A 44024-nucleotide genomic window follows, 5' to 3' on the forward strand; every position below is an offset into this window, starting at 1 on the left:
TCCAGCCGTCGGCGCCGCCGGTGATGACGTACACGCCCCATCCGGCAAGCCCGGCGGGGATCGCCATGAGGGCGAAGCGCGTGAGAGCCCACCAGGTCGAGCTCAGCCGCAACGGGCCAAGCTTGCGCCGCAGCAGGATCGTGGCCACCACCGTCTGAATGATGCCCGCGCAGGACTGGGCCAACGCGACGGCCGCCGCACGGTCGTCGATCGGCATCGTGAACCCGACGATGAGGGTCAACGTCAGCACCAGCCCCGCCTGCACCAGCGTGAAGACGAACGGCGTGCGTGCATCACCGTAGGCGTAGAACGTGCGCTGCACGATGAACAGCACCGCCATCGGGATGAGGCTCACGAGGTACGCCAGCAGCACGGGGGCGATGGCGACCGCATCCTCTGCGCTGCCACTGAACACTCGTGAGGCGGGCACGGCCGCCGCGGCGACCGCGGCCGTCGCGACCATGACGAACACCCCCAGCACACGCAGCGACTGTCCGATGTCGTCCAGCACCTGTTCGTGCTTCTCGGCTGTCGCATGCTCGCTGATGCGGGTGAAGTAGGGCGTACCGATGGCCAGGATGATGACCGAGTACGGCACCATGTAGACCAGCCAGGCGTAGCCGGATGCCGCCACCGACGGGTGATCGCCGGAGGCCGGCGTCACCACGAGAGCCTGCACGATGCCGACCAGCTGGCCGAGCAGGGTGGTGAGGAACGTCCAGGTCGCGAGCTTGCCCATGTGGCCGAGGCCCATGCCCCGCCACCGGAAGTCGAAGCGCAGCGGAATCCCGGCTTTCCGCCAGAAGAACGCCAGCACCAGGGTCTGCGCGATCACACCGAGCGTGGCCGTGCCTGCCAGGACGAACTCCATCAGCGGCGTCCAGGCGCTCACGATGCTGCGTCCACCGCCGAAGAGCCAGATGAAGACCAGGAACCCGACGATCGACACGACGTTGTTCGCGATCGGCGCCCAGGCGTAGGGCGCGAAGATGCGCCGGGCGTTGAGGATCTCGCCGAGCAGCGCGAACATGCCGTAGAAGAACAGCTGCGGGATGCACCAGTACGCGAACTGCACCGCCAGCGCATGCTGTTCAGGACCGTACTGCGAGTAGACGCTCACGAGCAGCGGCGCAGCAAACGTCGCCACGATCGTGACGGCGCCGACGGCGACCACACCGAGTGTGAGCAACTTCGCGAGGAAGGCATGTCCGCCATCCTTCTGCGCGCTCACCCGCACCACCTGCGGCACGATCACGCCCGTGAGCAGACCAGCCGAGATCACCTGGTAGATGCTGTTGGGCAGCTGATTCGCGGTCGCGAACGCGTCGCCCGCCTGGCCGATGCTGCCGACGGCGGCGACGAGCACCATGGCGCGCAGAAGCCCGGTGATGCGAGAGGCGAGCGTCCCTGCAGCGATCGTGGCGCTGGCGCGACCGAGTCCCATGCGTGCCCTTCGTACGGCGTGCCCCACGGGGCAGCGCAGAGGTCAGACGGTGCGGATCACACCCAGCGGGGTGGACTCGTGCCCCTGCCCCAGCGGGTTATCTCCGAGGATGCGAACCAGCCGCTGCTCGCCGGCGCGGTCCAGCGTCGAACCGAGGATGTTGCCGCCGATGTCGTTGATGTCGACGACCGCGACCTCGACCGGCACATCCAACAGCGACTGCACGTGCTGGGCGACCTGCTTCGGCTTCTCCGGTCCGAGCACGACTGCCGTGTTGTACGGCGGTATCGTGTGCGCGGTCGGGCCGTCGATAGACCGTGCCTTATAGCCGGCGACGCGGTAGAAGTCACCGCTGCGGCCGAAGGCCTTGGTCACGGCCGAGACGGCTGCCGCCAGCAGGATGCGGGGTGTGCCGCACTCGCGCAGCGCCATCTCCATCGTCTCGGGCATGCCGAGACCGATGCCGTAGCTGGTGCGCGTGACGTACTTCGAGAGGAAGCGCGCCAGCCCGCGGGGCTTGATCTCGTCGAGCTGGTACGACCGGCCCTGGGTGATCGCGACGATCTTCTCGGTGACGAACAGCAGGTCGCCCTGCTGCAGCTGCCCGGCCGTGTACTCGCGGATGATCTCGTCGAGTTCGTCACCGGGCATGACCACGCGCGTGCGGATCGGCAGACGCTGGTAGGCGACGCCATCGACGTCGATGCTGAGGGCCTTGCCCTTGTTCGCCTCGCTCACTCGAGGTAGTCCCGCAGCGACTGCGAACGGCTGGGGTGGCGCAGCTTGGCCATCGTCTTCGACTCGATCTGGCGGATGCGCTCGCGCGTCACGCCGAACGTGTCGCCGATCTGGTCGAGCGTCTTGGGCTGACCGTCGCCGAGACCGAAGCGCATCCGGATGACGCCGGCCTCACGCTCGGACAGCGAGTCGAGCAGCTGCTCGAGCTGACGCTGCAGCATGGTGAAGCCCACCGCGTCGGCCGGGACAACGGCCTCGGTGTCTTCGATGAGGTCACCGAACTCGCTGTCGCCGTCCTCGCCGAGCGGGGTGTGCAGCGAGATCGGCTCACGACCGTACTTCTGCACCTCGACGACCTTCTCGGGCGTCATGTCGAGCTCGCGGGACAGCTCTTCCGGGGTGGGCTCGCGGCCCAGGTCCTGCAGCATCTGGCGCTGCACGCGGGCGAGCTTGTTGATGACCTCGACCATGTGCACCGGGATACGGATGGTGCGCGCCTGGTCAGCCATAGCGCGGGTGATCGCCTGACGGATCCACCAGGTGGCGTACGTCGAGAACTTGAAGCCCTTGGTGTAGTCGAACTTCTCGACCGCGCGGATGAGACCGAGGTTACCCTCCTGGATCAGATCCAGGAACTGCATGCCGCGGCCGGTGTAGCGCTTGGCGAGCGAGACGACCAGACGAAGGTTGGCGCCGAGCAGGTGGCTCTTGGCGCGCTGTCCGTCGCGGGCGACCCACTGCAGGTCAAGCCCCAGCTGGCTGGTCTTCTCGGCAGCCGACATCGCCGAGAGCTTCTCTTCGGCGAACAGACCGGCCTCGATGCGCATGGCGAGCTCGACCTCTTCGGCCGCGTTCAGCAGCGCAACCTTACCGATCTGCTTCAGGTAGTCCTTGACCGGGTCGGCGGTCGCGCCGGTGATCTGCGTCGAGTAGACGGGGACGTCATCCTCATCACTGGAGGAAATGACGATCGCGCCCGTGGGCAGCGGCTCAGTGAAGGCGGGCTTCGCCGAACCCTCCTCGTCACCGTCGGCATCGGCGTCAGCTGCCGCCTCGGTGGGCTCGTCGACGATCTCCTCGTCGGCGGCCTTCTTCTTCGTCGCGCGCTTGGCCGGAGCCTTCTTGGCCGCGGGCTTGCGCGCGGTAGTCTTCTTCACCGGTGCGGCGGTGTCGACCTCGGCGGTCTCCGCGTCGGGTGTGTCGGTCGTCGTCGTCCGGGTCTTCTTGGTCGTGGCAGGAGTCACGTTTCGCCTTTCACGGAGCGGTGCACACGCTCCGGGCCATTTCGGACACTAGTAAGACCCTTGTCAAGCCTGAGCGCCGGAACGCCTGTTGACAACGGGTCGAGCATCCATTATCACACACCCGAAGAGGTCCGAGCGCCGTCCGCGGCGATATGATGCCGCGACTCAGCCCAGCTTGTCCTCGTCGCCGGGGCGACGATTGGCCAGATAGCGCTCCAGTTCGGCCGCAAGCTCGTCGGCGCTCGGAAGGTCACGCTCATCGAAACCACCCGGGTCTTCACCGTCGTCGTCTCGCCCGGCCATGTAGGCGTCGTAGCGCCGTTCCAGGTTGTGCACCATCTGTACGAGCTCATCGTTACCGGTCACCTGCTCCTCGACACGCCCCAGGTACTCCTCGCGCGATGCCTGCACGTCATCCATACGAAGGACAAGCCCCGTCGCGATCATCAGCTTGTCGGCGGCCGCGATCACCGTGTCGGGGTACTCGGTGTCGGCCAGGTAATGCGGAACGAGCAGAACGAATCCCACGACCTGCGCTCCCGACTCGACGAGTCGATATTCCAGCAGGTGCGCAGCTGTCGACGGCACCTGCGTGCGAGGGCGCCAGACCGAATGCGCGGCGGTGAGATCGCGTCGGTTGCCGCTCACGGTCGTGCCCAACGGGCGAGTGTGCGGCACCGGCATGGCAATCGAATGCACCCACGCAACACTGCCGACGGCGTACTCAGCGACCAGGGCGAGCACCGTGTCCGCGAACGCGTTCCAGGCGAAGTCAGGCTCGTAGCCGGAAAGCAGCAGGAACGGCTGCCCCAGGGCGTCGTGGGCCAGTGCCAGCTCGAGGCGGGCGGGCCGGAACTCGGTGAGGTGATCCTGATCGAAGATCATCACCGGCCGGCGCGCCCGGTAATCAAGCAGCAGGTCGTTGTCGAAGATCGCGACCGGCTTCGGGTCGGTGGTCTCGTGCAAGTGGTCGATCAGCCCCGACACCGCGTTGCCGGCATCGGTGAACCCGGTGAGCAGGATGACCAGAGGCAGCCCCGCGGGAACGACGGGACCGTCTGCGGGGCGTTCGAGGAGCTCTCCGGAGATGGGCATGTCTCCATGCTACGAGCCGCCCGAGCCGCGGGGCCCCCGTTCGTGTCGCCCACAGCGAACACGCCGCAGCACGCTGCGCCGGTCGGCGCCGACCGACGACACGCTCCTAGGATGGAACCATGACGCTTCCCGTGATCTCGCACACGACCGATCCGTTCCCAGGAAGTGCTGCCGACGCCGCAGTGCTCGTCATCCCCTCTCCCGACAGCGCCCCCGAAGCCATCGTCGGCTTCGCCGGGCTCGCCGAGACGCTTGAGGGGATCGGCTACAAGGGAGGTGCGTCCGCCTACACCCGCGTACACGCACCGGATGTGACCACTCTCCCGCTCGCTGTCGTCAGCGCCGGCAAGAGCCCCGACGCCAAGACCGTCCGGGATGCCGTCGCAACGGCCATCCGCTCCCTCACCGGCTTCAGCACGGTGGCGATCGGCCTTGCCGGTGGACTCGAGGAGTTCGCCGCCGCGGCGGCCGAGGGTGCCCTTCTGGGCGGCTATCGCTTCGACGACTACCGCTCCGACAAGGGTGCGTCGAAGGCCGACACCCTGATTCTGCACGCGGAGAAGCTCGACGAGGCCGACCTCGCGCACGCACGTGCCGTCGCGGAGGCAGTGGCCCTGGTGAAGGATCTCGTCAACGTTCCTGCCGAATGGCAGAGCCCGGCCGATCTGGCGCAGTCCGCGGTCGATGCGGTGGCCGATCTTGACGTCGACGTCGAGATCTTCGACGAATCGCGCCTCGAGGCCGAGGGGTACGGCGGCATCATCGGTGTCGGCCGCGGCTCCGACCGCCCCCCGCGCCTCGTTCGCCTGGACTACTCCCCCACCGGCGCAGCGCGGCACATCGCCCTGGTCGGCAAGGGCATCACCTTCGACACCGGTGGCCTCTCGCTCAAGCCGGCGGCCAGCATGATGGGCATGAAGTTCGACATGGCGGGCGCAGCGACGATCCTCGCCGTGATCCGCGCCATCGCCCAGCTGCGGCTGCCCGTGCACGTCACTGCGTGGATGTGCATCGCCGACAACATGCCGTCCGGCCGCGCCACGCGCCCCGGCGATGTGCTGCGGATCCTCGATGGACAGACGGTCGAGGTCACCAACACGGACGCCGAGGGGCGCTTGGTGCTGGCCGACGGCCTCGTTGCGGCCAGTCGTGAGAACCCCGACGTGATCATCGACGTCGCCACTCTGACCGGCGCCATCATCGTCGCCCTCGGCATGCGCCACACCGGCGTGATGGGTGAGGAGGCGACGGTGCGCGAGTATCTGGATGCGGCCGATGCCAGCTCTGAGCTCGCCTGGCCGCTGCCGCTGCCCGAGTACATGGAAGACTCGCTCGACTCGCGGATCGCCGACATGGTCAACGCGAATCTCGGGGATCGCTCGGGCGGATCGCTGTTCGCGGGGCTCTTCCTCCAGCGCTTCGTCGGCAAGACCGGCGAAGAGGATGACGCACCCCGGATCCCGTGGGTGCACCTCGACATCGCCGGCTCGTCGGAGCACACCTCTTCGCCCTACGGCTTCACGGAGAAGGGCCCGACGGGCGCGGCAGTCCGTTCCCTGATCGCGTTCGCTGAGGCTTCGGCCGCTAAGACGGAGGCATGACATGACAACGCACACCGCAGACATCGTCATTCTCGGCGGAGGCAGCGGCGGTTACGCCGCCGCGCTGCGCGCTGCCGAGCTCGGCAAATCGGTGATCCTCATCGAGAAGGACAAGGTCGGCGGCACCTGCCTGCATCGCGGATGCATCCCGACCAAGGCGCTGCTGCATGCCGCGGAAGTTGCCGACCACACTCGCAGCGCCGCATCCGTCGGCGTCACGGCGACGTTTGAGGCGATCGACCCGGCCGGGGTCCGTGCGTACCGTGAGGGCATCGTCGCCAAGAAGTACAAGGGCCTGCAGGGTCTGATCACGGCGCGCGGCATCACCGTCGTGGAAGGCGAAGGGCGCCTCGCCGGCGACCGCACCGTCATTGTCGGCGACGACCACTACGTCGGTACGGACGTCATCCTCGCCACCGGTTCCTACAGCCGCTCGCTGCCCGGTCTCGAGATCGGCGGACGCATTCTCACCAGCGAGCAGGCGCTCGCCCTCGACGAGGTTCCGGGCAAGGTGCTCATCCTGGGCGGTGGCGTGATCGGTGTCGAGTTCGCGAGCGTGTGGCGTTCGTTCGGCTCGGAGGTCACCATCATCGAGGCGCTCCCGCACCTGGTGCCCAACGAGGACATCACGCTGAGCAAGGGGCTGGAGCGCGCCTTCCGTCGCCGTGGCATCGCGTACTCGCTCGGCGTGCGGTTCCAGAGCGCCACTCAGGATGCCGATAGCGTGACGGTCACCCTCGAGGGCGGCACCACCCACACCGCCGACTACCTGCTGGTCGCCGTCGGGCGTGGACCGCTGACGGCTGACCTGGGGTACGAAGAGGCCGGCGTCGGCATCGAGCGCGGGTTCGTCGTGGTCGACGACCAGCTGCGCACCGCGGTGCCCGGTGTCTGGGCTGTCGGCGACATCGTGCCCGGCCTGCAGCTCGCGCACCGCGGGTTCCAGCAGGGCATCGCCGTCGCTGAGCGCATCAGCGGCATCGACGTCCCCGCGCAGCCGGAGACGCAGATCCCCCGCGTGACGTACAGCAGCCCGGAGGTGGCATCCGTCGGCATCACCGAGGAGGCCGCCGTCGCCGCGCACGGCGCGGACGCCGTGGTGGCGTACGAATACAACCTGGCTGGCAACGGCAAGAGCGAGATCATCGGCACGGGCGGCACGGTGAAGGTCGTGCGCCAGAAGGATGGTCCCGTACTCGGCGTGCACCTGATCGGCGATCGTGTCGGCGAGCTCATCACCGAAGGTCAGCTCGCTGTCGCCTGGGAGGCACACCCCGAAGACATCGCCCCGCTCATCCACGCGCACCCGACGCAGAGCGAGGCGCTCGGCGAGGCGTTCCTCGCTCTGGCCGGAAAACCATTGCACGCACTCTGAACAGCACCAACCTGGCGCTGAGGTCACTAAGCTGAATGCGTCACAGACTTCGAAGGAGACTCAGTCATGAGCACACCCGTGATCCTCCCCGCTCTCGGCGAGAGCGTCACTGAGGGTACGGTCACCCGCTGGCTCAAGCAGGTGGGCGACACCGTACAGGCGGACGAGGGCCTGCTCGAGATCTCGACCGACAAGGTCGACACCGAGATCCCCTCGCCCGTGAGCGGCGTGATCGAAGAGATCCTCGTCGCCGAGGACGAAACCGTCGAGGTCGGCGCGCTCCTCGCACGGATCGGCGATGGCAGCGGAGCGGCATCGTCCGACGACGCTCCCTCGGCCGCCGCGCCCGAGGCCGAGGCCGCACCTGCTGCCCCGGCTGCAGAGCCCGCGCCCGCTGCGGAGCCGGCCCCGGCCGCTGAGGCTGCGCCCGCGGCTGAAGCCGCGCCGGCACCCGCCGCTTCCGGCGACGCCACCGATGTGGTGCTGCCCGAGCTGGGCGAGAGCGTCACCGAGGGCACTGTCACCCGGTGGCTGAAGCAGGTCGGCGATGACGTCGCCGTCGACGAGGCTCTTCTCGAGATCTCGACCGACAAGGTCGACACCGAGATCCCGTCACCTGTCGCCGGCACGCTGCAGGAGATCCTGGCCGCCGAGGATGAGACGATCGCCGTCGGCGCCGTTCTCGCCCGCATCGGTTCGGGCGCACCCGCTGCTGCTCCGGCGCCCGCTGCTCCGGCGCCTGAGGCTGCTCCGGCTCCGGCACCCGCAGCTGCTCCGGCTCCCGCTGCGGCTCCGGCCGCCGCCCCCGCACCTGCACAGGCAGCGCCGGCGCCCGCCGCGGAGGCAGCGCCCGCTGCGCCCGCAGGTGACAGCGACTCGCTGTACGTGACGCCGCTCGTGCGTCGCCTCGCTTCGCAGCAGGGCGTCGACCTGGCATCCGTGCAGGGCACCGGCGTCGGTGGCCGCATCCGCAAGGAAGACGTGCTGAAGGCCGCTGAGACGAAGTCCTCGGCTCCCGCCGCTGCAGCTCCTGCGGCTCCCGCAGCGCGCGCGCCTCGCGAGATCTCGCCGCTGCGCGGCACCACGGTGCCGATGTCGCGCCTGCGCAAGGTGCTGGCAGAGCGCGCGGTCGCGTCGATGCAGCAGACCGCACAGCTGACCACCGTGGTCGAGGTCGACGTCACGAAGCTCGCGGCGTACCGCGACTCGGTGAAGGCTGAGTTCCAGCAGAAGACCGGTGACAAGCTGTCGTTCCTGCCGTTCTTCGCTCTGGCTGCCGCCGAGGGCCTGCAGGAGTACCCGATCATCAACTCGACCGTCGACGGCACCGACATCGTCTACCCGGCGACCGAGAACCTCTCGATCGCGGTCGACACCGAGCGTGGCCTGCTCACGCCGGTGCTGCGTGACGCGGCGTCGAAGAACCTGGCGCAGATCGCGCACGAGATTGCCGACCTGGCTGCTCGCACGCGCGACAACAAGCTGAAGCCCGACGAGCTTGCCGGCGGCACGTTCACGCTGACCAACACCGGTTCGCGTGGCGCGCTGTTCGACACTCCGGTCGTGTTCCTGCCGCAGTCGGCGATCCTCGGCACCGGCATCGTCGTCAAGCGCCCCGGTCTGGCCAAGGTCGACGGCAACGACGCGATCGCGATCCGCTCGTACGTCTACCTCGCACTGTCGTACGACCACCGCACGATCGACGGCGCAGACGCCGCGCGCTTCCTCGGTTCGGTGAAGGCGCGCCTCGAAGAGGCGAACTTCGCCGCTGATCTCGGGATCTGATCCCGCCAGCGACACAGCTCATGGCTGGTCTGCGACGTCATAGACGTCACGGACCAGCCATGAGTCGTTCTGGCGCACGAGCACGAGCATCTGGCGCTCTCCGTTCGCGTCGAGGCGCACGACTGCGACGTCGCCGTAGTCCTCGACCGGAGTGATGTCTGGCGCGGACACATCGGCCATCAGGGCCGCGAGCACCCGCTCGCCCGCGCCGGGAGCGACCGCGACCGCGCAGTTCGTGTCGCCCTCGGAACGGCAGGAGGCGAGCGCCGACACCAGGGTGGTGGCGACAGCCTCGGTGCCATCGGGCGCCGCACTCTTCGTGTCTCCCGCCGGTGGTGCTGCCGCCCCGGTCGCGTCCGCCGGACGAGGCGACTCCTGTGCGGCTGTCTCGTCTGCTGGTTGCGCTGTCGACGTCTGCACCTCCTCGTCTGCCTGCGACGAATCGGGCGCCTGCGGCCACATCAATCCCGCTGCCAGCACGATCGCGCCGGCCCCTGCGGCGAGGATGACCATGCGGCGCCGCGGCGCCCGGCCGGGCCGCGGACTGACGTCATGACGGTTGTGCTGCCGCGGAGCACGCTCCCCGCGCGCGGGCATGAGCCGCCGCCCGATCGCACCCACTGCCCCCGCGTGCCGTCCGACAGCGTCGGCGGCCCGCCGGATCAACCCACGAACACCGGCCTCGGCACGCTCGTCGAGTGGGACGGCGACATGCGCCCGATGCAGCGGGATTCCCGTCACCGGTTCGGGGGCGAAGACGTCGCGCTGGAGTGCCCGTGGTGCGGCGTGAGCGGTGAGATTCGTCTCCCAGACGGCGAGCCGTTGACGTATGACGCGGTGGTCGTCCGGCATCCGCTCGATCTCAGCCAGCGCCCGATCCAATGCACGATCCGCGATCACGCCCCGCACCTGTCCCACCAGGGTGCGTGTGGCTCCGATCACCGCGTCGCCCTCGCCGGCGACGAAGAGGGGCCGGGCGTCGTCCGCAAGCCACCAGACGCCCACCAGGGCCTCACCACCGCACTCCTCGATCCCCCGCAACATGCTGGCGACCAGTGTGACCGCCTCTCCGGGACTGAGCGAGGCACCCGCGCCCTCCCGTCGTGCGAGGAACGTCGCGACCCGTTCCGCGCACCAGGGCAGCAGCGCGTCGTGTCCGTCGGAACGTCGGACAAGGTCGCGTACCCCTGCGACGTGAGCAGCATCCCCATACCGCCACAGCGCGGCGCCGACGGTCTCCACGTCGACCCTCACGCGCACGCCATCACCGTCGGCCACAAGCACCCCGACGAACGCCGACTCACCGGCATCGACCGGCCGGATCACCCGGTGCGCCTCCGGGAGCAGGTGGGTTGTCGGTTCCATGCCTTCATCACACCCGATGCGGCGGCCGTCACATCCGGCGATTCCCGGAAACTGTGCACAAGCCCTGCGCGAACGCCGCCTGTGCGGAGCAATACGAACGCCTCTGACTGGGTAGGCTGGTCGGCATGGCAAAGCGTGCTCCCGAACCTGAGAAGCGTCCCGGCTTCTTCTCCCAGATCCGTTCCCTCTTCCGCTTCACGCGCGAGGTGTACGGCTGGCTCCCGTGGGCGCAGATCGCGATCATCGTCGGCGGCGTTCTCCTCGGCCTGATCCTCGGCCTCCTGCTCGGGCAGGCCGGCGTCCTGCCGATGATCCTGTGGGGCTTCACCGGTCTCATGTTCGGCATCCTGGGCGCCATGATCCTCATGACGCGCCTGTCGACCACGGCGATGTACAAGAAGATCGACGGGATGCCCGGCGCTACCGGCCACGTTCTCAGCACGAGCTTGGGTCGCAGCTGGACGGCAGGAGACACCCCCGTCGGGATCAACCCCAAGACGCAGGAGGCGGTCTACCGTGCCGTAGGTCGCGGCGGCATCGTGATCGTCGGTGAGGGTACCCGCGGCCGGCTCACGCGTCTGGTGAACGAAGAGCGCACGAAGGCGCAGCGCGTCGCCCACGGCGTGCCAGTCACCGTGCTGTACGTGGGTCACGGTGACGGCGACGTCGCCATCGCCGACCTGGCGAAGACCATCAAGAAGCTGCCCAAGGCCATCGACAAGGCCACTCAGGCCGCCGTCATTCGCCGTATCGACTCGGTGTCCCAGTCGCTCTCGTCGCTGCCGATCCCGAAGGGCATCGACCCGACCAAGGTGCGCGGACAGCGCCCGCGCTGACCTTCAGCGCACACAAAGGAGGGCCCGTCTCGCTGTGAGACGGGCCCTCCTCTTTGCGCGGGGTCACTCCCCCATCGGCTCCTTCGGCAGCCGGCGCACCTTGGCGCGGCGGCGACGGCGCTCAGGGATCATCGAGCGCATCTCCTCGAGCTTGCCGAAGCACAGCAGTCTGTCCTCAGCCTCGAGCACAACGTTCTTGCGCGGGTTGGGGATGACGCTGACGCCGCGGTGCAGCGTCAGCACCGTGATGTCGCGGTCCCAGAGGCCCAGATCGCCGAGGCGCTTGCCGACCTGCTCCGCACCGGCGTGCATCACCAGCTCGGCCACGCCGTAGCCGGTCGACACGCTGAGCCGCTGACGGATGTCGATCTCGGGGAACGCCACCTGAGCGGCGATGTAGTCGATGATGGCGCCGGCGACGTCGAGCTTGGTCGCCGCCTCGATGCCCTGCAGACCGGGCGAGGAGTTGACCTCCATCACCAACGGCCCGTCCTCGCCCTCGAGCATGTCGACGCCGGCGACACGCAGACCCATGATCTGTGCCGACCGCACGGCCGTCTGCTCGTACACCGGGTCGAGGGTGACCGGTTCCACGCGTCCACCGCGGTGCACGTTGGAGCGGAACTCGTCACCGTCGGCGACGCGGCGCATCGCGGCGACGACCCGGTCGCCGACGACGAGGGCACGGATGTCGCGACCGCGGCTTTCGGCGATGAACTTCTGGATCAGCACGTTCTGCTTCGTCGAGTGCAGGGTCTCGATGATCGCCTCGGCGACCTTGACCTGCGGGGCCAGGATGACACCGATGCCCTGGGTTCCTTCGAGCAGCTTGATCACCACGGGGGCGCCACCGACTCGCTCGATCGCCTGGCGCACGTCGGCGCGGTTGCGCACGAAAGCGGTGGCGGGCATCGCGATGTTGTGGCGCGAGAGGATCTGGTTGGCGCGCAGCTTGTCACGAGCGCTGGAGATGCCGTTCGCGGTGTTGGGCGTGTAGACGTCCATCTGCTCGAACTGGCGCACCACGGCTGTGCCGAAGTAGGTGATCGAGTTGCCGATGCGCGGCAGGATCGCGTCGTAGTCGCTGAGTTGCCTGCCCCGATAGAGCAGGTCGGGCGCGTCAGCGGTCAGATCGATCGCGAAGCGCAAGGTGTTCAGCACCTTGACGTTGTGCCCTCGCTGCTGCGCGGCGGCGCGCAGACGCTGGGTCGAATAGGCCTGAGGTGCCCGGGAGAGGACAGCGATCTTCACAGAGGTTTCCTGCCAGGATGTAGGGGTGAGTCGGTCTTCCCATTCAAACACGATGACGGGCTGGCGCGAGTGGGTCGGCCTGCCCGATCTCGACGTCGACTGGATCAAAGCCAAGATCGACACCGGCGCCCGCACCTCTGCGTTGCACGCCTTCGATGTGCGCGAGTTCGATCGTGACGGCGAAGACTGGGTGCGCTTCAAGGTCAAGCCCTGGCAGAACAGCCAGGAGGATGCTGTGACGGTCGAATGCCCCGTGCACGACCGCCGGGCCGTGCGCAGCTCGTCCGGGCACGCACAGGAGCGTCTGGTGGTGCAGCTGCGGGTGCGGCTGGTCGACCGTGAGGTCATCGCCGAGGTCACACTCACCAATCGCGACGAGATGGGATTCCGGATGCTGATCGGGCGCGAAGCGCTGCGTCAGGGCTACAGCGTCGATCCGGCGCGCTCGTTCTTCGGACCGCGGGCACCACGCGAAACACGACGCCGCAACCGCGGCAAGGTCTAACGCCCGGGCGGCCGCTCAGGCGCGGATGAGCACGGTGCCCGCGATCTTGTCGTGGAGACCCCGCTGATCGGCATCCCAGATCACGGCGGGGATGACAAGGATCAGCAGCAGCGTGCGCACGATCGGTCGCCACAGACCCGTCCATCCGCCACCCAGGCGTTCTACACGCATACCGACGATGCGGTGCCCGGGGCTGCCGCCCGCGGTCGGCAGGAAGAGGATCTGGATCACCGCGAAGACGATCATCGGTGCGAACTGCCGCCAGCCGGCCTCGTACGGCAGCGCCCACGGATCGTACGCCAGGAAGGCCATGGCGATCACCGTCGCTGCGGTGTAGTCGATGAGCAGGGCCGCGATCCTGCGGCCGATCCGGCCGATGCTGCCCGGGCCCTGCGCGGGCAGTCCGAGGCGTTCACCGGGGTAGCTGTTGGCGGCATCCGTCACCCCTCCAGCCTACCGAGCCGCTGTAACATGCTCGAAACACAGATGACACCCCTGGGAAACGCTGCGGCCTTAGCCTGCGTAAGGTTGCTATCGACCAGAACCCGATTCAGGAGTCGTACATGTTCAAAGATCCCGCAGAGGTGCTTCAGTACATCAAGGAGCAGGACGTCAAGTTCCTGGACATCCGTTTCACGGATCTCCCCGGTGTTCAGCAGCACTTCAACATCCCTGCTGTTTCCGTCGACGAAGACTTCTTCCGCGACGGGCAGCTGTTCGACGGGTCCTCGATCCGCGGCTTCGCCAGCATCCACGAGTCGGACATGCAGCTCATCCCCGACGTGACCACCGCCTACCTCGACCCCTTCCGGGCAGAGAAGACGCTGATCATGGTCTTCGACATCTACAACCCGCGCACGGGTGAGATCTACTCGAAGGACCCGCGTCAGGTCGCCAAGAAGGCCGAGAAGTACCTCGCCTCCACCGGCATCGCCGACACCGCGTTCTTCGCCCCCGAGGCCGAGTTCTACATCTTCGACGACGTGCGCTACGAGGTGAAGGCCGGCAAGAGCTTCTACTCGGTCGACTCCGAAGAGGCCGCGTGGAACTCGGGCCGCAAGGAAGAGGGCGGCAACCTCGGCAACAAGACCCCCTTCAAGGGCGGCTACTTCCCCGTCTCCCCCGTCGACAAGCAGGCTGACCTGCGCGATGACATCGTGCTGAAGCTCGCTGACGCCGGCCTCATCGTCGAGCGTTCGCACCACGAGGTGGGCACCGCCGGCCAGGCCGAGATCAACTACCGCTTCGACACGATGGTGCACGCGGCTGACGACGTGCTGAAGTTCAAGTACATCGTCAAGAACACCGCCGAGGAGTGGGGCAAGACGGCCACGTTCATGCCCAAGCCCCTGTTCGGCGACAACGGCTCGGGCATGCACACCCACCAGTCGCTGTGGCTCGACGGCAAGCCGCTCTTCTTCGACGAGGCAGGCTACGGCCAGCTCAGCGACATCGCCCGCTGGTACATCGGTGGTCTGCTCAAGCACGCTCACGCGGTGCTCGCGTTCACCAACCCGACCCTGAACAGCTACCACCGCCTGGTGAAGCACTTCGAGGCGCCGGTCAACCTGGCCTACTCCGCCGGTAACCGCTCCGCTGCCGTTCGCATCCCGCTGACCGGGTCCAACCCCAAGGCCAAGCGCATCGAGTTCCGCGTGCCGGACGCCTCGGGCAACCCGTACCTCGCCTTCGCCGCGCAGATGATGGCGGGCCTCGACGGCATCAAGAACCGCATCGAGCCGATGGAGCCGATCGACAAGGACCTCTACGAGCTCCCGCCCGAGGAGGCCAAGAACATCCCGCAGGTGCCGAACTCGCTGCTGGACTCGCTGAACGCACTGGAGGCCGACCACGACTTCCTGCTCGAGGGCGGCGTGTTCACCAAGGAGCTCATCGACACCTGGATCTCGTACAAGTACAACCAGGAGATCCTGCCCATGGCGCAGCGTCCCCACCCGTACGAGTACGAGCTGTACTACGGCGTCTGATCAGACCAACACGAAAGAGCCCGTCACCGGCAGGTGGCGGGCTCTTTCGTGTTGTCTGAGCGTCTCGGTCAGAGCGTCTCGGGCGGTGGGGCGAAGAAGCCGCCGCGGTCCCGGTCGATGTCCTTGATCAACTCGGGGTCGAGCGCATCGTCGAGCTCTTCCTTCTCCTCGTTAAGGATCTCTTCCTCTTCGGCATCCGTCTTCTTGCGGTGTTCGTGTTCGCGCATGTGGTCACGCTACGCCGATCACGGTCGTTGCAACAGGACCCTTCGACAGGCTCAGGGACCCTTCGACAGGCTCAGGGACCTAGGACAGGCTCAGGGACCCAGGACGGGCTCAGGGCCCTTCGACAGGCTCAGGGACCCACCTGGGGGCTCAGGGACCCACCGGGGGTCAGCAGAGGACGCGGACGGCGCCGGGCTGCACGCGCACGGCGTAGGAGGCCACGTCGCCTGCCTCCTCGCCGTCGATCTCGAACGGCTGCGGTGACGCGAGCGTGACCTGGATGCGCTCGGCGGTGGCGTACTGGGCGTGATCAGTGCTCTGCGGCGCCTCATCGGTGCCGCCGCCGAGAAGACGACGGATGCCGTTGTCCCAGACGACCGCGCGCAGGGTGTCCATCCACTGCAGCGCCCCGTCGGCGCTCACGAGCAGCAGGTCGAGCCGGCCATCGTCTGGTTCGGCGTCCGGCAGCAGCGTCAGCCCGCCCTGGATCATGCCGCAGTTGCCGATCAGCAGCGTGTGCCCCGACTTCTGCTGCGGCTCTCCGTCATCCAGGGTCAGGGTGACGTCCACGACCTCCGAGGCCGCCACCGCACGCCCCATGGCCTCGGCGTAGGCCAGCCAGCCAGCCTTGTCCTTCAGATCGTCGTCGGTCTCCGAGAGCATGTTCGCGTCGAGTCCGAAACCGATCATCACCAGGAACCCGGTCTCGTCGTCCCCGTCGTCGGTTCGAACCCAGCCCATGTCGATGTCGCGCGTGCGTCCCTCGGCGATCCGACCGAGAGCGGCGCTGATGTCGCCGAGCGGAATGTCGAGGTTACGAGCAAGGAGATTCCCTGTGCCCTGCGGCACGATCCCGAGGCGAGCCGCATCGGGGTTCTCCGCGCGGGCGAGCACCTCAGCGACGATCCGCACGGTGCCGTCGCCACCGACCGCGATGACGGTGTCGCAGCCCTCGGCGAGGGCCTGCTCGGCCATCTCGCGTCCGGGGTCGTCCGCGGAGGTCTCCCACCAGCGCACTTCTTCGTCGCCGAACGCGTGCGCGGCCGCATCGCGCAGCGCTGCCTCGTCGACCTTCGTGGGGTTCCACACGATAGCGATCACGATGTTCTCCTTCGGTCGGGCGGTCACCCGTAGAACTGGGTCTCGAACACACGTCGCGCGCGACGGGTGACCCGCATGTAATCCTCTTCCAACGTGAGCGCGGAGCGATCAGGGTACCCGAGCAGGCGCCCGACCCCATCGAGCTCGCGCACATCGAGCGGCAGCACATCCTTGGTCTGGCCGGTCAGCAGTGTCATCGCCGAGCGCAGCCGGCTCGACAACAGCCAGGCCTGCCGCAGCTGCTCAGCGCCGCCCTTCGGCAGCAGATCGGCCTCGACCGCGGCATCCAGCGCCTGCAGTGTCGACGTGGTGCGCAGCCCCGGGATCCGGTGCCCGTCGCGCAGTTGCAGCAATTGCACCATCCACTCGACATCGCTCAGCGTGCCAGGCCCGAGTTTGAGGTGGCGACGCGGATCCGCCCCCTGCGGCAGCCGCTCCCCCTCGACCCGCGCCTTGATGCGCTTGATCTCGCGAAGATCCTGCAGCCCGATGGTGGCGGGATAACGGATGCCGTCGGCCAGCTCGGTGAACCGGGCGATCAGCTTCGCGCTGCCGGCGATCCCGCGCGCCCGCAGCAGCGCTTGCGCCTCCCAGGACAGCGACCAGCGACGGTAGTACTCCGCATACGCCTCGAAGGTGCGCACGATCGGGCCATTGCGGCCCTCGGGGCGCAAGTCGGCATCGAGATCGAGGGGCAGCCGGTGGTCGGTGAGGTGCTCACGCAGACCGGCGACGATTTTCGCCGCGAGCTGGGCCGCCCGCTGCGGCTCCACACCGTTGGCGTCGTACACGTACAGGATGTCGGCATCCGAGCCGAATCCGAGCTCGGCCCCGCCGAGTCGCCCCATGCCGATGATCGAGAAGTCCAGAGCGTCATCCTGCTCCGTGACGACCTCGCGACGCACGGCGCGAAGCGCGGCCTGAATCGTGGCCTCGGTGATGTCGCTGAGAGACTGGGCGACCTCATGGATGTCGATGACGTCGAGCACCGCGCCAATGGCTGTGCGCAGCAACTCACGCCGGCGCAGGCCGCGCACCGCCTTCATAGCCGGTTCGATCGACGGATGCCTGCTCTGGATCGCACGCGCCTCGGCATCCAGCGCCGCACTGGAGCGCGGCCGCAGGGCCTCCGGGCTGTCCAGCCAGGCCACAGATTCGGGGATCCACTCCATCAACTCGCCCACGTACCGGGACAGGCTCAGCACCCGTGTCAGACGTTCCGCGGCGCCGGATGAGTCACGCAGCATCCGCAGAAACCACGGGGTGTTGCCCAGGCGTTCGCTGATGCGACGGAAGGCGATCAGCGCATAGTCCGGGTCGGTCCCATCGGCAAACCACCGCAGCATGACCGGCATGAGGTGGCGTTGGATCGTCGCCTTGCGGCTGATGCCGGAGGTGAGCGCGGCGATGTGGCGCAGGGCACCGGCCGGATCACGGAAGCCGATCGCCGCGAGGCGCGACCCCGCCTGCTCCGTCGACAGAGTGCGCTCCGCCTCGGGCAACGACGCCACCGCGCTCAGCAGCGGACGATAGAACAACCGGACGTGCAGATCGCGCACCTCGCGGCGGACGTTCTCCCACAGCGCGCGCAGACCGGCCGCGTTTTGGGCGAGTCCGCTGGCGCGGGCGAGGAGGCGCTCCCCTTCTTCCGTGCGCGGCATCAGATGCGTGCGCTGCAGATCGTGCATCTGCAGGCGGTGCTCCAGCAGGCGCAACACACGATAGTCCTGTGCGAACGCCGCGGCCTCGGCACGACCGATGTACCCACCCGCCTCAAGTGCAGCCAACGACTCGAGGGTGCCGCGGGTACGCAGCGACTCGTCGTCCAGCCCGTGCACGAGCTGCAGCAGCTGCACCGTGAACTCGATGTCACGGAGACCCCCGGGGCCGAGTTTCAGCTGATAGGGCACGTCGTCCGGCGGGATGTGGTCGGTGACACGTTCCCGCATCCGCTGCACGCTGCCGACGAAGTCTTCCCTGGCGGCGCTCGACCACACCTTGGGCTGCACGGCGTCGATATAGGCGGCGCCGAGTTCCGCATCGCCGGCCATGGCCCGCGCCTTCAGCAGCGCCTGGAACTCCCAGCTCTTCGCCCAGCGCTCGTAATACGCCCGATGCGAGTCCAGGGAGCGCACCAGGGCGCCCTGCTTGCCCTCAGGCCTGAGCGCGGCGTCGACCTCCCACAGGGGCGGCTCCGCCTCATAGGCCGAGATCACGCGCATCAGTTCACGCGCGAGCTGGGTGGCGATGTCGATCGCCCGCGACTCGCTGACGACCTCTTCATCGGCGGTGGCCGCCACGAAGATGACATCGACGTCGCTGACGTAGTTCAACTCGCGAGCGCCGGCTTTGCCCATGCCGATGATGGCCAGTCGCGTGGCAGCAACCTGATCGCGCGGGCGGTCTCCCCCCTCGCCCCCGACATCAGCGCGCGCGATTGCCAGCGCGGCCTCCAGCGCGGCTGCCGCCGCATCCGCCAACGCCGCAGAGACGCCCGCGATGCCGTCGACGGGATCGGACGCGGCGAGATCGGCTGCCGCGATCTCGGCCAGCACACGACGGTACGCGACACGCAGGGCGATCCGCGCGGACTCGCCGGGCTCGGCAAAACTGTCTCTCGCACCGACTGCGGTCAGCATCCGCTCTCGCAGCTCTGTCGCGTCGGGCAGGGTCGTGCGCAGCACCGCTGTGGCTTCGAACTGCTCGGGCCGGCGTTCGAAGAACCCTGCGAGCCCCCGGGAGGCGCCGAACAGCCGCCAGGTCGCGGCCCGCGCACCCGGATCGCCGAGCACGGCGCCCACCCGGGCAGGATCGCGGCGTGCGACACGCACCATGCCGGTCAGTGCACTGTCGGGGTCGGCCGCATCCAAACCGTCCAACAGAGCGGCACGGTCAAGACCCGTCAGCTCGCTGAGCTCAGCGAGGCCCGCGGACGCGGCAGAGAGTTCGTCAAACCCCAGGCGCGCGAGCGCAGAGAGCGACACGGACGCATCGGGGCGGGACATCAGGCTCCGTTCAGAGCAGCTCGAGGTTGCTCTTCAGCTCGAAGGGGGTCACCTGCCCGCGGTACGCCTCCCACTCCTTGCGCTTGTTCAGCAGCACGTAGTTGAAGACCTGCTCGCCCAGGGTCTCGGCCACAAGCTCCGACTCCTGCATGTACTCGAGGGCGTGATCAAGGCTGGCCGGCAGCGAGCCGTACCCGAGCGCACGACGTTCGGAGTCGCTCAGCGACCAGACGTTGTCCTCTGCCTCGGGCGGGAGCTCGTACTCCTCCTCGATGCCCTTGAGCCCGGCGGCGAGCATGAGCGCGAACGACAGGTAGGGGTTCGTGGCCGAATCCAGGGCACGGTACTCGACGCGTGTCGACTGCCCCTTGTTGGGCTTGTACATCGGCACCCGGACGAGCGCGGAACGGTTGTTGTGCCCCCACGTGATGAAGCTCGGCGCCTCGTCGCCGCCCCACAGGCGCTTGTACGAGTTCACGAACTGGTTGGTGACGGCGGCCATCTCGTTCGCGTGGCGCAGCAGTCCGGCGATGAACTGGCGCCCGGTCTTGGACAGCTGGTACTTCGCGCCAGCCTCGTAGAACGCGTTGGTGTCACCCTCGAACAGCGACATGTGCGTGTGCATGCCGCTTCCGGGATGTCCGCTCAGCGGCTTCGGCATGAAGGTCGCGTACACGCCCTGCTCAATCGCGACCTCCTTGATCACCGTGCGGAAGGTCATGATGTTGTCCGCGGTGGTGAGGGCGTCGGCGTACCGCAGGTCGATCTCGTTCTGACCGGGCCCGCCCTCGTGATGGCTGAACTCCACCGAGATGCCGAGATCCTCCAGCATCCGGACAGACCGACGGCGGAAGTCGTGCGCCGTTCCGCCGGGAACGTTGTCGAAATAGCCGGCAGAGTCCACTGGGACGGGTCCCTCGGGTCCGAAGGACGACGACTTCAGCAGGTAGAACTCGATCTCGGGATGCGTGTAGAACGTGAACCCGGCATCCGCAGCCTTGGCGAGCGTGCGTCGCAGCACGTTGCGGGGATCAGACACCGCGGGTCGGCCGTCCGGGGTGGTGAGGTCGCAGAACATGCGCGCCGTCGGATCGATCTCGCCCCGCCACGGCAGCGTCTGGAACGTGGTCGGGTCGGGCTGCGCGAGCAGGTCCGACTCGTAGGTGCGAGTCAGACCCTCGATCGCAGAGCCGTCGAAACCGATGCCCTCCGCGAACGCTCCCTCGACCTCGGCCGGCGCGATCGCCACTGATTTGAGAGTGCCGATGACGTCGGTGAACCACAGGCGCACGAACTTGACGCCGCGCTCCTCGATCGTACGGAGCACGAAATCCCGCTGCTTGTCCATGGCCACCTCTGGTCCCTCGTCAGTCCGTCGTTACTTCGCGGTGTCGTGCGAGTCAGGACCCCAGGCGTCCTCCTCGGCGTCCTCGGTGGTCCATGCCCGCGAACGCTCCGCGACCACCTCAGGCGCGTGCGCAGCCTCTTCGGCCGTGTCGAACGGCCCGATGCGGTCGATCGAAGGCGAGAGCATGCCGTATTCGACCTCGCCGGTGGTGGAGTTGTACCAGTACTTGTGGTCGCCGTCGATCATGCGAATCCCTTCGTCAAGTTGTCGACATCGATCCTAATCGGGTGCACCGGGATCGCTAGGCTATTCGGCATGACTCAGGCAATCGGCGTGGACATCGGCGGCACGGGAATCAAGGGCGGGGTCGTGAACCTCACCCACGGCACGCTCGACTCCGAGCGTGTGCGCATTCCGACTCCCGAAGGCGCGCATCCGGCAGACGTTCTCGACACCGTGCGGCTCGTGCTCGAAAAACTCGGCGTGGCAGACTCGAACCTGCCTCTCGGCGTCGCCTTCCCGGCCATCGTCAAGCACGGTCGCACCCTTTCGGCTGCGAACATCTCCAAGGACTGGGTCGGCTTCGACGCAGAGCATTTCTTCGAGCAGGGCCTCGGCCGCGACATCACGTTCGTGAACGATGCGGATGCTGCGGGCGTCGCCGAGGCACGCCACGGTGCAGCTCGTGATGCGCGCGGGCTGACGATCATGACGACGCTCGGCACCGGCATCGGCTCCGCCTTCCTCTACGACGGCCTGCTGATCCCCAACACCGAGCTCGGCCACCTGCAGCGCGATGGCGAGTCGATCGAGCGCTGGACGGCGTACTCCGCCATGGAGCGCGAGAAGCTGAGCTGGGAGGCGTGGTCCGCCCGTCTGCAGGAGTTCTACTCACACGTGGAGTTCCTCTTCAGCCCCGACCTGTTCGTGGTCGGTGGAGGCGTCTCGAAGCATCCGGAGAAGTTCCTCCCCCTGCTCGACCTGCGCACGCCGATCGTCGCTGCCGTGCACCGCAACAACTCCGGCATCATCGGTGCCGCCTCGCTCGCCGCGAGCTGAGCGTACACACCACGAAGGCCAGGCACCGATCATCGGTGCCTGGCCTTCGTGGTGCGAGCGGGCCGGCCTGTACGCCGGGTTCTGTCCCGGGGCTGTGCCCCATAGACGGCCATCTCTCTCGGCGACACGTTGCCGTGCCGCTCCAGCGGTCTACCCGAGGACTCGGCGAGCCGCGTCAACATCCTCTGTCTGACCTTGCTCCGGGCGAGGTTTACCTGGCGGATCGTGTCACCACGACCCCCGGTGGTCTCTTACACCACCCTTTCACCCTTACCCCTTGCGGGGCGGTCTACTCTCTGTGGCACTGTCTCGCGGATTGCTCCGGGTGGGTGTTACCCACCGCCCTGCCCTGTGGAGCCCGGACGTTCCTCGGTGCGGTCTCCCGCAACGCGACCGTCCAGCCGACCCGTTCGCCCGTCCAGTCTACGGCCCCTTGGCCGCATCCGAGCCGACGCTGAGATCCAAGGGGACGTCGATGGTGAAGCCCGGAAACAGGCGCGCCGTGGCCGCCACGGCCGCAGCCTGCACGGCCTCGGCGACCAGCGCAGCCTGCTCGACTGGCGCGTGCACGACGACCTCATCGTGCAGGAAGAACGCCAGGTGCGCCCGGACCCCGAACACCGCGCCGGACTCCGGAGCCGGAACGGATGCCGCAGGCAAGGCCGACAATCGGTGCCGAATCTCCGCCAGCCACAGCAGCGCCCATTCGGCAGCGGTGCCCTGCACCACGAAATTGCGTGTGAAGCGTCCTCGCTCGCGAGCGCGGCTGCGCGCAGCGGACTGCGCCGTACCGCCCGCATCCGGATCGCCGGCGAGTGACTGGGTGTGTCGCCACCCTGCGTCAGGCCGGGGTGAGCCACGCCCCAGCAGAGTGCTGACGACCCCGCCGTCCTCGCCCACCCGCGCAGCCTCATCGACCAGCGCCATCGCGCGTGGGAACACCGCCCGGAGCCGAGGGACGAGACGCCCGCTCTCCCCCGTCGTGGCGCCGTACATGGCGCCGAGCACGGCGTACTTGGCCTCGTCACGACTGGCGACGGCACCGGAGCGCACGACGCCCTCGTAGAGATCGGCACCGCGCGCGGCATCCGCCATCGACCGGTCCTTCGACATCGCGGCCAGCACGCGGGGTTCCAGCTGGGCGACATCAGCTTTCACCAGCGTCCAGCCCTCGGCGGCGCGCACCGCCGGGCGAAGCTGACGGGGAATCTGCAGCGCACCGCCGCCGGACGAGGCCCAGCGTCCGGTCACCACCCCACCGGTGAGGTACACCGGACGAAATCGGTCTTCATGCACCCAATCGTCAAGCCAGGCCCAGCCGTTCGCCGTGAACAGGCGGGCGAGCTTCTTGTAGCGCAGCAACGGTTCCACCACCGGATGATCCACCTCGGCAAGGTGCCACCGTGATGTCGATTCGACCAGCACCCCGGCTCTGTGCAGCGCGCGCAGCAGGCGCGGCGGGCTGTCGGGGTTGACCGACGGGTCGTCCAGCGCCGCGCCGATCTGCTCCGCAAGCCGCGCCATCTGCGCCGGCCGGGCGCCACGCATCGGCCGCGGGCCCAGCTCGTCTTCCAGGATGCGCTCATGAGTCGCCCTGCTCCACGGCAGACCTGCGGCCGTCATCTCCTCGGCGACGAGCGCTCCGGTGGATTCGGCAAGGCACAGCAGCGCGAGGCGACCGTCGGGGGCGCCGGCCAGAGCGGAGCGTTGCCTGGCCCACTCAGCCTCTACTTCTGCGATCGTGTCGGATCCCGCATCGGCACCGACGCGCACCTCGAACAGCGCGGGGCGGGCGTGCGCGTCCTCTCCGGCGATCTCCGCGCGGCTCCACAGCGTCGACGGCGCCACCGGTGCCGCCAGTGCGGGCGAGTCGCGCAGGATCGCGTGGGCCAGCAGGAGATCGTGGGCGCGCCGGAGACGGATGCCGTCTGCGAGCAGTGGCGGGTAGAACGACCGCAACGAGCGCACGATCCAGCGCGGGTGCCAGCGCTCCTCTTGCTCCGCCACCCACGGGTTGAAGTCGGCGTCGGAAACAGCAATGGCAACGCCGGGCTCCTCACCCACGACCGGGAGGGCATGCCATCCCGCTCCCGGTGCACGGCCGACAATGAATGCGGTCGGCGAGACCGGCTCGCTCACGCCATCACAGGCCGGATTCTTCGGTACGCACGAGGATTCCGCCGCACTCGGGGCACGAGATGACCTCGTCGGACGGTGCGCGTCGGATGGCCGTCAGGTCGGTACCGGAGAGCACCATGCGGCACCCCTCACAGACACCGGCGCGCAGCAGTCCCGCGCCGATGCCGCGGGCGGCCCGACGTTCGTAGTCAGCCAGCAAGGCTGCATCCACGGTCGCCGCGACCGCAGCGCGATCACGGGTCAGCTGCTCGCCCTCGGTGGCCGCGGCGGCCATGCCTGCCTTGGCCTGTGCCGTCAGCTGTGCGCCCTCGGCGTTGGTCGTGTCGATCAGCGCCTGCTGAGCCGCGACGGCGGCCTCGGCCTCTTCCACGCGACCCATGACCTCGAGTTCGGCGTCCTCGAGGGCGCTCAAGCGGCGCCCGAGGCTCTCGATCTCGTGCTCAAGGGCCTGCGCCTGCTTTGCGTCGTTCGCGGCGGCGAGGCGCTCCGCATCGCGGTCGCGGCGCTGCTCGGCGAGCTTCACGTCGGTCTCCAGGCGCGCGAGCTCCGCCTTCGCATCGTCGAGCACCCCGGTGAGGGTGGTCAACTCGCGCAGCTGTTCCTGCTTCACCCCGGCGAGTTCGTTGATCCGCGCGCCATCGGCGGGCTGCGTGCGTGCGCGCTCGGTCTGCGTGATGCGGCGATCGAGCTCGGCAATGTCGAGCAGGGTGCGCTGGTTCTCGGGGCTGGCTTTCACAGCTCAAATCTACCCGGCATCGACGCGTGCGCGCGTGGGGTCACCAGGTCACGCCGTCGAGGTAGAACCAGGCCCCGCCCTCACGGACGAATCGGCTGCGCTCCTGCAGCACGCCGCGTTCGCCGTCGTGACGGTAGTGCGCCGCGAACGCGACTTCGCCTGCGTCGTCGAACGGACCGCCAGTGACGTGATCGACGACGTCGAGGCGCATCCACCGCACGTCCTCGTCCAGCTCAAGACTGGTCGGGCGTGTCGACGGGTGCCACGAGCGCAGCAGGTAGTCGGCATCAGCCAGAGCAAATGCGGTGTAGCGGGAGCGCATCAGACGCACGGCCGTCGGCGCGCGCCGGCCCGCGAGGAGAGGGCCGCAGCAGGAGCCGTACACGTCGCCGCTGGTGCACGGACACCGGGCGTCATCAGCGAGGAAGGACATGCCTTCATCGTGCCAGGCGCGCGTAGGCTGACCACACGCCACCCGACTCGGAGGTCTCATGAGCACCCACCCCGTCTTCACCGCACACAACGGATTCGCCCTGCCCGCTGTCGGACTCGGCACCTATCGGCTCAACGGCGAGGAGGGCGCGGCCGCCGTCGCGGCGGGTATCGATGCGGGGTATCGCCTGGTCGACTCCGCCTTCAACTAGGAGAACGAGGGCGCTGTCGGGCGGGGTGTGCAACTGAGCGCCGTGCCACGCGAAGACGTGATCGTCACGACCAAGCTCCCCGGCCGTCATCACGCGACAGACAAAGCGCGCGCGAGCATCGAGGAGAGCCGCTTTCGGCTGGGGCTGGATGCGACCGATCTGCACCTGATCCACTGGCCAAACCCGGCGGTGGGGCTCTACCCGGAGGCGTGGGCCGCACTCGTCGACGCCCAGCAGCGCGGCATCGTGCGACAGATCGGCGTCTCGAACTTCTTGACCGCGCACCTCGACCGCATCGAGGCCGAGACCGGTGTACGGCCCGTCGTGAACCAGATCGAGGTGCATCCGTACTTCCCTCAGGAGGAGGCACTGGCGGTACATGCCGAGCGCGGAATTGTCACGGTGGCGTGGAGCCCTCTCGGTCGCGCCAAGCAGCTGCTCGACGAACCGGTGATCGTCGAGGTCGCGAACGCCCACGGCATCACCCCGGCACAGGCGGTGATCGCGTGGCATGTTGCGCGAGGTACGGTCTCGATCCCGAAGGCGTCGTCCCTCGCGCATCAGCAGGCCAACCTCGCCGCTGCCCTGGTCACGCTCGATCCTGCTGAGGTCGCGGCCATCACGGCGCTGGGTCGTCCGGACGGACGCCTGTTCGACGCCGACCCCGCCTCCCACGAGGAGATGTGACCCGCTCGTATACTTGCCGGGATGTCTGAGCAGAGCGCACCGTCTTCGTCCTCGGCCCCTCGCACGCGCGCGGATGCCGCTGCCGCCCGACGTTCCGGCGACATCAGCCGCGCCCTCGAGAAGCACGATCGCCGGATCGGGTGGATGGACCTCCTGCGCGGCATCGCGATCCTGCTGGTGATCCTGCACCACAGCACGCAGATCGTGGCCTACCGGATCGGCGACGTTCCCGAGGTGTTCGCCTTCATCAGCGCATTCTTCGCCCCGTACCGGATGCCGATGCTGATGTTCCTGTCGGGACTGCTGGTAGCAGGCTCGCTGACCCGACCGACGGGTGAGTACATTTGGGGCAAGGTGCGGCGCATCCTCTGGCCGATCGTGGTCTGGACCATCGTCTACGCTGGCGCCGAATACCTCGCCGATCCGGCACAGGCGAAGTACATGCCGTGGGAGCTGGGGTTCTGGAACACCTACCTGTGGTTCATGCAGTTCGTGTTCGCCTACTACCTCATCGCTCTGCTGATCAAGCGCATCCCGATCTGGGTGCTGATCGTCGTGCCCTTCGTGGTGGCGTTCTTCATACCAGGCGACCTTGATCTGCTGCGGCGTTTCTTCTACCTCATGCCGTTCTTCTTCCTCGGCGCGTTCATCGAGAAGTACTGGGATCGCTACGCCCATATCCTCAGCGTTCCGCTCGCATGGGCGCTGGCGATCATTCCGGTGGGCGTCGCCGTCTACTCCGGCCTCGACGACATCTGGGCCCGCGAGGCCGGAGTCGAGGGCGGAGGTGGCATCTGGTACGACCCGTGGTTCGCGCTGCCGGCGATGCTCGGCATCCTCATCCTCGTGCGGCTCGCGGCGACGATCACCGATCGTCCGTGGATGCGTCCGATCCAGTTCGTCGGCCGCTACTCGCTGATCTACTACACCGTGCACTACCCGGCGTTCGCGGCTCTCGGCTGGCTGGCTATGAAGGCGGGAATCTCGAACCCGGGTATCGGACTGGTCGTCATCTTCACGCTCACGGTCGCGGTGTCGACGGTCTTCGCCCTGCTCGGTCGGCGGATGCCGGTCAAGTTGCTCTTCGAGCTGCCCAAGCGCCTATGGCCTCACCGTCGCCGCGAGGCGACCACCGCCTGAGCCCGCTGAGAGCGCCGCGGCGACCGCCTCCTGCGCCGTGGGGTGGGTGAAGGTGAACCCGGTCTCCCGCAGCACGACGGGACGTACGTCGGCGTCGCTGACGAGCAGCGAATCGGTCGCGGCGCGGCTGAGCCCGAGGCGCAGCGCCCAGGTGGGTGCGGGAAGCCAGAACGGGCGGTGCAGTTCACGGGCGACGGCGCGGACGATGTCGTTCGCGGATGCCGGCGTCGGGCCCGTGAGGTTGACAGGGCCGCTGACCTCTGACTCGATGATGTGACGGATCGCGCGGACTTCATCGTCGAGCGAGATCCAGGGCCAGATCTGCGTGCCGGGCCCGAGGGGGCCGCCCGCGCCGAGACTGCTAAGACGGATCAGCGGCGCGAGCACGCCCCCGCGGTCGATGACCGGGGCGGTTCGCAGCAGCGCCACCCTGGTCTGATCCTCAGCGCGCCGGGCCTCGGCCTCCCAGGCCACGCAGAGCCGGGCGAGGAACGTGTCGCCCGCCGGCGACTGCTCCGTCAGAGTCTCGCCGGGTGCGGAGCCGTAGAAGCCCACGGCCGATGCGGAGACGAGCGCGGGAGCATCCGAGCCGAGAGCGCGCAAAGCCGTCACCAGGGTGCGGGTCGAGTCCAGGCGGGAGTTGATCAGGGTGCGCTGATATCCGCGCGTCCAGGGAAGCCGCCCGACACTCGCCCCGCCCAGGGCGACGACGGCGTCGGCACCGGCCAGGACGGCGGGGTCGAGCTCCCCGCGCTCCGGATCCCACTGCGCCTCCCCCGAGCCCCGTGACACGCGACGGACGAGCGCGGTCACGGCGATGCCATCGGACTGCAGCGACCGGGCAAGCGCACGACCGATCAACCCCGACGCTCCGCTGATCACGATGTGTGCGGCCATGGTCTTCTCCTGTCACGGAGCAGATCATCGCGTGCTCCGGTCGCGTGACCAGTGTGCCCCCGCCCGCCGACATTGCGCCAGATCTGGCACTTCCCGACCCGATCGCGCCCGGTGCCTGTTAGCGTGAAGGACATGAGTATCGGCTTCCACGCGCCCACCGCGGGCTGCTTCTGCGCCGTCCGTGAGCGCCGCGCCTGACGGCGCCCGCGCTTTCTCGCGTTCACGCGCCGTCTCCGGGATGCACACTGCACCCCGGCGCATCGTCGCGCGTTGACCCGACGAGCCGCCGAGGTGCTCCCTTCGACCTTGGAGTACTCAGATGCGGAATCGTTCCGTGCACGGCGGCCGACACGAGCTCGGCCAAAACTTCCTCACACACCGTCCGACGATCGCCACCATCCTCGACCTCGTCGATGCCACCGACGGGCCCATTCTTGAGATCGGTGCGGGCGCCGGGGCGCTGACCGTACCGCTCGCCGCCACCGGTCGCCCCGTGCGAGCGGTCGAACTCGACGAACACCGAGTGGGTGCCCTGCGGCGCCGGCTGCCCGGCGTCGACGTGGCACGGGCCGATGCGCTCATTGAGCCTTTCGACCGAGCCGTGATCGTCGGCAACCTCCCCTTCCACCTCACGACTCCGCTGCTGCGCCGACTGCTGCGTGCGCCGACGTGGAGACACGCCGTCGTCATCACCCAGTGGGAAGTCGCACGCAAGCGTGCGGGTGTCGGCGGGTCGACGATGCTGACGGCGCAGGCCGCCCCGTGGTTCGAGTTCTCCGTGCACGGTCGCGTGCCGGCCGCAGGTTTCTCGCCGCGGCCGGGCGTGGACGGCGGCATCCTCGCCATTCAGCGGCGACGTCGCGCTCTGATCGACGAGCGAGAGCGACGTCGTTACGAACGGTTCGTTGCCTCGGCGTTCACGGCACGCGGTCGCGGAGTGGCTCGCGTCTTGCGCAATGTGAGTGGCGCACCGGCGCCGACGATTGATCGCGCCCTGCGCTCGGCCTCCGTCGGGCGCGACGCACTCCCCCGTGACCTCAACGCACAGCAGTGGGCTGTGCTGTGGCGGGAGGTCGGTGAGGTCGCTCACCTTCGCTGACGGCTTCCGGGCGACAGTGTCGGCGCGCCGAGGTACCGTCCCATCATGACTTTCGCGAACGTAGGAACGCTGGGGACGCAACCGGGCAGGCGCGACGAGGTCGTCGCCATCCTTACCCGCCGCAACACGGAGCTGGAGACCGCAGGCTGTCTGCTCTACGAGGTCGGTGTCGACGATGATGAGCCCGACACCGTCTTCGTCGTCGAGCTCTGGACGTCTGCCGAGGCACATCGGGCGTCGCTGCAACTCGACAGCGTGCGCGCGTCCATCGCAGAAGCGATGCCCTTGCTGTCCGGTCACATGAGCGGCAGCAGATTCACGGTGACGGGATCACCGCTGCGCGCGTGACACGCTCTGGACCCGTGTCTGCCGCGCGAACACGGGCGGAGCTCGTCGACGCGCGAAATCGGTGAGGGAGATGGTGGGCCCTGCCGGGATCGAACCGACGACATCCACGGTGTAAACGTGGCGCTCTACCAGCTGAGCTAAAGGCCCTGGTGTTCTCAGTCTAGTCGGCACTGACATGCGCACCGGTCCTTGCGCGACCGCCGCTGCGATGGGGATAGGCTGAGCACAGCGCGCATTGTGCCGAGCCGACAAGGCTCCCCCTGTCGCGTCCCGATTCCTTGGCACGACCTGCCAGTCTGACGAAAGGCTCACCGTGACCGTTCACGACCAGGATCCTTACTCCCAGGGCCCCCTCGACAGCGACCCTGAAGAGACCGGCGAGTGGCAGCAGTCGCTCGACGAGCTCGTCGACGCGAAGGGTCACGGCCGCGGCCGCGAGATCATGCTCAGCCTGCTCAAGCGCTCGAAGGAGCTGCACCTGGGCGTGCCGATGGTCCCGACCACCGACTACATCAACACCATCGCCCCCGAGAACGAGCCCTCGTTCCCCGGCGACGAAGAGGTCGAGCGCCGCTACCGCGCCTGGATCCGGTGGAACGCCGCGGTGACCGTGCACCGCGCGCAGCGCCCCGGCATCGGCGTCGGCGGACACATCTCCACCTATGCCTCGTCGGCCTCGCTGTATGAGGTCGGCTTCAACCACTTCTTCAAGGGTGCCGACGCGCCCGGTGGCGGCGACCAGGTCTTCATCCAGGGTCACGCCTCCCCCGGCATCTACGCTCGTTCGTTCCTCGAGGGTCGCCTCAGCGAAGAGAACCTCGACGGGTTCCGCCAGCAGGAGTCCCGCGCGCCGTACGGCATCCCGTCCTACCCGCACCCGCGCCAGATGCAGGACTACTGGCAGTTCCCGACCGTCTCGATGGGTCTCGGCCCGATCAACGCCATCTACCAGGCGATGTCGAACAAGTACCTCGAGAACCGCGGCATTAAGGACACCTCCGCCTCGCACGTGTGGGCCTTCCTCGGCGACGGCGAAATGGACGAAATCGAGAGCCGCGGTCAGCTGCAGGTGGCAGCCAACGAAGGTCTCGACAACCTCACCTTCGTCATCAACGCGAACCTTCAGCGCCTCGACGGCCCGGTGCGCGGCAACGGCAAGATCATCCAGGAGCTCGAGTCGTACTTCCGCGGTGCCGGCTGGAACGTCATCAAGGTCGTGTGGGGTCGCGAATGGGATGACCTGCTCGCCCGCGACACCGACGGCGCGCTGCTGAACATCATGAACTCCACGCCGGACGGCGACTACCAGACCTACAAGGCCGAGTCTGGCGCTTACGTGCGCGACAACTTCTTCGGCAAGGACGAGCGCGCGCTCGCCCTGGTCAAGGACTACACCGACGAGCAGATCTGGCAGCTGCGCCGCGGTGGTCACGACTACCGCAAGGTGTACGCGGCCTACAAAGCGGCCACCGAGCACAAGGGCCAGCCCACCGTCATCATCGCGAAGACCGTCAAGGGCTACGGCCTCGGTCCGCACTTCGAGGGCCGCAACGCGACCCACCAGATGAAGAAGATGACGCTGGAGAACCTGAAGACCTTCCGCGACACCATGCACATCCCGATCACGGATGCGCAGCTCGAGGAGAACCCCTACCTGCCCCCGTACTACAACCCGGGCCCGCAGGACGAGACGATCCAGTACATGCTCGAGCGTCGAAAGAACCTCGGCGGCTTCCTGCCTGAGCGTCGTTCGACGCACGTCGGCCTGGAGCTGCCCGGCGACGCCGCCTACGCGCTGCCCAAGAAGGGCTCGGGCACGCAGGAGATCGCCACGACCATGGCGTTCGTTCGCCTCCTCAAGGATCTGCTGCGCTCGAAGGACTTCGGCCACCGCATCGTGCCGATCATCCCGGACGAGGCGCGCACGTTCGGCATGGACGCATACTTCCCGACCGCGAAGATCTACAACCCGAACGGTCAGCACTACACCGCTGTCGACCGCGAACTGCTCCTGGCCTACAAGGAGAGTCCGCAGGGCCAGATCGTGCACGTCGGCATCAACGAAGCGGGCGCGGTCGCCGCGTTCACCGCGGCTGGCACGTCGTACGCCACGCACGGCGAACCGCTGATCCCGATCTACGTGTTCTACTCGATGTTCGGCTTCCAGCGCACCGGCGACGCCCAGTGGGCGGCAGCCGATCAGATGGCGCGAGGCTTCATCATCGGCGCCACCGCCGGTCGCACCACGCTGACCGGTGAGGGCCTGCAGCACGCCGACGGCCACTCGCACCTGCTCGCGGCCACCAACCCGGCCACCGTCTCGTACGACCCCGCCTACGGCTACGAGATCGCGCACATCGTGCGCTCGGGTCTGGAGCGCATGTACGGCGGCGAGCACGAGGACCCCAACGTCATGTACTACATGACCGTGTACAACGAGCCGCTCGTGCAGCCCGCCGAGCCGGAGGACGTCGATGTGGATGGCATCATCCGCGGCATCCACCGCGTGTCGCAGGGCGAGGGCGACGGACACCGCACGCAGCTGTTCGCTTCCGGTGTCGGCCTGCCGTGGGCGATGGAGGCGCAGGAGCTGCTCAAGAACGACTGGGGCGTCGTCGCCGACGTGTGGTCGGTCACCTCGTGGACCGAGCTGCGTCGCGACGGTCTCGCCGCCGACGAGCACAACTACCTGCACCCGGCCGAGGAGCCCCGCACTTCGTACCTCACGCAGAAGCTCCAGGGTGCAGAAGGCCCCGTGGTCGCCGTGAGCGACTTCATGCACGCCGTGCAGGACCAGATCCGCCCGTGGGTTCCGCAGCCGTACTACACGCTGGGCGCCGACACGTTCGGTTTCTCCGACACCCGTGCGGCCGCTCGCCGCTACTTCAAGATCGACGGTCCGTCGATCGTCGTCCGCGCCCTGCAGGCGCTGGCGGACGAGGGCAAGGTCGATCGCGCCCTGGTGGGTCAGGCGATCGAGAAGTATCGCCTGTTCGACGTGAACGCCGGAACGAGCGGGAACGCCGGCGGCGAGAGCTGAGCCGGTGAGCGGTACCGCCCAGCCGGCCATGGACAAGGCCGCCACGCTCGCCTGGTTGCGCCGGATCTCCGGCGACATCGCGACGGTGACGATCAAGCGGCTCGAAGACACCCTGCCCTGGTACGCCGAGATGCCACCGGCCCGCCGCTCTGCGGTCGGGCTGGTGGCACAGGCGGGAATCACCTCGTTCATCCAGTGGTACGACGACCCCACCTCTACCCCATGGATCGCGGCAGACATCTTCGCCGCAGCGCCGCGGGAACTGCTGCGCAGCGTCAGCCTGCAGCAGACGCTGCAGCTGATCCGTGTGACCGTGGAGGTGACCGAGGAGCGTGTCGCCGGTCGGGGCGAGGATCTGCGCGAGGCGATCCTGCTCTACTCCCGCGACGTCGCCTTCGCCGCCGCAGATGTCTACGCACGAGCCGCCGAGGCGCGAGGGCTGTGGGATGCCCGACTCGAGGCGCTTGTCGTCGACTCGATCCTCACCGGCGCGGCCGATGAGGAGCTCCCGAGCCGCATCGCCGCGCTGGGCTGGCACGGCCACGGCGAGGTGAGTGTGCTCGTGGGTACGACTCCCCCGCAGTTCGACGTCGACCTCGTGCGCCGGACGGCGCGCAAGATGGCCGTCGACGTGCTGATCGGTGTGCAGGGCTCACGCCTGGTGCTCGTGCTCGGCCGAGCACATGTGCCGGGTAAGGAAGACGAAGGCGAAGAGCTGTCCTTCGGCGAGATCGCCAGCCGCCTGGAGCCGTCGTTCGGTCCGGGCTACGTCGTGCTCGGTCCGCCGGTGGCCGCGCTGGTCGATGCCGGACAGAGCGCGCGCGCTGCACTCGCCGGTTTCGCCGTCGCTCGGGCCTGGCGCGGTGCCCCTCGCCCTGTCGAGGCCGATGACCTGCTGCCCGAACGTGCTCTGGCCGGGGATGTGCTCGCGAAGCAGACCCTCATCGAGCGGATCTACCGCCCGCTGCAGGCGCATTCGACCGATCTCGTCACCACGCTGTGGAGCTACCTCGACAACGGTCGCTCGCTCGAGGCGACCGCGCGGGAGCTGTTCGTGCATCCCAACACGGTGCGCTACCGGCTGAAGCGAGTCAGCGAGGTGATCGGATGGGATGCCACCGGTCCGCGTGAAGCGCTGATCCTGCAGACCGCGCTGATCCTCGGATCGATCGGGACGGCCGATCAGGCTCGCCGTCGCCCGCCTGCGCGCCGCCGCTGAGTGCCGCCCGCCGGCGGATTCAGCCCGGCGAGTACCGGTGTACGCCACGCACAAGCGAAACGCCGATTCTTGTGATGGTTCATCCACCGTCTGGCTCGGATCATTGGCAGACTAGACAGGTGATCGTCGTTGCCTGCCCTGGACAGGGCTCACAGACCCCCGGCTTCCTCTCTCCCTGGTTGGAGCTGCCCGGCGTAGCTGAGCAGCTTGCCGCCTACTCTGAGGCGGCCGAAGTCGACCTGCTCCTGCACGGCACCGAGTCGGATGCCGACACCATCCGCGACACACGCATCGCACAGCCGCTCATCGTCGCCGCATCGCTGATCACCGCGCAGGTGCTCACCGAGCGCGCCGGGCGCCGTGCCGATGGCGTGGCCGGCCACTCGGTCGGTGAGCTCGCCGCCGTCGTCGGCGCCGGAGTCATCGACGCGACCGACGCCATGCGCCTGGTCGGCATTCGTGGCCGCGCGATGGCGGATGCCGCCGCGCAGACCCCGACCGGCATGAGCGCCGTGCTCGGCGGTGACGAAGAGGCTGTTCTCGCGCGGCTTGCCGAGCTCGACCTGACACCGGCCAACTACAACGTCGCCGGTCAGATCGTGGCCGCCGGCGCGCTGCCCGCACTCGCAGAGCTCGCCGCGGAGCCGGTGCGCGGCTCACGGGTGATGCCGCTGCAGGTGGCCGGCGCGTTCCACACCGCCTACATGGCCCCCGCCGTCGAGACGCTGCGTGAGGCCGTCACCGGTGTCGCCACCTCCGACCCCGAGATCGCACTGTGGTCGAACCGCGACGGCGCCCGCGTCACAGACGGGGCCGACGCCCTCGCCCGGATCGTGACACAGGTCTCGTCGCCGGTGCGCTGGGACCTGTGCATGGCATCCTTCGCGCAGGATGGCATCACCGGTTTCATCGAGGTCGCCCCCGCCGGCGCTCTCGTCGGAATGGCCAAGCGCGGCCTGCGCGGCGTGCCGAACGTCGCCGTCAAGACCCCCGACGACCTGGATGCGGCCGTCGCCCTGCTGAACGGAGAAGCCGCATGAGCATCACGCTCGCACAGTCCACTGGCCCCGCCTACACCCGCATCTACGCCTACGGTGCGGCGCGCGGCGAGATCGCCGTCCCGAACGACGACCTGATCGGCCCGATCGACTCCAGTGACGAGTGGATCCGCCAGCGTACCGGCATCATCACCCGGGTGCGTGCGGTCGCTGAGACCGACGCCATCGACCTGGCCACCGATGCCGCCCGTGAAGCGATCGAGCGCTCCGGTGTCGCGGCATCCGACGTCGACCTCGTCATCGTCGCCACGATCAGCAACCCGAAGCAGACGCCCTCGGTGTCGGCCATCGTCGCCGACCGGGTCGGAGCGAACCCGGCCGCCGCGTACGACGTCAACGCCGCCTGCGCGGGCTACGCCTACGCGATCGCACAGGCCGACGCCCTGATCCGCGCGGGTGCCGCCACCTACGCCCTCGTCATCGGCACAGAGAAGCTCTCCGACGTCGTCGACCCGACTGACCGCAGCATCTCGTTCCTGCTCGGCGACGGCGCCGGTGCCGCCCTCATCGGCCCGAGCGAGACTCCCGGCATCGCGCCGGCTGTCTGGGGATCCGACGGGTCGAAGGCAGATGCCGTCGGCATGAACCACACGCTCACCGACTTCCGCGACGGCAACGCCCCGTGGCCGACCCTGCGTCAGGAAGGGCCGACCGTGTTCCGGTGGGCGGTCTGGGAGATGGCCAAGGTCGCGCGCGAGGCCCTGGAGCGTGCCGGCGTCGAGGCGAAGGATCTTGCCGCCTTCATCCCGCACCAGGCGAACATGCGCATCATCGACGAGTTCGCCAAGCAGCTCGGCTTGCCCGAGACGACCGTCATCGCGCGGGACATCGAGACCACCGGCAACACGTCGGCTGCCTCGATCCCCCTCGCCAGTCACCGCCTGATGACCGAGCACCCCGAACTGTCGGGTGGTCTCGCCCTGCAGATCGGCTTCGGCGCAGGACTCGTCTTCGCCGCCCAGGTGGTCGTCCTCCCCTGACAACGGGCAGGCGTTCCCTAGACTGTTCCACGGTTCAGAACTCATCCGAAACCACGAGAAAGAGGAAAACATGGCTCTCACCCACGACGAGGTCCTCGCTGGCCTTGCTGAGCTGGTCACCGACGAGACCGGCATCGACGCATCCGAGGTTGCGATGGAGAAGTCGTTCACCGACGACCTCGACATCGACTCGATCTCGATGATGACGATCGTCGTCAACGCCGAGGAGAAGTTCGGCGTCACGATTCCCGACGACGAGGTCAAGAACCTCAAGACCGTCGCCGACGCTGTCAACTTCATCGTCGCCGGCCAGGAGTAAGACCCCGCGGATGCCACCCCCGCCGACCGCGGGGCGTGGCATCCTCCTTACCTGAACCACACCACGAAGGACTTCCATGACCACGCGCATCGTCGTCACCGGTATCGGAGCGACCTCCCCTCTGGGCGGGAACGTCCCTGACAACTGGACGAACCTGCTCGCCGGCGTTTCCGGCGCCCGCACACTTGAGCACGATTGGGTCGAGGAGACGCAGCTGCCGGTGACGTTCGCCGCTGAGGCCGTCGTGCGGCCTGAAGAGGTACTCGCCCGCCCCGTCGCCAAGCGCCTGGACCCCTCGTCGCAGTTCGCGCTGATCGCCGCGATGGAGGCCTGGGAAGACGCCGGCGCGCCCGAGGTCGAGCCCGAGCGTCTCGGTGTCGACTTCGCCACCGGCATCGGTGGCGTCTGGACGCTGCTGGACGCGTGGGACACCCTGCGTGAGAAGGGGCCGCGTCGGGTGCTGCCGATGACGGTGCCGATGCTCATGCCCAATGCGGCAGCCGGCAACCTCTCGCTGCACTTCAACGCGCGAGCCTACGCCCGCACGGTCGCCAGCGCCTGCGCCTCGAGCACGGAATCGTTGGTGAACGCGGTCGAGCACATCCGCGACGGCCTCGCCGATGTCGTCATCGCTGGTGGCACCGAGTCGGCCATCCACCCGATCACGGTCGCATCGTTCGCCTCGATGCAGGCGCTCTCCCGCCGCAACGACTCCCCGGCGACGGCGTCGCGCCCCGGCGCCATCGACCGCGACGGCTTCGTGATGGGTGAGGGTGCCGCAGCGCTCATCCTCGAGACCGAAGAGCACGCCAAGGCTCGCGGTGCCAAGATCTACGCCTACGTCGAGGGCGGCGGCGTGACCGCAGACTCGTACCACATCACGGCGAACGACCCCGAGGGCTTGGGCGCCGCACGCGCCGTGCGGATGGCGCTGGAGGCGGCGGATGCCGCACCCGATGACGTCACGCACGTCAACGCGCACCTCACCTCCACACCGGTCGGCGACCCGAACGAGTTCACCGCGCTGGAAGCCGTCTTCGGTGACCGCATCCGCGAGATCCCCGTCTCGGGCACCAAGGCGTCCACCGGGCACCTGCTGGGCGGCACCGGAGCGCTGGAGGCCGTGTACACGGTGCTCGCGCTGCAGAACCGCGTGGCGCCGCCGACGATCAACATGACCGAGCCCGATCCGGCCGTTCCGTTCCGACTGTCGGTGCAGCCGCAGGATCTCGGCTCGGGCGACCAGCTCGCGATCAGCAACTCGTTCGGCTTCGGCGGTCACAACGCCGTCGTCGCATTCCGCAGCGCCTGATCCCCTTCGGAGGATCCCGCACAACGAATGACCCCGCATCCGGTGCGCCGGTGCGGGGTCTTCGTGGTGTGGAGCGAGGATACGTCTTCTCAGCGCCGGGAAGTGATCACCGGCATCCGTTACTCACGCCTCCCTCAGCTCCAGGTCTCGGGGCTGGTCAGCCGACTTTGTGCAGCCAGACGACGCGGGCGTCGTCTCCTGCATGACGGAAGGGCTCGAGCTCCTCATCCCATGCGGAGCCGAGGGCGACGTCGAGCTCGCGTTGCAGCTCGACGGCGCTGCCGGCGGCGATCTCCATCGCGTAGCGGATGCGATCTTCGCCGATGACGATGTTTCCGGCGGCATCCGTCTGCGCATAGTGGATGCCGAGGTCGGGGGTGTGCAGCCAGCGACCGCCGTCACTGCGCGGCGTGGGGTCTTCACTGACCTCGAAGCGCAAGTGTTCCCAGCCGCGGATGGCCGTGGCGAGGGCTGCCCCCGTGCCCACAGGGCCGTCCCAGTAGAACTCCGCGCGGCGCGTGCCCTCTTGAACCGGCTGATCGGACCACTCGAAGTTGACGGCACGACCGATAGCGCGTCCCACCGCCCATTCGAGGTGCGGGCAGAGCGCGCGAGGCGCGGAGTGGATGTACACCACTCCGCGTGCGTATCCCGTCGCCATGATCTCTCCGTTTCATCAGGTACGTCTTCCCCTACGACCTGATCCGAAGATGCGGCGAACTATGCGGTTATACGGCGATTATCACCCAGAATCTGTGGAATCACAAGCATGTGATTCCAAGGGAAAGGCCCCGGTCAGAGGACCGGGGCCTTCGGGCGCTTCGACAGGCTCAGCGACCCAGAGCTGCCAGGCTCAGGCCTCGCTCATCGCCTGCTTAACCTGCTGGCCCTTGGCGGCGTAGTACGCGGCGCGAGCGGCATCCTTGCGGGCCTGCTCGGCGTAGCCGGCCTCGAGCACGTCCTGAGCGACCTCGACGTTGGGCACGTCATCGGTGCCGTTGTACTTCTCGATGTACGCGTCGAGCTCGGGGCCCGAGGTCCACGAGGTGATCAGGCAGTACCGCGGCTCGTCACCGTTGTGCGTGGCGGCGTGCCACAGACGCTGCGTGTCGACGATCAGCTGCGCGCCGGCCGGCAGCGCAATGCGGTACTCGATGCTCGGGTCGGTGCGGTTCTCCCGCAGCACGAAGTAGCTGTCCTTGTCGTCGGTCAGGTTGAAGAACCCGCGCACGACCCAGCCGGTACCGTCCGGGTTCAGGCGGTTGTTGTCGTCCTGGTGCAGGTTGTAGAGGCACTCGCCGTACGGCGTGGGCTGCAGCTCGATGATGCGGCAGCGGCCGACGTTCGCGCCCGGCTCCTGCGCGCGGCGCGTGAGGTTGGGGGCCTTGGCGGTCTGCGAGTCGATCCAGACGCCGTCCTTGTCGGTCCGCGGCGGCTTGTGGTTCCAGAAGCCGTTGCACTCGATGTCGCCGAAGGCGCTCGCGAGCGGCGCGAAGCGGGTGTCGCCCGAGGACTTCCAGTCGACGTACTCGACGTCGAGCCACTCCTTGGGGTCGAGCTCCTGGTTGTAGCTGTCGAGGACGACGAATCCCTTGTCCTCGAGGGCGGCGGACTTGATGTATCCCATGATCTGAGTCATGTCCTTTCGTAATGGACCAGCACGTTTTAACAGGTCCTACTTAGGCAAGCCTACATCGGCGCATTCGCCACTCCCTGGTGATCGACCGGAGAAAATCGACGGCCAGTAGACTCGAGGCGGCGGCCCGTCAGCTCCCGCCACACGGAGGCATCACACAGTCATGGCAACGACGACCAACGTCGAAGCGACCGCCACCGGAACGATCGAATGGCTCGCCGCACCGTCGACGGCCATCGTCGTGCCGGTGTATCAGCGTCAGTACAGGTGGGACATCGGCGGCTGCGAGAAGCTGCTCTCGGACGTGCGGCGGGTGGCCGCGCAGGATGACGCGCAGCGGCACTTCATCGGTTCCATCCTCTCGGCGCAGGATGCCACCGGCTCCGACCTCATCCTCATCGACGGGCAGCAGCGCATCACGACGATCATGCTGCTCGTCGCCGCCCTGCACCACGCCGTCCGTGACGCCGACCCCGCCATGGCCGCGGAGCTGGAGCGGGTCTTGGTGCGCTCGGACGGCAGTGGCCGGACAAAACTCCGTCCGCACGACGCGTGGGCGGATCTGTACACGTCAGTAGTCCTCGACCGACGCGACGACGACCGCGAATCGCGCTTCGACGACAACTACGCGTTCTTCCGCAGTCAGGTACATGCCGACGAGGCGCCGCGCATCTGGCGCGGTCTGCAGAAGCTCGAACATGTGTCGATCACGCTCGGCCCGGATGCCAATGCGCAGCAGATCTTCGAGAGCCTCAACTCCACCGGTGAGCCGCTGCGCGATCACGAGCTGATCCACAACTACATCCTCATGGGGCTCTCTCACGCCGAGCAGCGCAGCCTGGAGAACGACTACTGGATTCCGATCGAACAGCACACCGGCGAACTGATCGGCTCGTTCTGGCGTCAGTACCTCGTGATGACCACCGGACGCGAAGTGGATGCGGCCGGCGAGCACGGCGTGTATGCGGCGTTCCGCTCGTCGTTCCCGCGCGTGAGCGTCGATGCCCTGCACCACGACGCCGCCGTCTGGCGTGAGTACGCCGAGATCTATGGCACCCTGCTGCGGCCGGAGCGGGAGCCGGATGCCGATATCCGCCGCCAGCTCGGCTTCGTGAGCACGTTCGGGCGTGCCGCCTTCCCGCTCGCGATGGGCGCCCTGGGCGACTACCGTCGCGGAGTGATCTCACGCGAAGAGCTGATCGAGACGCTCGAGTGGGTGCAGGCGCTGCTGCTGCGCCGGACCATTGTCGGCTTGCCGACCGACCGGCTCATCGCCCGCCTGTGCCGCGCGCGGGCAGAGGGACGCGACGCGCTGGCCAGGGCTGTCGCCAGGATCACCCCGTCTGACGAGCGCGTCAGCGCGGTGCTGAAGTACGCCGAGCTGCCGCATGCCGCCTACGTGCTCGGCCGGATCGAAGGTGTCGGCGACACGGACGGCTACGACGTCGAGCACATCGTCCCCACCGCGCCGGCGGACAGCTGGTCGGGCGACGGCATCCGTCCGTGGAGCGAGTACAGCGAAGACGAGCAGAACAGCCATCGCACGCTCGCTCCCACCCTCGGCAACCTCACGCTGCTCGAAGAGGCGCTCACCGAGCGCGTGTTCGGTGCATCCTTCCTGGTCAAGCGCGACGACGCCTACGCGCGCAGCTCCGTGCCCGCGACGCGCGCCCTCGCCGATGTCTCCGGGTGGGGAACCGCAGCCATCATCCGGCGCACCACTGCTCTCACCGCCGAGTTCGTGCGGATCTGGGCCCGCCCCGATCTGCCCGAGATCGATGACGACGGACTCACCCCCGTGCTGGACGCCGTGCGTCGCCGCGGGTGGCCGACCGGTTGGGATCGCGAGTTCGACTATGTCGAGTACCGCGGTGAGCACTGGGAGGTGAAGGACGTCAAGGCCCTGTTCAACCGCGTCTTCCGACGGGCGTGGACCGACGATCGCCCGGCTGCGCTCGCGTACAGTGCCCGGCACGGTGGGCCGATCTACGACGAGATGGCCTGGAAGGGTCAGTGGGATGAGGTGGCCGAGGGCAGCTATCTCTACATGGGGTGGGATTCGAACTACATGATGACCGCTCTGCAGGGGGTGCTGGAGGAATCCGGCATCGCCGCCGAAGTGTTCGTGAAGTACTCCTACATCGGAAACGTGATGTGATGACCCACCCCAGCCAGAGCCGCACCCGCCGCATGCAGGACCTCACCGTCGACGAGCACATCCTCACCCTGCCGCTCGTCTGGGGAGATGCCGAGGATGAGCGCACGATCGATGTCTTCGCGGCCGTCGTGACGCGAGACGGCGGAGAAGATCTGCCGTACCTGGTCTTCCTGCAGGGCGGCCCTGGCCATGAGGCGCCGCGTCCGTTCCACTCCCCCTCGACGCCGGCGTGGATGGATGCTGCGCTCGCGCACTACCGGTTGGTGCTGCTCGATCAGCGCGGAACCGGCCGCTCCACGCCGGTCGGCGATCGTGATCTGGCACGTGGCGCCGAGGCTGTGGCGGAGCATCTCACGCATCTGCGCGCGGATGCCATCGTGCGTGACTGTGAGGCTATCCGTGAGCACCTGGGCGCCGAGACGTGGAGCGTGCTCGGGCAGTCGTTCGGCGGTTTCACGACGTTGGCGTACCTGTCCACGGACGCCGCCTCGCTCGAGCACGTGTACATCACCGGCGGTCTGAGCACCGTGGACCGCACCCCGGACGAGGTCTACGCGCTCTGCTACGACAAGATGCGCGCCGCCTCTGAGGCGTACTACCGCCGCTTCCCTGAGCATCGGGAACGGATGCGTGCACTCGTCGCCCTGGCCAATGCCGGCGGACTTGTCTTGCCGGACGGTGAAGTCGTCTCGCGCTCGCGGTTGCGGTCCATTGGATCGGCGCTGGGCACGAATGACGGCTGGCAGACGCTGTGGGCGCTGCTCGAGCTCGATCCGGCATCCAACGCCTTCCGCCACGACCTCGCGGCAGCGATGCCCTATGACGCGCGCAACCCGCTGTACTACGTGTTCCATGAGTCGAGCTATGCGTCTGGTCACGCGACCCGCTGGTCGGCTGAGCGTACCGAGCCCGCCGACTTCGCTGCCGACCCGACCCTCTTCACAGGTGAACACATCCGTCGGGAGTGGGCGGAGTCCGTGCCGGGCCTGAAGCCGTGGCGTGACGTCGCGGACATTCTTGCCGAGCACGAGTGGCCCCGGGTCTACGACGCCGAGGCGATCGCGGCATCCGGTGCCAGCGGCGCGGCGGCCGTCTACGTCAACGATGTCTATGTGCCGCTGGAGTTCTCGATGGAGACGGCCGCGCTGATGCCGGGTGTGACGACGTGGGTCACCAGCGAGCACGAGCACAACGGCCTGCGTTCGGGGCCAGTGCTCGAGCGACTGATCGACCTCGCGCACGGGCGCCGGGTGCGCTGAGCGCAGGGCCGTCTCGGTAGGGCGGGCGGGACTTGAACCCGCGATCGTTGGGTTATGAGCCCACTGCCTTCACCAGCTTGGCCACCGCCCCGTACCTCTCCAGCCTAGCGGGGTGACGGAGTCAGACTGCTGCGGCCGCCTCGTGCGCGTCGATATGCCGCAGATAGATCGACGCGTTCTCGAGCAGCCCCGCGCGCTCGTCGTCGGTGAGCGCGCGTCGCACCTTCGCCGGCACCCCGGCGACGAGCGAGCCGTCCGGCACTTCCGTGCCGCCAAGCACCACTGCTCCCCCGGCGATGAGACATCCAGCCCCGATCACCGCACCGCTGAGGACGACGGCACCCATCCCGATCAACGAGCCGTCGCCGATCGTGCAACCGTGCACCACCGCGTTGTGCCCCACCGAGACGCGCGCGCCGAGGACGACGGGGTTCGCCGTGTCGACGTGCACCGAGACGTTGTCCTGCAGGTTGCTCTCGGCACCGATCGTGATCGAAGCCGAGTCCCCCCTGAGCACGGCGTTGTACCAGACACTCGAACGCGGGCCGAGAGTGACATCGCCCACGATGCGCGCTCCATCGGCGACGAAGGCATCGTCTGCGATGTGCGGCGTGCGGTCGGGCAGGGTGAGGACGGATGCTCCTGGCGCGACAGTCATGTAGGTGAGACTACCCTCAGAAGCCCGGAATTCCGCCGATTTAGCGTTGCCTCAGCTTGCTTGCGGAATGTCCTGAGCTGAGTAGCGTTGTCTGTGTCAGGACCACAGCAGACTTTCCCGGAGGGCTCCATGAGCAAGGCACAGACCGTTCCCACCACCGCCGTCGACCCGACTGTCGCGGCAGCCGCATCGCAGTTCCTCTCGCCGATCGTGCTCGGCCTTGAAGCCCTCACCGTCAACGGCAAGCAGGCACACTGGCACGTGCGCGGCGCGAACTTCGTGGGCGTGCACGAGCTCCTCGACACGATCGTCACCCACGCCGGTGACTTCGCTGACACCGCCGCGGAGCGGATCGTCGCCCTCGGCCTGCCCATCGACGCACGCATCGAGACCGTCGCGGCCAAGGCGGGCGCGACGGCCGTCCCCGCTGGCTTCGCCCAGTCGGACGACCTCATCCGCGCGGTCATCAGCGACATCGACACGATCCTCGCCGATGTCAAGGCAGCGATCGACGGTCTCGATGAGGTTGACCTGACCAGCCAGGACGTTGCGATCGAGATCATGCGCGGACTTGAGAAGGACCGCTGGTTCCTCGTCTCGCACATCGCCGCCTGACACCACGGACCAAGAAGCGGGGGGGGGGGGGGGGGGGGGCCCCCCCCCCCCCCCCCCGGGGGGGGGGGGGGGGGGGGCCCCCCCGCCCCCCCCCCCCCCCCCCCCCCCCCCAAAC

38 protein-coding genes, 2 tRNA genes, 1 other RNA gene and 1 pseudogene (1 of these 42 running past the window's edge) are annotated in these 44024 nt (G+C 68.1%); 20 read left to right on the forward strand and 22 right to left on the reverse strand.

The window, feature by feature from the left end; genetic code table 11:
* The 4 genes from murJ to WDU93_RS11670 all read right to left on the reverse strand — a co-directional run.
* A protein-coding gene (gene murJ, locus WDU93_RS11655; RefSeq protein ID WP_337320781.1) for a murein biosynthesis integral membrane protein MurJ crosses the window boundary here: on the reverse strand, window positions 1–1444 show its 5' portion. It extends 137 nt beyond the left edge of the window; 1444 of the gene's 1581 nt are visible here — the first part of the coding sequence; it begins with the start codon at window positions 1442–1444; the stop codon falls past the left edge of the window.
* Between the two features lie 42 nt (window positions 1445–1486).
* Entirely contained in the window at window positions 1487–2182 is a 696-nt protein-coding gene (locus WDU93_RS11660; RefSeq protein ID WP_337320783.1) for a coenzyme F420-0:L-glutamate ligase, read from the reverse strand.
* Window positions 2179–3426: an RNA polymerase sigma factor gene (locus tag WDU93_RS11665; protein WP_337320785.1), complete on the reverse strand. Its 1248-nt coding sequence runs from the start codon at window positions 3424–3426 to the stop codon at window positions 2179–2181. Before WDU93_RS11665 ends, WDU93_RS11660 begins: the two co-directional genes overlap by 4 nt.
* 165 nt (window positions 3427–3591) lie before the next feature.
* On the reverse strand, window positions 3592–4521 hold the full coding sequence (locus tag WDU93_RS11670; protein ID WP_337320787.1) for a proteasome assembly chaperone family protein: 930 nt from the start codon (window positions 4519–4521) through the stop codon (window positions 3592–3594).
* A gap of 119 nt (window positions 4522–4640) precedes the next feature.
* On the opposite strand from WDU93_RS11670, the gene WDU93_RS11675 reads away from it, so the two are divergent.
* From WDU93_RS11675 to sucB, 3 genes are all read left to right on the forward strand, one after another.
* Entirely contained in the window at window positions 4641–6122 is a 1482-nt protein-coding gene (locus WDU93_RS11675) for a leucyl aminopeptidase (RefSeq protein ID WP_337320789.1), read from the forward strand.
* 1 nt (window position 6123) lies between these two features.
* Window positions 6124–7497 carry a dihydrolipoyl dehydrogenase gene (gene lpdA, locus WDU93_RS11680; protein ID WP_337320790.1) on the forward strand — a complete coding sequence of 458 codons (1374 nt, stop codon included), beginning with the start codon at window positions 6124–6126 and terminating at the stop codon, window positions 7495–7497.
* 66 nt (window positions 7498–7563) lie between these two features.
* A complete protein-coding gene (sucB, locus tag WDU93_RS11685; protein WP_337320792.1) occupies window positions 7564–9282 on the forward strand; it encodes a 2-oxoglutarate dehydrogenase, E2 component, dihydrolipoamide succinyltransferase in 1719 nt (572 codons plus the stop codon).
* A gap of 18 nt (window positions 9283–9300) precedes the next feature.
* On the opposite strand, the gene WDU93_RS11690 is transcribed toward sucB, so the two are convergent.
* Complete coding sequence (locus WDU93_RS11690; RefSeq protein WP_337320794.1) at window positions 9301–10647, reverse strand: hypothetical protein; 1347 nt, start codon at window positions 10645–10647, stop codon at window positions 9301–9303.
* A gap of 125 nt (window positions 10648–10772) precedes the next feature.
* Between WDU93_RS11690 and WDU93_RS11695 the strand changes: the two genes are divergently transcribed.
* On the forward strand, window positions 10773–11483 hold the full coding sequence (locus WDU93_RS11695; protein ID WP_337320796.1) for a DUF4191 family protein: 711 nt from the start codon (window positions 10773–10775) through the stop codon (window positions 11481–11483).
* A 63-nt stretch (window positions 11484–11546) separates the two neighbouring features.
* Here the strand turns inward: WDU93_RS11695 and WDU93_RS11700 are convergent, their stop codons facing one another.
* Complete coding sequence (locus tag WDU93_RS11700; RefSeq protein WP_337320799.1) at window positions 11547–12734, reverse strand: RimK family alpha-L-glutamate ligase; 1188 nt, start codon at window positions 12732–12734, stop codon at window positions 11547–11549.
* Between the two features lie 52 nt (window positions 12735–12786).
* On the opposite strand from WDU93_RS11700, the gene WDU93_RS11705 reads away from it, so the two are divergent.
* On the forward strand, window positions 12787–13239 hold the full coding sequence (locus WDU93_RS11705; RefSeq protein WP_337320801.1) for an ATP-dependent zinc protease family protein: 453 nt from the start codon (window positions 12787–12789) through the stop codon (window positions 13237–13239).
* Window positions 13240–13254: 15 nt separating this feature from the next.
* Here the strand turns inward: WDU93_RS11705 and WDU93_RS11710 are convergent, their stop codons facing one another.
* The gene (locus WDU93_RS11710) at window positions 13255–13683 is read right to left on the reverse strand and encodes an RDD family protein (RefSeq protein WP_337320803.1); all 429 of its coding nucleotides are present in this window, start codon (window positions 13681–13683) and stop codon (window positions 13255–13257) included.
* Window positions 13684–13802: 119 nt separating this feature from the next.
* On the opposite strand from WDU93_RS11710, the gene glnA (WDU93_RS11715) reads away from it, so the two are divergent.
* Window positions 13803–15227 (forward strand): type I glutamate--ammonia ligase, encoded by a 1425-nt coding sequence (gene glnA / locus WDU93_RS11715; RefSeq protein ID WP_337320805.1) that lies wholly within the window; start codon window positions 13803–13805, stop codon window positions 15225–15227.
* A 68-nt stretch (window positions 15228–15295) separates the two neighbouring features.
* On the opposite strand, the gene WDU93_RS11720 is transcribed toward glnA (WDU93_RS11715), so the two are convergent.
* The 5 genes from WDU93_RS11720 to WDU93_RS11740 form a co-directional block, all read right to left on the reverse strand.
* Window positions 15296–15454 (reverse strand): hypothetical protein, encoded by a 159-nt coding sequence (locus WDU93_RS11720; protein WP_337320807.1) that lies wholly within the window; start codon window positions 15452–15454, stop codon window positions 15296–15298.
* A 166-nt stretch (window positions 15455–15620) separates the two neighbouring features.
* Window positions 15621–16553 (reverse strand): diacylglycerol/lipid kinase family protein, encoded by a 933-nt coding sequence (locus WDU93_RS11725; RefSeq protein ID WP_337320809.1) that lies wholly within the window; start codon window positions 16551–16553, stop codon window positions 15621–15623.
* Between the two features lie 23 nt (window positions 16554–16576).
* Window positions 16577–19558 carry a bifunctional [glutamine synthetase] adenylyltransferase/[glutamine synthetase]-adenylyl-L-tyrosine phosphorylase gene (locus WDU93_RS11730; RefSeq protein ID WP_337320811.1) on the reverse strand — a complete coding sequence of 994 codons (2982 nt, stop codon included), beginning with the start codon at window positions 19556–19558 and terminating at the stop codon, window positions 16577–16579.
* A 10-nt stretch (window positions 19559–19568) separates the two neighbouring features.
* A complete protein-coding gene (glnA, locus tag WDU93_RS11735) occupies window positions 19569–20906 on the reverse strand; it encodes a type I glutamate--ammonia ligase (protein ID WP_337320813.1) in 1338 nt (445 codons plus the stop codon).
* A gap of 30 nt (window positions 20907–20936) precedes the next feature.
* Window positions 20937–21152 carry an SPOR domain-containing protein gene (locus WDU93_RS11740; RefSeq protein WP_337320815.1) on the reverse strand — a complete coding sequence of 72 codons (216 nt, stop codon included), beginning with the start codon at window positions 21150–21152 and terminating at the stop codon, window positions 20937–20939.
* Between the two features lie 69 nt (window positions 21153–21221).
* Here WDU93_RS11740 and ppgK point away from each other — a divergent pair, with 69 nt between their 5' ends.
* Window positions 21222–21965, forward strand: coding sequence for a polyphosphate--glucose phosphotransferase (gene ppgK, locus WDU93_RS11745; protein ID WP_337320817.1), 744 nt, complete (start codon window positions 21222–21224; stop codon window positions 21963–21965).
* Between the two features lie 54 nt (window positions 21966–22019).
* Here the strand turns inward: ppgK and rnpB are convergent.
* The 4 genes from rnpB to WDU93_RS11765 form a co-directional block, all read right to left on the reverse strand.
* Window positions 22020–22374: RNase P RNA component class A (rnpB, locus tag WDU93_RS11750), an RNA gene on the reverse strand.
* 14 nt (window positions 22375–22388) lie between these two features.
* Window positions 22389–24104, reverse strand: coding sequence for a bifunctional 3'-5' exonuclease/DNA polymerase (locus WDU93_RS11755; protein ID WP_337320819.1), 1716 nt, complete (start codon window positions 24102–24104; stop codon window positions 22389–22391).
* 4 nt (window positions 24105–24108) lie between these two features.
* On the reverse strand, window positions 24109–24840 hold the full coding sequence (locus tag WDU93_RS11760; RefSeq protein WP_337320821.1) for a zinc ribbon domain-containing protein: 732 nt from the start codon (window positions 24838–24840) through the stop codon (window positions 24109–24111).
* A gap of 40 nt (window positions 24841–24880) precedes the next feature.
* Window positions 24881–25273, reverse strand: a complete 393-nt coding sequence (locus WDU93_RS11765; RefSeq protein WP_337320822.1) for a YchJ family protein — start codon at window positions 25271–25273, stop codon at window positions 24881–24883.
* Window positions 25274–25331: 58 nt separating this feature from the next.
* On the opposite strand from WDU93_RS11765, the pseudogene WDU93_RS11775 reads away from it, so the two are divergent.
* Together WDU93_RS11775 and WDU93_RS11780 are read left to right on the forward strand one after the other, a co-directional pair.
* Window positions 25332–26171 (forward strand): annotated as a pseudogene (locus tag WDU93_RS11775) (aldo/keto reductase).
* Window positions 26172–26192: 21 nt separating this feature from the next.
* Window positions 26193–27311, forward strand: a complete 1119-nt coding sequence (locus tag WDU93_RS11780) for an acyltransferase (protein WP_337320827.1) — start codon at window positions 26193–26195, stop codon at window positions 27309–27311.
* On the opposite strand, the gene WDU93_RS11785 is transcribed toward WDU93_RS11780, so the two are convergent.
* Window positions 27273–28208: a TIGR01777 family oxidoreductase gene (locus WDU93_RS11785; protein ID WP_337320829.1), complete on the reverse strand. Its 936-nt coding sequence runs from the start codon at window positions 28206–28208 to the stop codon at window positions 27273–27275. The two genes, WDU93_RS11780 and WDU93_RS11785, sit on opposite strands and share 39 nt — an antisense overlap.
* Before the next feature lie 319 nt (window positions 28209–28527).
* Between WDU93_RS11785 and erm the strand changes: the two genes are divergently transcribed.
* Window positions 28528–29307 (forward strand): 23S ribosomal RNA methyltransferase Erm, encoded by a 780-nt coding sequence (gene erm / locus WDU93_RS11790; RefSeq protein WP_337320831.1) that lies wholly within the window; start codon window positions 28528–28530, stop codon window positions 29305–29307.
* A 45-nt stretch (window positions 29308–29352) separates the two neighbouring features.
* The gene (locus tag WDU93_RS11795; protein WP_337320833.1) at window positions 29353–29655 is read left to right on the forward strand and encodes a putative quinol monooxygenase; all 303 of its coding nucleotides are present in this window, start codon (window positions 29353–29355) and stop codon (window positions 29653–29655) included.
* A gap of 71 nt (window positions 29656–29726) precedes the next feature.
* Here the strand turns inward: WDU93_RS11795 and WDU93_RS11800 are convergent.
* Window positions 29727–29802: transfer RNA gene (locus WDU93_RS11800), tRNA-Val, on the reverse strand.
* A 166-nt stretch (window positions 29803–29968) separates the two neighbouring features.
* Here WDU93_RS11800 and aceE point away from each other — a divergent pair.
* The 6 genes from aceE (at window position 29969) to WDU93_RS11830 (ending at window position 37583) form a co-directional block, all read left to right on the forward strand.
* Window positions 29969–32695 (forward strand): pyruvate dehydrogenase (acetyl-transferring), homodimeric type, encoded by a 2727-nt coding sequence (aceE, locus tag WDU93_RS11805; protein ID WP_337320834.1) that lies wholly within the window; start codon window positions 29969–29971, stop codon window positions 32693–32695.
* A gap of 28 nt (window positions 32696–32723) precedes the next feature.
* The gene (locus WDU93_RS11810) at window positions 32724–33914 is read left to right on the forward strand and encodes a PucR family transcriptional regulator (RefSeq protein ID WP_337320863.1); all 1191 of its coding nucleotides are present in this window, start codon (window positions 32724–32726) and stop codon (window positions 33912–33914) included.
* 119 nt (window positions 33915–34033) lie between these two features.
* Window positions 34034–34954, forward strand: a complete 921-nt coding sequence (locus WDU93_RS11815; RefSeq protein ID WP_337320836.1) for an ACP S-malonyltransferase — start codon at window positions 34034–34036, stop codon at window positions 34952–34954.
* A complete protein-coding gene (locus tag WDU93_RS11820; RefSeq protein ID WP_337320838.1) occupies window positions 34951–35952 on the forward strand; it encodes a beta-ketoacyl-ACP synthase III in 1002 nt (333 codons plus the stop codon). The genes WDU93_RS11815 and WDU93_RS11820 overlap by 4 nt, the downstream gene beginning before the upstream one ends.
* Before the next feature lie 70 nt (window positions 35953–36022).
* Window positions 36023–36271 carry an acyl carrier protein gene (locus tag WDU93_RS11825; protein ID WP_309064362.1) on the forward strand — a complete coding sequence of 83 codons (249 nt, stop codon included), beginning with the start codon at window positions 36023–36025 and terminating at the stop codon, window positions 36269–36271.
* Window positions 36272–36347: 76 nt separating this feature from the next.
* The gene (locus tag WDU93_RS11830) at window positions 36348–37583 is read left to right on the forward strand and encodes a beta-ketoacyl-[acyl-carrier-protein] synthase family protein (protein WP_337320843.1); all 1236 of its coding nucleotides are present in this window, start codon (window positions 36348–36350) and stop codon (window positions 37581–37583) included.
* A gap of 157 nt (window positions 37584–37740) precedes the next feature.
* Here WDU93_RS11830 and WDU93_RS11835 read toward each other — a convergent pair whose 3' ends face one another.
* Both WDU93_RS11835 and WDU93_RS11840 read right to left on the reverse strand, forming a co-directional pair.
* Window positions 37741–38244, reverse strand: a complete 504-nt coding sequence (locus tag WDU93_RS11835) for a DUF3145 domain-containing protein (protein ID WP_337320845.1) — start codon at window positions 38242–38244, stop codon at window positions 37741–37743.
* Between the two features lie 192 nt (window positions 38245–38436).
* On the reverse strand, window positions 38437–39210 hold the full coding sequence (locus WDU93_RS11840) for a hypothetical protein (RefSeq protein ID WP_337320865.1): 774 nt from the start codon (window positions 39208–39210) through the stop codon (window positions 38437–38439).
* 172 nt (window positions 39211–39382) lie between these two features.
* Here WDU93_RS11840 and WDU93_RS11845 point away from each other — a divergent pair, with 172 nt between their 5' ends.
* Both WDU93_RS11845 and WDU93_RS11850 read left to right on the forward strand, forming a co-directional pair.
* Window positions 39383–41377 carry a DUF262 domain-containing protein gene (locus WDU93_RS11845; protein ID WP_337320847.1) on the forward strand — a complete coding sequence of 665 codons (1995 nt, stop codon included), beginning with the start codon at window positions 39383–39385 and terminating at the stop codon, window positions 41375–41377.
* Window positions 41377–42636, forward strand: coding sequence for an alpha/beta fold hydrolase (locus WDU93_RS11850; RefSeq protein WP_337320849.1), 1260 nt, complete (start codon window positions 41377–41379; stop codon window positions 42634–42636). The genes WDU93_RS11845 and WDU93_RS11850 overlap by 1 nt, the downstream gene beginning before the upstream one ends.
* 17 nt (window positions 42637–42653) lie before the next feature.
* On the opposite strand, the gene WDU93_RS11855 is transcribed toward WDU93_RS11850, so the two are convergent.
* Both WDU93_RS11855 and WDU93_RS11860 read right to left on the reverse strand, forming a co-directional pair.
* Window positions 42654–42727 (reverse strand) — tRNA-Ile (locus tag WDU93_RS11855).
* A 30-nt stretch (window positions 42728–42757) separates the two neighbouring features.
* Window positions 42758–43294 (reverse strand): gamma carbonic anhydrase family protein, encoded by a 537-nt coding sequence (locus WDU93_RS11860; protein WP_337320851.1) that lies wholly within the window; start codon window positions 43292–43294, stop codon window positions 42758–42760.
* A gap of 129 nt (window positions 43295–43423) precedes the next feature.
* On the opposite strand from WDU93_RS11860, the gene WDU93_RS11865 reads away from it, so the two are divergent.
* The gene (locus tag WDU93_RS11865) at window positions 43424–43909 is read left to right on the forward strand and encodes a Dps family protein (protein WP_337320853.1); all 486 of its coding nucleotides are present in this window, start codon (window positions 43424–43426) and stop codon (window positions 43907–43909) included.
* Window positions 43910–44024: the final 115 nt, after the last annotated feature.

The organism is Microbacterium istanbulense (assembly GCF_037204145.1).
Taxonomy (GTDB): Bacteria; Actinomycetota; Actinomycetes; order Actinomycetales; family Microbacteriaceae; genus Microbacterium; species Microbacterium istanbulense.

Coding starts and splice junctions, on each gene's coding strand:
- WDU93_RS11670 (WP_337320787.1), bottom strand. CDS start 4,521: ATGCCCATCTCCGGAGAGCTCCTCGAACGCCCCGCAGACGGTCCCGTC.
- WDU93_RS11675 (WP_337320789.1), top strand. CDS start 4,641: ATGACGCTTCCCGTGATCTCGCACACGACCGATCCGTTCCCAGGAAGT.
- lpdA (WP_337320790.1), top strand. CDS start 6,124: ATGACAACGCACACCGCAGACATCGTCATTCTCGGCGGAGGCAGCGGC.
- sucB (WP_337320792.1), top strand. CDS start 7,564: ATGAGCACACCCGTGATCCTCCCCGCTCTCGGCGAGAGCGTCACTGAG.
- WDU93_RS11690 (WP_337320794.1), bottom strand. CDS start 10,647: ATGGAACCGACAACCCACCTGCTCCCGGAGGCGCACCGGGTGATCCGG.
- WDU93_RS11695 (WP_337320796.1), top strand. CDS start 10,773: ATGGCAAAGCGTGCTCCCGAACCTGAGAAGCGTCCCGGCTTCTTCTCC.
- WDU93_RS11705 (WP_337320801.1), top strand. CDS start 12,787: ATGACGGGCTGGCGCGAGTGGGTCGGCCTGCCCGATCTCGACGTCGAC.
- glnA (WP_337320805.1), top strand. CDS start 13,803: ATGTTCAAAGATCCCGCAGAGGTGCTTCAGTACATCAAGGAGCAGGAC.
- WDU93_RS11720 (WP_337320807.1), bottom strand. CDS start 15,454: ATGCGCGAACACGAACACCGCAAGAAGACGGATGCCGAAGAGGAAGAG.
- WDU93_RS11730 (WP_337320811.1), bottom strand. CDS start 19,558: ATGTCCCGCCCCGATGCGTCCGTGTCGCTCTCTGCGCTCGCGCGCCTG.
- glnA (WP_337320813.1), bottom strand. CDS start 20,906: ATGGACAAGCAGCGGGATTTCGTGCTCCGTACGATCGAGGAGCGCGGC.
- WDU93_RS11740 (WP_337320815.1), bottom strand. CDS start 21,152: ATGATCGACGGCGACCACAAGTACTGGTACAACTCCACCACCGGCGAG.
- ppgK (WP_337320817.1), top strand. CDS start 21,222: ATGACTCAGGCAATCGGCGTGGACATCGGCGGCACGGGAATCAAGGGC.
- WDU93_RS11765 (WP_337320822.1), bottom strand. CDS start 25,273: ATGTCCTTCCTCGCTGATGACGCCCGGTGTCCGTGCACCAGCGGCGAC.
- WDU93_RS11780 (WP_337320827.1), top strand. CDS start 26,193: ATGTCTGAGCAGAGCGCACCGTCTTCGTCCTCGGCCCCTCGCACGCGC.
- WDU93_RS11785 (WP_337320829.1), bottom strand. CDS start 28,208: ATGGCCGCACACATCGTGATCAGCGGAGCGTCGGGGTTGATCGGTCGT.
- erm (WP_337320831.1), top strand. CDS start 28,528: ATGCGGAATCGTTCCGTGCACGGCGGCCGACACGAGCTCGGCCAAAAC.
- WDU93_RS11795 (WP_337320833.1), top strand. CDS start 29,353: ATGACTTTCGCGAACGTAGGAACGCTGGGGACGCAACCGGGCAGGCGC.
- WDU93_RS11810 (WP_337320863.1), top strand. CDS start 32,724: ATGGACAAGGCCGCCACGCTCGCCTGGTTGCGCCGGATCTCCGGCGAC.
- WDU93_RS11820 (WP_337320838.1), top strand. CDS start 34,951: ATGAGCATCACGCTCGCACAGTCCACTGGCCCCGCCTACACCCGCATC.
- WDU93_RS11825 (WP_309064362.1), top strand. CDS start 36,023: ATGGCTCTCACCCACGACGAGGTCCTCGCTGGCCTTGCTGAGCTGGTC.
- WDU93_RS11830 (WP_337320843.1), top strand. CDS start 36,348: ATGACCACGCGCATCGTCGTCACCGGTATCGGAGCGACCTCCCCTCTG.
- WDU93_RS11835 (WP_337320845.1), bottom strand. CDS start 38,244: ATGGCGACGGGATACGCACGCGGAGTGGTGTACATCCACTCCGCGCCT.
- WDU93_RS11840 (WP_337320865.1), bottom strand. CDS start 39,210: ATGGGATACATCAAGTCCGCCGCCCTCGAGGACAAGGGATTCGTCGTC.
- WDU93_RS11845 (WP_337320847.1), top strand. CDS start 39,383: ATGGCAACGACGACCAACGTCGAAGCGACCGCCACCGGAACGATCGAA.
- WDU93_RS11850 (WP_337320849.1), top strand. CDS start 41,377: ATGACCCACCCCAGCCAGAGCCGCACCCGCCGCATGCAGGACCTCACC.
- WDU93_RS11860 (WP_337320851.1), bottom strand. CDS start 43,294: ATGACTGTCGCGCCAGGAGCATCCGTCCTCACCCTGCCCGACCGCACG.
- WDU93_RS11865 (WP_337320853.1), top strand. CDS start 43,424: ATGAGCAAGGCACAGACCGTTCCCACCACCGCCGTCGACCCGACTGTC.